Raw genomic sequence first — 53763 nt, forward strand, 5'->3', positions numbered from 1 at the left:
ACCTACTGAAAGATCACACCTAGTTCAGGATATACCGGGCGGCCATCGTACCGGACCTGAGCGCAGCGACTCGCGCATGACAATCGATCTAGGCAGAAGACGCCTGCTCGTGTCGACTACGGCACTGGCAGGCGTTTCTTTTTTGCCCGCCTGGGCTACAACGGGCAGCGTCCCAGCGCTGCCGCGCGACGGCGAAGCGTTCGATTTCGAGACACTCGTCGCACATGCTCGAGCCCTGTCGCATCAGCCTTACCACGCCCCCGACGAGCGCTACGCCGAACTGTTGGATGAAATCGGCTACGAAGCCTTCATGGGCATCCATACCCGCAAGGAAGTCGCGCTCTGGGCCGATGCGGCTACGCCGGTCACCGTCGAATTCTTTCATCTGGATCAGAACGCTAGAGCCCCTATTGCGATTCATGTCGTCGAATCCGGCCGCAGCCGGCGGATTCAATACAATGGCGATCTGTTTCGTTACGACGACCCCGCGCTTGCAAAACGCTTGCCGGCCGACCTGGGCTTTTCCGGTTTTCGCATGCTCGGGCGCGGCGACCCCGCACGCGAATGGCTGGCTTTCAAGGGCGCGAGCTATTTCCGCAGCCCGGGCGGTCTCGATCAGTATGGGCTTTCTGCACGCGGCGTGGCGATCGATACCGGCTACGGCGCCGATGAGGCGTTTCCCAACTTCACCCAATACTGGTTGATCAAACCCGAGCCCGACGCCGCGACGATTACGATCTGTGCGTTGCTCGAAGGCCAGCATGTCACCGGCGCCTATCGGATAAAACTAAGCCGGCCCAATGACATCATCCTCGATATAGAGACGCGCCTATTCCAGCGCAACGATGTACAGCGCCTTGGCATTGCACCTTTGACCAGCATGTTCTGGTTTTCCGAGACGAATGCGCGTCGCGGCGTCGACTGGCGGCCCGAAATACACGACAGCGACGGCCTGGCCATGACCACCGGCCAGGACCAGCGGCTCTGGCGGGCATTGGTGAATCCGCCGCGTACGCAATACAGCGCGTTCCAGGACAAGAACCCGAAGGGTTTCGGCCTGCTCCAGCGCGATCGTGTGTTCGATCATTATCAGGATCCGGAGGTCGGCTTCGAGAACCGGCCCAGTCTCTGGGTCGAGCCGCGCGGTAATTGGGGAAGCGGCCATGTTGGCCTACTTGAACTACCCACCGACGAAGAGGTTTACGACAATATCAACGTCTTCTGGGTGCCGGCCGGCAAGACTGCTTCGGGCAACGAGTGGCAATTCGACTATCGCCTGCACTGGGGGGCGGATCAGCCCGATCCGCCGCAACTGGCTCGGGTCATGGCCACACGTACCGGCCGCGCCGGCGCGCCGGGGACCTATGAAGATCAATCGGTGCTCGCACGCAAATTCGTTATCGATTTTGCCGGTCATGCCCTCGACAGCCTGGACAAAGATAACGCGCCCGAGCCGCAGGTGCATGCGAGCCACGGCAAGATCGATAACCCTTATGTTCGGTACGTTGAAAAAACCGGGCGCTGGCGTGTGTTCTTCGACTGGAAAGGTGAGTTGCCGCCCAACGATACGCCGGTCGAATTACAGGCGGCGCTGCGCCATGGCGCCCGTCAGATCACCGAAACCTGGCTGTATGCCTACTATCCCGAGGCCCTGCCACGCCAACTCTATGCGGATGACGACAGCGCCTGAGCTGCGTACGCAGTCCTCGCTTTAGCGACCGGCCGGCGTCGGCGCTGAATCATCATCACTGCGCGTTGCCTCGTCCTGCCCTGGCGAGCCTCTGAAAACCTTCGCAAAGGAATTGTCGACCGAGCGCAGATGCAGATCCTGCTGCGGGAACGATACGACCACATCGTTGGCGCGGAACGCGGCGTGCATTCCCTTGTATATCGCATGCTGCAACGGCAGCAGATTGTAGAGATCGTGGTAGAAGATACGCGCCTCGTAGATCAGCGCGCTGGCATCGTAGCCGACAAAGAACACGGTCGGCGCCGGCTGCTCTAGCGCCACCGGATCGTCCTTGATGACATCCATGATCAGTTTTTCGGCGAGCTCGGTATCGGTATCCAGAGCCAGATGCACGCGCAGGATCAGACGCGTTATGTCGTCGGTCAGCGTCCAGTTGATTACCGTCTCGGTAATGAACGTCTTGTTCGGAATCACCACTTCCTTGTTGTCCCAGTCCGTGACCGTGGTGGCACGAATCCGTATACGCGAGACCGTACCGGTAAGCGTGCCGACCGTGACCGTATCGCCCACGCGTACCGGACGCTCGAACAGGATGACGATACCGGAGACGAAATTCGCGAAGATCTCCTGCAGACCGAAACCGAGACCCACACCGACGGCTGCGACCAGCCACTGAATCGAGGACCACCGAAAACCGATCAACGCGACCGCGCCCAGCATGCCCATGATGACAATCGCGTACTGAAACAACGTCGCCATGGCATAGCGGCTGCCGGCATCCATGGAAAAACGCCGCAGTACGGTAATTTCCAGAAAACCCGGCAAATTGCGCCCGGCCAGCGCCGTCACCACGCCCAGCGCCATTGCCAACAGCAAGGCGCCCAGCGTGACTTGCGTCAACTGGGTCCGACCGTCGACTTCGTTGGCATATTGCCAGAGCGTGACGTTGTCCAGCAGCTGTAGCGCCGGCAGCGTGTCCGACCAGATGACCCAAAGCCCTGCCACGGAGAGCAGTGCGATCACGACCTTGACCAGGCCACGGGTCTGCTCGCTGATCTGAACGAGATCGATTTCCAGCGTATCGAGATTTTCGGGTGTGCTTTCGCCGGCGGCGGCCGCAGCATCGCGCGTCGCGCGGGCTTCACGCGCCTCCTCACGCTTGCGCAATGCACGGGTCAGTGCAAGACGCCGTTCGGCTACCGTGAGCCAGCGTACGATCAACGCATACAACACGAAGCCGCCGCCCAACAAACCCGCGGAATAGAAGAACCGGCTCTGCAGTTGCAACGCGGTGTAGTAGTAGCCCATACCGGCCAGGCCGAACAACAGCAATGGCACGCCGACCGCTATCGGCAGCCAAAGATAACCCAGCCGCCAGGCCGAGCCCTCCTCCGGATTGATCACCCCGGCGAGTTCGCCGCGTGTGGGGTGAAGCAGGCGCCAGGAAAATACGGCGATAAAGAGCAAACTCAACATGAATGCGCCGCGGCCGATGGTCTCGCGCTTGCTGTCGTCGTCGAACGCTTCGGTAAACGTCACCAACACGGTTGGAATGACCAGCATCGCGAGCAGCCATCGCAGCATCCGGTAGAGGCCGTGACGGGCTTCTTCCGGCCATTGAAAATGGCTTTCTGCAAGTCCGTACTTACGACACACCTGCGCGAACGGCTCAAGGAAGAGCACCAGTATCGCCGCTTGAATAAAGACCGCCGATACTGCATTGGTAAATACATCGGCACCGGCGGGCGTACGCACGAGATAGCCGGCCAGCAGCAGCGTGGCAACCGGCGGTATGAACAGCAAAACCGTTACCAGCGCGGCTCGCAGCGTGACCCAGAACGTATCGTGCTGCACCTTGCCGACGGGTTCGGCCAGACGACGCAGACGACCACGTAGCGGACGCCGCACCAGCAGCAACACCGCTATAAACGCCAAGCCAACAGCCGTAACGAATGGTCGCGACCGGGCGCCATCGACCAGTCGCTCCAGGGCGCGGGTCCACGACGACCAGTTGAAGGCCCAGGGCAGATGCTGGGCGGTGCGCGCGAACCAGTCGAACCCCATGGTCCCGAACGAGGGCAGCCAGAACAGGCGTTCGTCCAGTAGTCGATTGAAGGAATCCACGGTCTGCTTGTATTCCGTGGATAATCTGATCAGGTCGCGGCCGATCTCGATATAGCGGCCTTCCGCGCTGATCAGCAGATCGAGAACCTTTCGGCGATGCCGCAGCAGACCGGCAAGCGAGCTTTTCTGGCCATCGTCGAGTTCGGGGCTCTCGGCCACGATCTCCGCCACGCGACGATCGATATCTTCGAGATCGGTACGCTGCTGCTGCAGCTGGAAACGCTGCAGCTCGGCCGATGCAATCTCCGGCTGTGCGGTATCGCTAGTACTGCGACTACGCGTTGACAGCAAGCCGGGGCGCGCGAGATCACGACGTTGGGCGCGCAATACGTCGCCGAGTGCAACGGAGGAGCCACCGATTTCAAGTTGACGCTGGACCAAACTCAGGCGTCGCTGAAGATCGTCGACACGCGTGTGCTGGCGTACCTGCTCGTTGGCCAGCGATTCGGTCTGGGCCGTGATCCGGGTCAGCTGGTCCGCCAGTTCGACATTGCGCTGCGCGGTATCGCTAATTGGCTCGGCCGCGGTGCGCAGCTCGCTGAGTTTGTTTTCGCTGGCCGACCGCAGTTCGATCGCAGTCTGATTCTGGCTCTGGCCGAGGGCCATTTGCAAAGACGCCAACAACTCGGTGTCACGCGCCTGCCGGGCTTCGGCGAGCGCACGCCGGGCTTCCAGCTCGCGCTGGCGCGCATCCTGGCTATTCAATTCCTGCTGGAGACGCTCGATTTCGGCCGTCAACGCCTCGCGCCGTGCCGACAACGCCGCGTTTTTCGCTTCAACCAGCAAGCTGGGCTGATCGCGCTCGGCCACACTACTTTCGCTATCCAGCGATCGCAGCGACTCGCGCGCATCGGCGAGCGCTGCACGTGCTGCATCCGGACGCTGCGCCATGTGATTGAGTTGGTCGCGCAGATCGGTGAGTCGCGCTTGGTTGTCGGCCATGCGCGAACTGGTGGCATCGACCCGGCTCGAGAGCGTACTCGCCGGCAGCCCGCCAAGCGACTCACTCGAAGGCGCGGCCTCGATTTGCTGCAGTTCATCGGTCAACTCGCGTATCAGAGCCGGCGCCTCATTGGCCTGCGTGCGCAGCTTGCGGGTATCTTCACGCGCATTACGCGCGGTCTCCAGCGACGAGATCGCCTGACGATAGGTTGAAACGACCTGCTCACGCAGAGCGGAATCCATATTCTCGGGTGCCGGCACCGCATCCGCACGGCTGCGCAAATCCGCAATTCGCTCGTCAAGGCTTTCCCGTTGGGAGCCGACCTGGGCCACGGCCGGCGTCAGCGACAGGTGCATCGCAATAACGCACAGCAACAGCTGAAAAAGCCTTATGGCCATACATCGACGTGTAAACACCGGTACCGCCATTCGGCCCTCACTCGGCTATCGTTCGCGTGGCGATTTTACGCGTTCGTACACGAGGCAGCGAACCTAACGTTTATCCACGCCCGAACCCAGGCCGGGTTAGCCCGCGTTGGGCAGGCATAAGGCTTGGCAGACGTTCGTGAGACGGCGGGCCACGGTCGATCGATCTTCGTGGCTGCGTCTGAAATCAGGACTTGTGGTCGGGATCCTTCGGCGGGTCATTCTTGTCGATCTCGCGCCGCGCGCGGGCGTCGTCGATGATTTCGAACACGTCGGTACCGAACTCACCGATCTCGCGATTCACACCGCGGATCACATCGTAGATGTTCGCATCCTTACGTTCGCCCGCAGACGGCGAGGCCCCATCCGGCGCGTCCGGCTTACGCCTGTTCTTGCCGCGCACGCGTCGCGTTTGCCCACCGACATAGCCGCTGATCAGCCGATGTACGTTTTCGACGCGCGAAGCGGCCGAGTCGAACGTCGACTCGGCCGAATCCTTGAGTGTTTCAAGCAGCTTCAGCATAGACCGGCGCATCCGTGGATGTCGTAGGCTTGAGCGTATTGCGTTTGCGGCGATGAGGCAACGACATGCGCAGAATGCGTTTGACCACCCCGCCGAACTGCTTGGTCAGCGGCCCGGTGTTGTAGTTCAGGCCGTAGCGTTCGCAGATTTCCTGGATCTTGGGCGCGACTTCACGATAGCGATGCGAGGGCATATCCGGGAACAGATGGTGCTCGATCTGATAGCTCAAGTGGCCGGAAAGAATATGAAACGGCACGCTGCCGGTCAGATTCGACGAGCCCAACAGCTGACGCAGATACCACTGGCCACGGGTTTCCTCACGCGTTTCCTCGACGTCGAACATCTCGACTTCGTCGGTGAAATGCCCGCAGAAAATAATCAGAAACGACCACAGGTTACGATTCAGATTGGCGGTGACGTTACCGGCCAGCACTGGCGCGAACATCGGCCCAGCCAACGCGGGGAACAGCACATAGTCCTTGAGCACCTGTTTACGTGCCTTGGCCCAGATCTCACGCGCCTGTACGGCAGCTTCCTTGAGCGTCTTGTCCTTGCCCAGACGCTCGACTTCCAGGTCGTGTAACGCCACGCCCCACTGGAAAAATGTTGCCAGCGTGGCCGCGGTCAACGGCTGGGCCAAATGCTGCGGCCGCCAGGCCTGATCCTCACTCATGCGCAGGATGCCGTAACCCACATCGCGATCGAGATCGACGATGTTGGTGAACGTGTGGTGCATGTAGTTGTGCGAATGCTTCCACTGGTGCGCCGGGCAGGTGTTGTCCCAATCGTAGGTCGCCGAGTCGATGGCCGGATCGTTCATCCAGTCCCACTGACCGTGCATGACGTTATGCCCGATCTCCATGTTCTCGAGGATCTTGGACAACGACAACAGCCCGACGCCGCTCAGCCATGCGGGCGGCAAAAAGCCCGCCATCAGCAGCGCGCGGCCAGCGACTTCGCTATAACGCTGGGTCTTGAGAATGCTGCGGATATAACGCGCATCGCGCTCGCCGAGGTCGTTCTTCACCTCATCACGAACGGCATCGATTTCGCGGCCGAAGGCTTCGATATCGGCCTTGCTCAAATGGGTTGGTTTACTCATGTTCTACTCCATGACGCACAGGCGTCGGTCGTAAGAATCGTAGAAATCGGGTCGAACGGATATTAGAGTTCGACGGCCACGTCGCCGGCGGCGGCGTGGATACATAGTTGGATGTCGGTATCGCGTACTTCACGAACCCGATTGGTGCGCAGATCGCGCACACTGCCTTCGGCCACACGGCACTTGCAGGCATGACAGATGCCCATGCGGCAGCCGTAATTCGGCTTCAATCCGGCGCCCTCGGCGACTTCGAGCAGCGAACCACTTTCGCCCGAAGCAGCGATATCGCTCTTGAGAAACTGCACGGCACCCTCGCCCTGGGCTGAGTCGCGACGGGTCGCGGCGAACTGTTCACGATGCAGCGGCGCACTGCTGTGAGCTGTCACCAGCGGTTCGGCCATGTCCATGAAGCCAGCCGGGCCACACAGCCAGGTCTCGCGTTCGCCCAGATCGGGCACGAGCCGCATCAGTGACGCCTCGCTGATGCGCTCGCCGCCATCGGCGGTGAATACGGTTTCGACCCGCAGCCCGCCATGGCGCCGGGCCAGGTCTTGCAGTTCAGCGGCATAAATCATGTCGGCTTGTGTGCGCGCATAGTGGATGAACACCACATCGTGCAGCTCGCCACGCGTAATCCAATGGCGCAACACGCTCATTACCGGTGTGATGCCACTACCCGCGCTGAGTAACAAAGCGCGCGCTGCCGTTTTTGCCTCGGGATAGAACTCACCCTCGGCAGGGCTCAAATAGACCAGCTGGCCACGTTGCGCCCGATCGACCAGATAGTTGCTTACACGGCCGTCGCCGTTGCGCTTGACCGTGATCTCGAGGCTCTTCTCGTTTGGCGCACTCGCAACCGAAAAACACCGGCTATGACGCACGCCGTCAAGGTCAACGCCCAGCAATACGTGCTGGCCAGGACGATGCCCTTGCCAGTTGTCGTTCGGCTCGATGACGAGCGTCACGCTGTCCGGTGTCTGGCGCACGGCATGCGTCACCCGGCCACGCGGCTCGGAGAGCGAAAGACGGCCATCGATGAGTGCCAGATAGTCGTCAACGGACAGCGGACTGGTCAGTGCGCTGACCACCGAACTGCCGAGGACTTTCTTCATGACCGGGTTCATCGACGCTTCCTCATGAATGTGAACACGTGTACACTTTAGGTTGATCGCGAGGCGTAAGTCAACACTTGTTCACAACGAGCTTTTCGAAGACACCGCGCCAATATCAAGCCGCTGTTTTCAAGCGGGTCACAAGCGGCTAAGGTCGCTACCCATGCCTGTAACGCTTTTATGTCCGCACCGTCGACAATCATGAGCCGCGACGCGAACAAGCCGTCGTCGCGCCCGCGCGGCGCACCGCGTCGTGGTGAAGCACGCGAAGCGCTCATGCAGGCTGCGCTGGAACTGGTGGCCAGCGAGGCGAACTTCTCGGCGATTTCGCTACGCCGGATCGCCCGCCAGGCCGGCGTGGTGCCCACTGCCTTTTATCGACATTTCGAGGATCTCGACGCCCTGGGGCTGACGCTGATCGAGGATACGTTCCGTTCGCTACGCGCGATTCTCCGTGATGCAGCGCTCTCCTCCATGCCACTCAAGGGGCTGGTGCGTTACTCCGTGGAACTGTTCGCCCACTACGTGCGCGATAACCAGCTGCTTTTCCAGTTCGTGGTCAAGGAGCGGTTTGCCGGCACGGTAGCTATGCGTGAGGCGATCCATAACGAAATTGTCCTGGTCACCAACGCGCTCGCCGCCGATCTGGCACGCTTCGACGAGTTTTCGCATATTTCTCAAAACGACCTGCGCGTGATCTCCGACCTTGTCGTCAATACGGTGATCACCCTGTCCGAGCGCATTCTCGACGTCGACCCGGACAACGCCGAAGACGATGCGCTGATGCTACGCGCCGAAAAACAGCTACGCCTGATCTTCATGGGCGTCGGTCGCTGGGACAGTCAGCCGGGCTGACCGTCTGAATGAATGAGCCTGTTGAACGAGGCCCACACATGAATACGCCGAATCACGATGGGACTCATACCGCTCGCAACGCAAGTATTTTCAACGGGCTTATCGCTTTTCCCATCACGCCTCTGGATCGCGCCGGTCGGGTCGATACGGACGCATTCGGGGCGATTCTCGAGCCGCTCGTACAGTCTGGCGTCGATGCCATCGGCGTATTGGGCAGCACCGGCTCTTATGCGTATCTGCATGCCGCGCAGCGCGAACGTGTCATCGAAACGGCCGTCGCGCATGCGGATGGGCGCCTACCTGTTATTGCGGGCATCGGCGCACTGGCCCAGCTCGACGTGAACTATCACGCGCAACAGGCATGCGCGCTCGGGGCAGACGGCCTGCTCCTGGCGCCGGTTTCCTATATCCCGCTGCGCGAGGTGGAGGTCGAGCGCCTTTTCCTGACGGTGGCCGATGCCGTAGATCGCCCGATCTGCATCTACAACAATCCCGGTACGACCCAGTTCGACTTCAGCGCGGCATTGCTCGCACGGCTGGCCGAACACCCGTCGATTGCCGCGTTAAAGCAACCGGCACCGTCACGTGATGCAGAGGCGGCTCACCTGACCCTGGAAAAGCGGTTCGGCGAGCGCCTGCAGATCGGATACAGCGGCGACGAGCTGGCCTTGGGTGTGCTGGCCGCGGGTGCCCGCAGCTGGTATTCGGTCATGGCGGGCGTATTCCCCAGCGCGTTCTGTCGACTCATGCGGGCAATCAAGCAGGCCGATTACGTGACCGCACGTTCGTGCCATGCCCGGATGCAACCGCTTTGGGATGTGTGTCGAGCCTATGCAAGCTATCGCGTGGCTCATGAGGCCATCGCACTGACCGGGCGCGCGGCGCCCGTCATGCCGACACCACTACAACCGCTGGCTACCGACGAACGTGAAACGGTACGGCGCGCGCTCGTGGCAAGCCATTTGCTCTAAACGGGTGCGCGCCGAGGACTACTCGGCCAGACGCGACTGCACGCGCTCCATGATCTCCGGCACGAGCGACAGCCCCCATTCGCGGCCAAGCGCGAGCGATTCGGTGAGCAGCTCGGGCGATACCCGCACCAGCTTCTGGCCTACCGGCGACTCATAAAACTCGACCAGCTGGTTGAGCTCGAAGATATTGAAGTGCTTTTCGTACACCGGGTAGAGCACGGAATAGAGCGCATCGCCCGACTCAATGCGTTCGCGTATCACTGACGTGGCTTCCTGCCGGATCACGCGCATCGTGGCCGGATCCATATCCGGGCGGAACAACGCCACGGCGTTGGCAACCCGATCGATAAACTGGCGCGAAAAGATCGCTTCCAGTTGCTCGGCGTCAGTGAGCGCGATCAGCTCGCGGATCACATCATCCTTGTCCTGCTGCGCGGATGGCGTGCGGGACATATTGGCATGCCCTGCCGCCGGCGTTCCGCTCTGCGCGAGCGCCACCGGCATACACAGCAGCAGGACCAGCGCCGGCGCGAGGAATCGCCGCGCACCGAGTATACGGTTTCGATCAGGCCGCTTCAGGAGAGCCGACGTTTTCATGGAAGAATCGTCCTTCGGTGGTTTCGGCAATAATACCGGCCCGAATGACGAAATCACCGAACGGTTCGCCTGCTTCTCGCTCGGCGGCGTACTGTTCGATGATCGGCGTGAGCTCCGCCAGGATCTCCTGTTCGTCGATATTCTCGCGATAGAGCTTGTTCAGACGTGCGCCGTCGAAGCCGGCGCCGAGATACAGGTTGTATTTGCCGGGCGCCTTGCCGACGAAACCGATCTCGCCCAGGAAAGGACGGGCACAGCCGTTCGGGCAACCGGTCATACGAATGACGATCGGCTGGTCCTTGATACCGGCATCGGTCACGATCTTTTCGATCTTGGTGACCAGTTCCGGCAGGTAGCGCTCGGATTCGGCCATGGCCAGCGCGCAGGTCGGGAAGGCCACACAGGCCATCGCCGAATGACGCAGCGTCGAGTATTTGTGACCGTCGTCGAGCCCGTAATGTTCGACCAGTGCCTCGACCTTGGCTTTGTCCTCGGGTTTGACGTTGGCCACGATCACATTGTGGTTGCCGGTGAGCCGGAACTCGCCGCTATGAATCTTGGCGAGTTCGCGCAGGCCGGTCATGAGCTTGTAGCCGGCCGGGCCATGGTACTGGCCGTAATGCGCCGTGCCATTGTCGTCGAAATCGGCAATACGGCCGTTCTCGATGAACAGGGTCAGGTGCCAGTTGCCGTTGTCGCCCTCGGCCCAGCCCAACGGATCGCCATTGCGCTCGAACTTGTATTCGCGTGCCGGCTTGAGCTTGATGCCTGCACGCTCGTCGAGCTGCTCGTGAATCCAGCCCAGACCATGGTCGTCGATCGTGTACTTGAACCGGGCATGCTTGCGGTTCGAGCGGTCGCCGTGATCGCGCTGGATCTTGACCAGCTCCTCAACCGCTTCGAGCGTGTTCTCGGGCGTGGCGAAGCCGATCACCGAACCCAGGCGCGGATAGGTGGCTTCGTCGCCATGGGTCGAGCCCATGCCACCGCCGATAGCGATATTGAAACCAACCAGCGTGTCGTTCTCGACGATGGCGATCAGTCCGATATCGTTGGCGAAAACGTCGACATCATTTTCCGGCGGAATGGCGATAGCGATCTTGAACTTGCGCGGCAGATAGGTGGTGCCGTAGATCGGTTCGTGGTCTTCGCCCTGGGGCGGCTGCTGCAGAAATATCTCTTCATAGGCACGCGATTTCCACGCCAGATGCTCGGAGATCTTGATCGACCAGTCGTGCACTTCGCGATGTAGAGCCGACAGATCCGGATTGGCGGTCGCCATGACGTTGCGGTTGACGTCGCCACAGGCGCCACGCGCATCAATGCCGACCTGGTAGGCATCCTGCAACAGCGGGCGCAGGTGCTTCTTGAGCACGCCGTGGTATTGAAAGGTCTGACGCGTGGTCAGGCGCAGCGTGCCATTGGCGTACCGATGGGCCAGATCGTCGATCTTGAGCCATTGTTCACCGGTGACCACGCCGGCCGGCAGACGCAAACGCAGCATGAACTGGTAGTGCGGTTCCAGCTTGGAGGCCTTGCGCTCGGATCGCAGATCGCGATCGTCCTGCTGATAGAAGCCGTAGAACTTGGTCAGCTGGGTATCGTCTTCGGCGATCGAACCCGTGAGTTCGTCCGCCAGGCCATCGGCAATAGTGCCACGCAAATAATTGCTGGCGATCTTGATGTGTTCGACCGGAGAAAGTTCTTTATCGCTCATGATGAGGCTCGAAATCGGTGGTGTCGGTAAAGCGGGGCTTGATGAAACGCGGCGTACGCGGCCCCGGCTTAATAGACGTCGCGCTGATAGCGCTTTTCTTTCTGTAATTTCTTGAGATAGTCGGCAGCGCCTTCGGCATCGAGATTGGCGTTTTCGCCGATCAACTCAAGCAGCGCTTCGTGTACGTCATGGGCCATGGCATTGGCATCGCCACAGACATACACCGTCGCGCCGTGCTCGATCCAATCGAATACGTCCTTGCCAGCGGCCCGGATCTTGTCTTGTACGTAGACTTTTTCTTCCTGGTCGCGCGAGAACGCTACGTCCATGCGCGTAAGCAGGCCTTCCTTGCGCCAGCGCAACCAGTCGGTCTGGTAGTAGAAATCGGTAAGGAAGTGCTGAGCGCCAAAGAACAACCAGTTATCGCCACCGGCCTCGCGCTCTTCACGCTCTTCCATGAAGGCGCGAAACGGCGCCACGCCGGTGCCCGGCCCGATCATGATGATGGGCGCGTCGTTGTTGTCCGGCAGCTTGAAGTTCTTGTTGTGGTCGATATAGATCGGCAACTGGACGTCTTCGCTGCGATCGGCCAGCTGAATCGATGCTACGCCGTTACGCGCACGACCGACACTTTCATAACGCACCGCCGCTACGGTGAGATGAATCTCGTCCGGATTCGCCGCATGGCTGGAGGCGATGGAATACAACCGCGGCGGCAGTTTACGCAGCAGACGCACGAAATCCTGACCGGTAATACCCTCGATCGGGTAGTCCTCCACCAGGTCGATAATGAATCGGCCATGCATGTACTCGGCAAGCACTTCGCGCTGATCTTCGGCCAGCAATGCATCGAGCGATTCGTTCTGGGCCTGGACCGCGTATTTCTCGATCAACGGCCGCGTAAGCGTTGTGATTTCGTACTGATGCGTCAGCGCGTGCTGCAAAGTCACTTCACCATCGATGCCGGTGACTTGCTCTTCAGGCGATAAGCCAAGGGCAGCAATCAACTCTTCGACCACGGCCGGATCATTTTCGGGGATGATGCCCAGCGAGTCGCCCGGCTCCCAGACGAGACCGGACTCTTCGGTATCCATCTCGATATGATGGACTTCCTTGTCGGAACCGCGGCCGTTGAGCACGACGTTTTCGAGCACTTCAGCCGGATAGGGGTTCTTGCGCGAATAGGTTTCGCCTGCAGACGCAGCAGCCCCGCCCGCGCTGGGCATCGCGGTTACGGTCGGGTGCCCTGTATCGCCGCCACCCAACTCGTCCTTGTACTTATCGACGACGGTTTCGATCCAGGCTTCGGCCGCCTCGTCGAAGTCCACATCCAGATCGACACGATCGGTCAGACGTTTACCGCCGAGCTTTTCGAGCTGCGCGTCGAAGTCCTTGCCGGTCTGGCAGAAATGCTCGTAGCTGGTATCACCAAAAGCGAGCACAGAGAATTTCAGGCCATCCAGCTTCGGCGCCTTCTTGCCATAAATAAACGCGTGCAATTCTTCGGCATTATCCGGCGGATCGCCCTCGCCGTGCGTGGAAACACACACGATGACGTTTTTCTCTTTCTTGAGATCCTTGGGCTTGTAGTCGAGCATGTCGTAGACGGTGGCATTCAGCCCCGCCGCCTCGGCGCGCTCGCGCAAGGTTTCGGCGATATCTTCGGCATTGCCCGTTTGCGAACCATACAGAATCGTGAGCGGCTCACTGGCATCACCCTGAGCGGCCGGCATGCTCTGCTGCGGCGCGGCGACTTCACCCGTAGCTGCCGAGGCATTGATACCCGACAGATAACCGCTGATCCAGGTCACCTGCATCGGCGTAAGCGTCTCGATCAACGACGTCAGCTGCTGGGCCTGCTGGGCGTTGAGCGGGCTGGTGTGTTCTTGAATGGGAGTGGCCTTCATCAACAATCCGCAAATGGTGGGTTCGTCAGACCGACAGCCTGCGCCGCGCAGGTTAGCGGGCTACGATCTATCTTAAAACGTCTGTGTTTTTCTTTTCTTATAACTTTTATATATATGGTAGCGATGGTATCGCCACCGCATATAGCGCCGGGCGGCGCATTATACCTTTCGCGAGCGCCGAGGTCTTAGGGCTAACGCGCTCGTCGCGGTATCGGACGCCAGCCGTCGACTCGCATTTGACGAGCGGGCAACGGCTTCGCGCCCGTGCAAGCACGCGCGCTCGACATGAACATCCCACGCAGGGAACAATAGACTGTCGTCGCGCGCTCGTCGCAAAGTGCAAGCTCGCTTGTTTGCGGCAACGAGTAGCCTCGCGCCACTGCGCGACACGCCTCCAGCTCTTTCGCCTCTGCTACGATTTCGCCATGCATCGTATTGTTCTGATCTGCCTCGCAGCCGTTCTTAGCGGCTGCGTGACCGCACCGCCGCGCGCGACCGGTAATGTCTGCGATATTTTCTACGAAAAGAACGGCTGGTTCGATGCGGCCGATGCGGCCTTCGACCGTTGGGGCGCGCCGATTCATGTGCAGATGGCGATCATCTATCAGGAATCCCGTTTCGTCGGTGATGCGCGCCCGCCCCGCAAGCGCCTGCTCTGGTTCATTCCGTGGACCCATATCACCTCGGCCTACGGCTATACCCAGGCACTCAATAGCACCTGGGACTGGTACAAGACCGACAGCGGCAATGGTTGGGCAGATCGCGACGATTTCGACGACGCCACCGACTTCGTCGGGTGGTATGTCGCCAAAAGCAACGCCATGCTCGGCATTTCGAAATGGGACGCATACAGCCAGTATCTGGCCTACCACGAAGGCCAGACCGGTTATAAGCGCGGCAGCTATCGGCGCAAACCCTGGCTGCAGCGTACCGCGGGCAAGGTCAACGCACGTGCCGATCGATACGCCAGCCAGCTGCAAGGTTGTCGAGTCGATCTCGAGAATCCAAGCCCCTGGTGGTGGCCCTTCTAGACAGCGCGTAATTCATACGCATGCGAACGAACGCCTATGACGAATAACCTGACACAGCTGCACGAACTGGCCGATCTGATTCTTTCGATCGAACAGAGCATGCGCGCCGCCGATTTCTGGCACGCTCAGGCACCGGCGCCTGCTGCCATGGCCAGCCGCACACCGTTTTGTGCGGACACGCTGGCATTCAGCGAATGGCTGCAATTCGTTTTTATTCCACGCATGCGCACGCTCATCGAACAGAACGCCGCCCTGCCCGGCGCCAGCGCGATCGCGCCCTTGGCTGAAGAAGCGCTGGCCGAAAAGCCCGGAAAGCGGGAAGTCGTGGAACGGCTACGCCAGTTCGACCGCGTTATTACGGCCAACGTCTAGGTTGGATCAGCTGCCGAACACCGCCGGCACGTAGTGGTCCACGAGCAACGCGCTGAACAAGGCCATGAGATAGAGAATCGAATAGCCGAAGGTGCGCATTGCAAGACCCGGCTTCGGCGCATATTTCAGCCGGATCGCATACACCAGGAACCAGCCGGACAGACCGATCGCGCTCACCAGATACAACGGCCCGCTCATGCCGGTAACGAACGGCAACAAAGACACGATGAACAGCAAGACCGTATACAGCAGAACCTGCGTACGGGTGTATTCCAGACCGTGGGTAACGGGCAACATCGGAATATCGACATCTGCATACTCGCGATGGCGCTCAATCGCCAAGGCCCAGAAATGCGGTGGCGTCCAGATAAAGATGATCAGGAACAGAATCAGCGCGTGCGCGTCAACGCTACCCGTAACGGCGACCCAGCCCAACAGCGGCGGCGCGGCCCCTGCGGCACCGCCGATCACGATGTTCTGTGGCGTGGCACGCTTGAGATAGACCGTATACACGCCGGCATAACCGACCAGCGTCACCAACGTCAGCCACGCGGTCAGCGGATTGACCAGCCATAGCAGGATTGCCATCCCCAGCAGGCCGATGGCAGCAGCAAAGCGTGCCGATTGAGCCATGTCCAGATTGCCCGTTACCAGCGGGCGCTTGCGGGTCCGCGCCATGCGCTGATCCGCCTTGCGATCAAGCATCTGATTGACCGCAGCCGCCGATGCCGCCATCAGACCGATACCGAGCGTGCCGAACAGCAGTGCGTCGATCGGCACCATGCCCGGCGTCGCCAGAAACATACCGACCATGGCCGTAAACACGATAAGCAGCACGACCCGTGGCTTGCACAGCTCGTAATAGTCCGTCAGACGCTGGGACAGCGTCGAGCGGCCGAGTGTAGCACTTGAGCTGTACGGGCTAGACATGGTCGCGCGCTTTCCAGACTGCGTGGTTGATCGCCATAAGCGTTAATAATAACAGGGCCGCGCCCCCGTTGTGCGCGACCGCCACCGGTAGCGGCAGATGGAAGACCACGACTGACACACCAATGGATACCTGCAGCACGACGGCCGCGATTAACGTCAACGCCATGCCGCGCCAACGATGATCTGCCCGCCCCTGGCGCCAAAGAAGCGCCGCGAGCCCCAGCATCGCGATTGTGATCGCGACAGCGCCGAGCCGATGCGCCCAATGAATCGTCGCACGCGGCACGCTATCCAGTATGCCGTATTCATAGTTGATGCCCAGCCCATGCCAGAGCGTGAACGCGGTGGACCAATCCGTCGGCGGCCACCAGTAAGTCTGGCAGGTGGGAAAATCCGGACACGCCATCGCGGCATAGTTCGTCGACGTCCATGCGCCGAGAAAGATCTGGCCTACCAGCAGAGCCAGCGCCGTGCCGGCTGTGATCCGCAGGCCACGCCGCATTGCCGTACGGTAACCTTCAAACAACGCCCCTTCTCGAAACAGACACCAGCCAAGCAATGCAAAGGTGGCCATCCCGCCAAGCAGATGCGCGGTCACGATCAACGGCTTGAGCAGCAAAGTGACCGTCCACATCCCGAGCAGCGCCTGGAATATCACGAGGACCAGTAAAACCCAGGGCAACGCCTTTTGCTGATGTGCGCTGCTGCTTCGTTTTAACGTGAGCAGCGCCATCGCCAGAATCAGTAGACCCAGCGTGCCAGCGGCATAGCGATGGATCATCTCTTTCCATGCTTTCGGCGCTTCGACGGGGCGATGTGAAAAGCGTTCGTTGGCCGCCGCGACATCCGCCTCCGCGGTCGGCACGTCGAGGTGACCGTAACAGCCCGGCCAATCGGGACAACCCAGGCCCGCGTCCGACAACCGTACGAAAGCACCAAGTGTGATCACGACAAAAGCCAGACAGATCGTGATCAGATTAAGACGAAAACGCGTCATGACAGAAGTTCCGGTCTAACCGATATGGGAAAGCTTGAGCAAATGCTTGACGTCCTTGAACAACGCTGAACCGTCCCCGCCGGGCGGATAATAAAGCATCCAGTTACCGAGCGGATCGACCAGATAGACCGTACCCGCCGTCGTCGCGCCCTGGCTTTCGAACATGGCATTGAATGGCGCGACTGGCGCGCTATAGAGACTCAGATCGGGCTGCTCCGGCATAACCGGCAGTGGCCGTTCATCGGTTAGCAGCACACGCTGTACGCGCGTCGCGCGGCGGTGCAGCAGCGCCCGGATCTGTCGCGTTTCTTTCAGCGACTCGATACACGCGTCACCGCAGCCTCCGGGGGCGACCTGCAAAATCGTCCATTTCTGCTCGAACAGCTGACCGCTGGGCAACTGCTCACCGGCCGCATCGGTCAGCGTCACGTTCGGGACCTGCATCGCCGGGTCGATCAATTCACCGCCGTTGGTGCCGGCCGCGCCGAAAGACAAGCCGTAGTAGAGCAGATACGCCAGCGCGAGCGGCCCTATAAAAACCATGGCCACGCCGAGAAGCTTGAGGCGCGCGCGGGTCTGTGTCGTCATCGAATACGCCTTAAATTGAGAACCACGAAAATCACAAACACCGCCAATGCCATGGCAAACCATTGCAACGCATAGCCGAAATGGCGAACCGGCGGCATCTGTTCGAACTGGCGCTGCCAGTCACGTTCAAAACCACGCGCATCTGCCTCATCCAGCAACAGCAGACCGTCGACGACGTCGTCCTCATACTGGCAGCGCAGATCCTCGATATCGGGATAATTGAGCACCCGCGGCCAGCCATCGAGCCGACACGCCGCATCGCCGCCGAGGCGCATACCTGGCCTGGGCAGATCGCGCCAGACGCCCACCATCGTCACCCGGCCGGCCGGCGCACCAGGGTCAGGCGGTTCGGCGCGCCCCTGAGGCCCAAGCGGTACCCAGCCACGGTCGACCATGACACGAGTGCCATCGTCGAGCACCAGCGGTGTCCAGACGTGATACCCGATACGTTCGTTTCGTACCTGATTGTCGAACAGAACCTGCCGTTGCGCATCCAAACGGCCGTTGAGTGTGTATCGAAGACCATACTCCGGCATGGCGGTGTCGGCCGAGGCACGCGCTGCAACGAAATCCTGTGGTTCGCTTTTGCCCGCAGCCTGACGCTGCGCTAGCATCGCTTGCTTGCTTTCGCCGCGCTGAATTTGCCAGGCGCCCAAACCGGACAGTGCGGCGACGCCCACGAACAGAATCACCCAACCCCACAAAGGGGGCGCGAACCGATAGCGCCCTAAGCGCATATGGTCAAGATATTCATCGTCGTGTTCCTGCTCGCCATCATCGCGGCCCTGGGGTCGGGGCTGGTGTTTCTCGTACGCGACAGCGGCGACACCAGACGCACCGTGAAAGCGCTGACCTGGCGGATCAGTCTATCGCTGCTACTTATCGTACTGCTTGTGGTCGGTTACCTGACCGGTATCGTACAACCCCACAATCTGGGCCAGTAAGCTCGCTGCAAACAATAACGGGCGGCACTTGGATGCCGCCCGCAACATTATTGCCGAGACCCGTTAACAAACGGCCGCGTGATATCCCGTTTCTAGAGGATATAGACGAATATGAACAGGCCAAGCCATACGACGTCGACAAAGTGCCAATACCAGGCGACGGCTTCGAAACCGAAATGGTCGTGCGAGCTGAAGTGACCTTTCAGACAACGCAGCAGAATGATGATGAGCATCAGCGTGCCCAACGTCACGTGCATACCGTGGAAGCCGGTCAGTAGAAAGAAGGTCGAACCGTAGATACCCGAGCCCAGGGTCAGCCCGAGGTGCTCGTAAGCTTCGATATATTCAACCGCCTGCCAGTACAGGAAGAACGCGCCCAGAGCAGCGGTGGCAGCGAGGCCAAGGCACAGCTTCCAGCGATTATCTTCCTTCAGCCCCCAATGCGCCCAGGTGATGGTGACTGAAGAAGTCAGTAGTAGCAGCGTGTTGATCAGCGGCAGATGCCAGGCGTTGACCGTTTCGAAATCACCGCCAATATTGCCGGGACCGTTGGTCGGCCACGCGCCTTCGAACTGCGGCCATAGATAGACGTTGGTAAAGAACTTCTCACCCTCGCCGTTCAGCCAGGGCAGCGCGATCATGCGCGTATAGAACAGCGCGCCAAAGAACGCCGCGAAGAACATCACCTCCGAAAAGATGAACCACATCATCGCGTAGCGATAGGTACGATCTTCCTGAACACCATAAGCGCCGGTACGGTTCTCGTGCACGACGTCACGAAACCAGATAAACACCATCACCAGCACCATCGCCAGACCAACGGCCGCAATATACGGGGCGACGGTGGTACTGCCGTTCAGCCAGAAGCCGGCGGCGCCGAGCATGAGGAACAGTGCCACCGTGAGCATGAACGGCCACGGCGACGGCTCCGGTACGTAATACTTGTGGTGTTCGCTGGTATGCGTGGCCATAACGATCGGTCCTTGCTTCTATCCTTGCTGCCTAACGCCCCAAGTGCCGGGCTAGGCCGTTGCAGGGCGCGTAACCACGCGCCCCTCTCCCCTGGCTATCTCGGCTAGCGTGCCGCCATCTCGAAAAAGAAAGCGACATAAACACCGACGGCGATCCCCGCCAGCGCGAGCGCGAGCAGCGCGTTCTTGCGTTTGGGCGACATCACCAATCCGCCCGACTACGCCAGCTCGCGCGGGTCAATCTTCGGCGGCGTTTCGAAGGTGTGATACGGCGCCGGCGAGGCGACCGTCCACTCCAAACCACGCGCACCTTCCCAGACTCGGCCTGTCGCTTTCTTACCCGAGCGGCGCATGCACATAATCATGTTGTAAATGAATACGAACTGCCCGAGGAAGAACATCAGCGCGCCAATCGACGAAATGACGTTGAAATCGGTGAACTGGGTCGCGTAATCGGGAATACGGCGCGGCATACCGGCAAGGCCAAGGAAATGCTGCGGGAAGAACAGTACGTTGATCCAGATCGCACTCCACCAGAAGTGGAATTGACCGAGCTTCTCGTTATACATCGTACCGGTCCACTTGGGAATCCAGTAGTAGATGGCAGCAATGATCGAGAAGATCGCGCCCGGCACCAGCACATAGTGGAAATGCGCGACCACGAAGTAGGAGTCGTGATACTGGAAGTCCACCGGCGTGAGCGCGAGCATCAGGCCCGAGAAACCGCCAATCGTGAACAGCACCACGAAACCGAGCGCGAACAGCATCGGCGTTTCGAACGTCATCGAGCCGCGCCACATCGTGGCTACCCAGTTGAACACCTTCACGCCCGTGGGCACCGCGATCAGCATGGTCGCGAACATGAAGAACAGTTCCGCCGACACCGGCATGCCCACCGTGAACATGTGGTGCGCCCACACGATGAACGACAGGAACGCGATCGAGGCCACGGCATAGACCATCGAGTCATGCCCGAACAGCGGCTTGCGCGCGAACGCCGGAATGATCGTGGAGACGATGCCGAAGGCCGGCAGAATCATGATGTAGACCTCGGGATGCCCGAAGAACCAGAAGATATGCTGGAACAGCACCGGGTCACCGCCACCGGCCGCGTCGAAGAACGTGGTACCGAAGAAGTGGTCGGTCAGGATCATGGTGACCGCACCGGCGAGTACCGGCATGACCGCGATCAGCAGATAGGCGGTGATCAACCACGTCCAGACGAACAGCGGCATCTTGAGCAGCGGCATGTCCGGCGCGCGCATGTTCAGAATGGTGACCACGATATTGATCGCGCCGGTGATCGACGAGATACCGGCCAGATGGATCGCAAACACCATCAGCGGCAGCGCGTTACCCGTCTGCATGACCAGCGGCGGATACATCGTCCAGCCCGAAGCCGGCCCGCCGCCCGACAGGAACAGCGTGCCCAGCAGCATGGTGAAGGCGAACGGCAGGATCCAGAAACCCCAGTTGTTGACACGGGGCAGCGCCAGATCGGAGCAGCCGATCATCATCGGCACCATCCAGTTGGCCAGCCCCACGAAACCGGGCATGACCCCGCCAAAGATCATCACCAACGCATGCAGGGTGATCATCTCGTTGTAGAAGCCCGGGTCGACGAACTGAATACCCGGCGCGAACAGCTCGGCGCGGATCACCAGCGACATCAGACCGCCGATAAACAGCATGACGAACGAGAAGATCAGGTACAGCGTACCCAGATCCTTATGGTTCGTCGTACCGATCCAGCGCTTCATCCAAGGCCACACACCGTCGGCCAGGGTTACCGGGCCATGATGGTGATCGTGATGATCGTGGTGGGTATCAGTCGGATTGACAGTGCTCATCGCAAACTCCTGAACCGCCGTGCGGGCGGCCTGCTTATCGCTGCGCGGCAACCTGGGAAGGTTGCACCACGTCGCCGGTGTCGTTGCCAAATGCGTTGCGTTCGTAAGTCACGACCGCTGCAATCTGTGTGTCGTCAAGCGTGCCCTTGTACGGCGGCATCGCGCCTTTGCCATTGAGAATCTGGCCGATATGCGTATTGATGTCGCCGGTGGCCACCGCACTGCCTTTCATGGCCGGGAAGCCAGCTGCCGGCATGCCGCTGCCGTCGGGCTGATGACAGGCCGCACACAGATTGCCGTAAACCTGCTCGCCCTGGCTCATAAGCTCGTCGCGTGACATTTCGCCTTCGGCGGCCGCCGAGTCGTCCTGTTGACCTTCCGAGTCCTGACTGTTCTCGGAAGACGACTGATCTTCCTCTTCCGGGTCCGGTACTTGCGGCGAGCCGCGATCAGGTGAGGCTTCGGCAGCTTCGGAGTCGGCGTTGTCGCCGCCCTGGTCGTCCTGCTCACCGGTACCGACGATGCTGTCTTCGGCGGCCTGCTCGTTGTTGGTACTGCCGTCATTGGTGCGGGCCTCGGTCGCATCACCGGCCGTCGCACTTTCATCAGCGGAAGTCTGCGCCTGCGCGTCGGCTTCGTTGGTGCCCGGCTGACCGGTGGCCAGATCGGAATCGGCGTTCGGATTACCGCCCTGCTCGCGCACCCAGTTGTCGTAGTCGCTTTGCGAAACCACTTTCACCACGATCGGCATGAAGGCGTGGCCACGACCGCAAAGCTCGGCGCACTGACCGCGATAGACGCCGGTTTCGTTAGCCTGGAACCACATATCGTTGATATAGCCTGGGATGGCGTCTTTCTTGCCGCCCAGTTCCGGCACCCACCAGGAGTGGATTACGTCGCTGGCGCTCAGCAGCAGGCGCACCTTGGTATCCACCGGCACAACCATCGGGTTATCGACGTTACGCAGGTAGTTGTCGACCGTGTTCGGATCGATACCGGAGTTGCGCTGACGGGCCTGATCGCTGTCACGATCGAGGCGGCTGAAGAAATGCACGTTGCTGTCGACGTAATCGTATTCCCACAGCCATTGATGACCCGTCACACGGATCGTCATGTCGGGGTTGCTCGAATCCTCGATCTGTAACAGCGTGCCGGCTGCCGGGATGGCAACCGCGATCAGAATAATGAACGGCACGATCGTCCAGGCGATTTCGACCACCGTGGATTCGTGGAAATGCGAGGCCTCGAAGCCGCGCGATTTGCGATGCACGATGACCGAATAAAGCATCGCGCCGAAAACGCCGATGCCAATGACCACGCAGATCCAGAAAATCAGCATGTGAAGGCCGAAGACCTTGCTCGTCAGGTCGGTGACGCCCTCGTTCATGTTGAGCGTCCACGCCGCATGCGCCGGCGAGACGGCCAACGCCCCAAGCGCGGCCAGACCCGATCGAGACAGAATGCTGATTTTATTCATAATCGCTCTCTATAAAACACGTTGCCGACAGTCGTCTCGCAATGACGACAGCTGCGGCGCAGTCACCCACGTTTTCAAGCGCTGGGCGACCTTCTCCCGTTCTTCCTCGCTCAGGCAGCGACCCAATTCACAGCCATGGCCATGGCGGGTCAGCAGCAAGCGTGACGGACTGTTCCGATACACGCCCGGACTCAGCCGGACCTGGGTCAGCAGACGCGGAAACTCCCAGCGCCGCTCGGGTTCGTCTAGGCCCGCTTCGACCTCGATACGATCCTCGTAAACCGATATGACCTCGCGGTAACCGTTGTCGCGCAGACTCAGGTAGAGACCTGCCCCAAGCGCGGCCATTTCAAGCCCGGCAAATGGCCAGACCAGCCATAGACCGAACACTGTCATGAAAGCCGCGATACCGAACGACACGCCACACATACCAATAAAAAACCACTGGGCCTGTGCGACCGACAACGACCCGTTCGGGGCGATGACCAACCGGCGCATCGGTTCGGTGGTTTCGTATCGACTCGACATCCCGCCGTGTCCTCCGGCCGAGAGTTTATGCGAAGCGCTATTGTGCTGGCAAACGATTCAGGCTTCATTCACGCAGGTTTATACGCGTAACCCACGGCGCGGGATTCAACGCCAGATCAACCGGCGCATCACAGGCCACGCGTGCGCGCAAAGGCGCCGCGATCAACGTCTCGAGACAGGCGATATTATCGTCAAGCCTTGGCTGTCGCGGCGGCAAAGTATTGGCAATCCAGCCCGCAAGCATCGTCGACCCGGCGATCGCGCGGGCGCTGAGCAGCGCGTGATTCACACAACCCAGGCGCATACCCACGACCAGTAGCGTCGGCCAGCGGTGGCCGCTCACCCAGTGCGCAAAATCGGTGTGTTCGTTAAGCGGAACATGCCAACCACCCGCACCTTCAACGACAACCCAATCGCTCGCATTGGCCAATCGGGCATGCCCGGCGTCGAGAACCTGTCTATTGATCGCCACGCCCTCTTCCGTTGCCGCAATATGGGGTGCAATTGGCGCGGCGAGCGCGATCGGGTTGATCGCATCATAATCCCAGCCGGGCGTGCTGGCCTTTTGCAATGCGAGCGCATCGTCGTTGCGCAAGCCGGCCGGGGTGCGCTCACAGCCGCTGGCCACCGGCTTGTAGCCGACTGCGCTAAAACCAGCCGCGCGCAAACCGTGTAGCAATGCCACGGCAATCCGTGTCTTGCCGATGCCGGTATCGGTTCCGGTTACGAAAAGCGTTTGTGCGCTCATGCGTCGCGTCCCGGCTTTGCGCAATCCCACGCAAACGCGGCCACACGATCGGCGAATGGCTTTTCGTGCGAGATGAACGGCGCATGGGCAGCACGATCGACGCGCCAGAACTCGGCGTTAGGCAAGGTGTCTACCATGGCCGCCATGGCATCGGGGTGGGCCATGCGATCGCGCGCACCGGCCACAACCAGCGCAGGCTGAACGATACCGGGCAGCGCGTCGCGAAAGTCGGCCTCGAAGAGGATATCCAGACCGCGCTCAAGCGCGTCACGCGCCGGCGGTTGATCCATTAGATCGTTGCGCAGGCTACGCACCGCCCGCCCCGCCCCCGGCTCGCCAAGTACCTGTTGCATCAGAAATTCGCTTAGCGTGGTCGAAAAATCTTCGCTCAGGCCGCGCCGCGTGGCCTCGATGGCCTGCGTTTTCATGCCGTAGTCGTTACCCGGCTCACGAACGAAACGCGCGAGCGTGGCCACCAGCACCAGCCCCTGAACCCGCTCCGGATAGCGGCGCGCCGCCCCAAGGGCGACCAGCCCGCCCAGCGACCAGCCGATGAACACCGCCGGCTGCTCGATCGTGTTCATGACGGCATCGACCCAGTTATTGAGTCCCGCGGGGCCAGCCTCGCTTTCGCCGTGGCCCGGCAAATCCACCAGATGGCAGCGAAAACGTGTTTTCAGGCGGCCCGCGAGCGATTCCCAGATTCGCGCCGACAGGCCCCAGCCGTGAAGAAACACCAGATCGGGGCCCTGCGAACCCAGCGTCTGCACATGCAAACTCATGCGCGCCGCCGATTGGCCGTGACGGGCGCCACCGCCGCGGCAAGCGCGGCCAGCAGTCCCTCTACCTGTGCTTCATCATGGCCGGCGGTCAGCGTGATACGCAGGCGAGACGTGCCGGGCGCCACCGTCGGCGGGCGAATCGCACCGACCAGAAAACCACGCGCCAGCAAAGCGTCGCTGGCTGCCAGCGCCTGCGCTTCGTCGCCGAGCAGCAGCGGCTGAATCGGACTGTCGGAATCGCTCACCGGCAAACCAAGCGCGCGCGCGCCATGGCGAAAGCGCTCGATGAGTGCCATCAAATGAACGCGCTGCCTGTCGCCGGCGCGGGCCAATGCCACGCCTTCGCGGGCCGCCGCTGCCAGCGCCGGCGGCGGCGCGGTAGAAAAGATCAATGAACGCGCGCTTTGCAGAATCGCTTCGATCACGACATCGTCGCCGGCAACAAAAGCGCCGGCCGCACCCACCGATTTCCCTAGCGTGGCCAAAAGCAATGGCACGCGCTGACTATCCAGCCGCGCCTCGGCAACGCGGCCACCGCCTTGCGGGCCGAATACACCGAGACCGTGGGCATCGTCGACCGCAAGCCAGGCGCTGTGTTCAGCCGCCTGTTCTGCCAGCGCGCTCAGGGGCGCCGTATCGCCGTCCATCGAAAATATGCTGTCAGTCACCAGCAGGCGATTGCCCGTGCCACAGGCTGCGAGCTGACGGGCCGCATCGTCGGCATCAGCATGGACATACACATGCTTTTGCGCGCCGGAAAGACGCGCGCCGTCGATTAACGACGCATGGTTCAATGCGTCTGCGACGACATGATCGGCCTTGCCCATCAACGCACTGATCACACCCACGTTGGCGGCATAGCCGGTCGAGAATAGAAGGGCACGTTCGCGCCCCACCCAATCCGCCAACTCGGCTTCCAGCGCGGCATGCTCGGCGTTGTGACCGGTGACCAGCTGCGACGCGGCGCTGCCGGTACCCAGCTGTTCGCCGGCACGTGCCATACGTCGAGCCAGCGCCGGTTCGGAGGCCAGCCCGAGATAATCGTTGCTGCAAAAATTCACACAGCGCTGGCCGTCGGCCACGACGACCGACCCATGCGCGCCTTCGATCACGCGCCGTCGGCGAAACCGGTCCGCCGCGCGCACGACAGCCACGCGTTCACGACAATAGGCGGCTAATGTTTGCGTCACGATGCGCCGGCTGTCGCGGCTGCGTGTCGACAGCCCTGCGGCGCGGCCGCGGCGCTAGGCGCCTGCCCGGCTTCGATATCGCTGTATTTGGGCGACGCTTCCGGCTTCATGCCCAGCTTGTCGAGCAGCGCTAGATCCTTGAGATGCGCCGGGTTGGACGTCGTCAAAAGCTGATCGCCATAGAAGATGGAGTTCGCGCCGGCAAGAAAACACAACGTCTGTGTGGCCTCGGACATTTTCTCACGGCCGGCCGACAGACGGACATAAGAGGCCGGCATCATGATCTTGGCCACGGCAATCGTGCGCACGAAATCCAGCTCGTCGATCGGATCGACCCCGTGCAGCGGCGTGCCCTCGACCTGTACCAGATTGTTGATCGGCACACTCTGCGGATGCTCGGGCAGATTCGCCAGCTGACACAGCAGTTCAGCACGATCCAGCGGCGTTTCACCCATGCCGACGATGCCACCACAACAGACCTTAATGCCGGCATCGCGGACGTGGCCAAGCGTATCCAGGCGATCCTCGTAGGTCCGCGTGGTGATGATGCCCTGATAATACTCGGGCGACGTATCGAGATTGTGGTTGTAGTAATCCAGCCCGGCGGCCTTGAGTTTTTCTGCCTGGCGCGCCTTGAGCATGCCCAGCGTCACGCAGGTTTCCAGCCCTTCGTCCTTGACCGCCTGAACCATGTCGATCACTTTTTCCAGGTCACGATCCTTGGGGCTGCGCCAGGCCGCGCCCATGCAGAAACGCGTTGCGCCCGCGGCACGTGCACGCTGGGCGGCATCACGCACCTGCTCCAGTGGCAACAGAGCTTCGCGTTCCAGACCGGTGTCGAAGCGCACGCTTTGCGGGCAATAGGCACAGTCTTCGGGGCAGGCGCCGGTCTTGATCGACATGAGAGTCGACAATTGCACCTCGTTGGCATCGAAATGCGCCCGATGCGCGCTCTGTGCGCGATAGATCAGGTCCGCGAACGGCAGCGCGAACAAGGCTTGCACCTCGTCTGCGCGCCAGTCGTGGCGAAGAACGGCGGCACCAGCAGGTTCGGTCATGGCAATATCGACAGATAAATCAGATACAAGAGATTTGGCCAAGCGATACGAACTGTCAAGCTGGAAAAATGCATTTCCTTTACAGATGGTCAAAAAATATACAAACGCGTTTGCTCGGCCCGAGCTGTGTGCTCTGCCGCGCCCCCGCGCCGCTGACCCAGGACCTGTGTGCCGACTGCAAAGCGGAACTACCCTGGTTGGAGTCGGCCTGCCGTCACTGTGCACTCGCGTTGCCGGCAACCGCCGCTCATCGCATCTGCCGTGCCTGTCGCACACGACCGCTGGCCGAACAGGCGATCGCTGCCCTGCACTATCGCCCACCCGCAGACTGGCTGATCACGCGTCTCAAATTTAATGCGCGCATGCCCCACGCGCGCCTGCTGGGTGACTTGTTGGCCGAGCGCATCGCTGCCGGCGACATTGCCACGCCGGATTGTCTGGTGCCTGTCCCGCTGCATCCGATCAATCTACGCCAGCGCGGCTTCAACCAGGCCGAACGCCTCGCCCGTCGGATCGCGCGACAGCTCGACGTATCGATCGCTATGCGCGGCATCGAACGACGTCGCGCAACGCAGCGGCAAAGCATGCTCGCCGCGAGCGAGCGCCGGGCCAACATACGCGATGCCTTCGCCTGCGATGTCGACCTTGCGGGTGCGCATATCGCCATCGTCGACGACGTAGTCACCACCGGCCATACGGTGCGCGCGCTTGCCGCTTGCCTGCGCAGCGCCGGCGCACGACGTGTCGATCTGTATGCCGTTGCCCGTGCATGAACGCGTGCGCCGGAAAACAGCGCTTGACGCGCACGTCGGCGCATTGAAGGCTTTCGGCCATGCTGCGTCATATTCGTATCCATCACCCCAAGCCCGGCACGCGTCCCGGCGCCCTCGTCGAACGTCACGATGACGCCACTGCGCGCGCGCTCACGATCTATGCCCTCTCAATGGGCGGGGCTAAGCCACCCAACGAGCAAACAGCCACGACAATCGACAACGCACTTGCCGGTCTGGACGACCAGGCGGCGCTACGTTGGCTGCATTTCGAAGGCGATATCAGTGCAACCGATCTGGCCCGCCTCGGTGAGCTGTTCCACTTGCATCCGCTCGCCTTGGAAGACGTGCACAACCACGGCCAGCGGCCCAAGTTCGACCCCTACAGGGATCAGGTTTTCATCACCCTGGCCCTACCCGTGACGCACTCGAAACAAGCCGACAAGAATGTCGACACCCTACTGGAGATACAGCAAGTCAGCCTGTTCATTGGTGCCGGCTTCGTTCTGAGTTTTCATGCCGGCACACACGATATCTTTGCGCCGGTGCGCGAACGTCTGCAGTCGGCCACCGATACGATAGACCAGGCTCACGCACAGGCCGATCATCTGGGCTATGCGCTGGCCGACGTGGTGGTCGATAGCGGCTTTAGCGTTGTCGCCGACTACGGCGAGCGGCTGGAGCAACTCGAGGACGAAATCTTCGAAGCCCGCAGCCACAACCTGATCAGCGTGATTCACGACCTGCGGCGCGCCCTGAGCACGCTGCGCAAAACGTGGCGCTCACAACAGGAAATGATTCAGCGCTGGCTGGTGAGCGAACACGGCGTCGTACACCTCGAAAACCGGCCGTATATCCGCGACATGGAAGACCACGCTCGCCGCGTGATCGATCTGACGGACAGCTATCACGATGCCACCGGCGCGTTGCTGGACACGCATCTGTCGCTGGCGTCGATGCGCCTGAACGACGTCATGCGCGTACTCACGCTCATTGCGACCGTGTTCATGCCGCTGTCGTTCATTGCCGGGCTTTACGGCATGAACTTCAATACCACGAGCCCCTGGAACATGCCGGAGCTCGGCTGGTACTACGGGTACCCGATCGTGCTTGGGGTGATGGGTGCGCTCATCGTCGTGATGCTCGTATTCTTTCGTCGCAAGCGCTGGCTCTAAACGACTGCGCCGACTGACATCGACGCGGCCGGCACGGCGAGCACGACCAGTTCGTCGCCTGCGACGAGGTTCAGCGGCGCGTGCTTGTCGACCACATTGAGTTGTAGTCGGGGATGCGCGGTGTCCGGTGCGCGCATGATGCCTAACAGGATTTCATCCTCGCCGGCGCGCGCGCGCCGTAACGTATCGAAGCTGTCGTTCGTTGCCGTCACGCCGAGCTTGGATGCATCGCGAAACACGACCTCGGCGCCGCCGGCACCGAACAACTCCTCCATCACCCAGTGCAGCTCGCGCCGCAGGGCAATCTGGGTTAGCAGACTCGATTGAACTTCGGGCGAGATCAAGCGTTCCACATGCGCGGCATCGAACAACGCCGCGTTGTCTGCCGACATGGTCTCCACCAGCGTGAACGGCGGGTTTTCCACCTGTTCGAGTTGCTGGGCCAGGACCAGATAACCCATCACCATGCGCGCATCAGCCGCTTCGGCAGAGCCCAGCCAGTCGCTGGCCAGCAAAATGATGTTGTCGTAATCGGCCAGCGCGAGCCGGGCGAGATCGTGATACGAGGTAAAATCCCCCTCGAGCTGACGCACCGACGCATGCGCGAACTGGACACCTTGGCGTGCCAGCAGCGTTTCGCGCTCGGCAATCGGGCGGAGTGAGAACACATCGATGGTCACACTCTCGCGCCGATAGGCCTCGAACTCGGCCAGCAGCGAGGGCAGCTTGCGATTCCAACCGAGCACCAGCACGCGCCGATGCCCGCGGCTGCGACTGGCCCGCTCACGCCGCTCGACCGGCGTGGCCGTCATTACCGTTTCCGGCTCACTTGTGGGCACGCAGTCTTCGAAACTGCGTGCAATGAACGCCAGCCGATCGCCGACGCGTACACGGTCGTCGTCGTGGCGATGCACGGGCACCAGCGCCCCCTCTCGAGCCGCGCCCAGCAATACGGCGCGCTCGAAACAGCCGGCCACGTCGACCAAACGTTCGTCGACGAGACCGGGACACTCGCGCACGAAAATCTGCTCATCGCTACCGTTAAGCAATTCACCATAGACCCAGGACAAACCGCGGTTGCGGGCATTCTGCGCCAGAAGCCGGGCCACGATACGCCCGGCACCGATGAGCTCGGCCTCGCCCGCGTAGGCGCGCCGCGCTGTCGGTAGATGGTTCGCATCGAAAATCTCGGCGACCAGCAACGGCAGTTTTTCATCGCTACTGCTGGTCGCATTCATCAGGGTCTTGATCGTGGCTTCGTCGACCGCGCTGTCGCCCCCGAACTCGCGTCCGGCCAGGATCACGGCCGCGGCATGTTCGAAATCCACTCGCCGCAGGTGGTCGGCGCGCAGCGGTGTGCCCGAACGCAGCGTGATACGACGGGGGTTGTAGCGTCGGCCGAGCTGATCCTTGAGTTCCTGTGCCATGGCCGTGGTCACCCGCTCGGCCAGAATCACGATATGCAGACGCCCGCCACCGTGGCGATCGAGAAACCGCTTCACACGGGCCTGCGATTCGACCAGGTCCTTGACCATGCCCGCCGTGCGATTACTCCAACCCAGAATGAGAATATGGTTGTTCTTGGCAATCGGCGTATAACCGGCTTCCAGCGTCTCGATGGTGTCATCGAGCCATTGCGTCATGGTCGCGATCAGCGCGCCGACGAACAGCACCACACCGAGCACCGTGAGCGTGGTGGAAACCGTACGCAGCAGCGTGCCCTCGTCGTCGCCGAGATAGCCGGAATCGGTGAGGCGTAGAAAGGCCCACCAGATCGCAGACCCCGGATCGCCATCCCCGGCCGCCCCGACATGCGGCACGTTGTAGACGAGCAGTCCCGCACTCACCGCGATCAGCACCATGGCACAAGCGATTACCAACAAGCGCGAAAGCACGCCGCGCAGCATGAATTGTTCGAGCTGGAACTGGAGCAGATTGCGTAGGCGTACGAGCAGTTTCACCCAGGTTTTCCGGTTGAATAAGGCGGCGCGTCAAACACCGGCATAGCCGCCGCGTGCGCCGGCCCATCGATCGATCAGCGTGGATGCCTCGCGTGGATGATAAGCCAAGACATCGTCGGCCGCGGCCAGGGCCTTTTCGACCCAGATTCCGTCACGTACCAGATCGGCGATACGAAAACTGGCCGCCCCGGTCTGGCGCGTACCCAGCACTTCGCCCGGACCGCGCAGCTCCAGATCGGCACGGGCGATGGCAAAACCGTCGCCAGTCTCGCGCAGCACCGACAAACGCTTGCGGGCGGTTTCGGATAACGGTGGCTGGTAGAGCAGCACGCAATGGCTTTCCACCGATCCGCGCCCGACGCGCCCGCGCAACTGATGCAGTTGCGCCAACCCCAGACGCTCGGCGTTTTCGATGATCATGAGCGATGCGTTGGGCACATCGACACCGACCTCGATTACCGTCGTCGCCACGAGCACGTCGATCGCGCCCGCCTTGAACGCCTGCATGGCTTTTTGCTTGGCCGCTGCCTTCATGCGTCCGTGCGCAAGCGAGACATGAACATCCGGCAGCGCGACCGACAGCGCCTCGGCGGCCGCTTCCGCGGCTTGGGCCTCGAGTTTGTCGCTCGCCTCGATGAGCGTACAGACCCAGTAAACCTGGCGGCCGTCGGCGACCGCACGGCCGATACGCTCGACGACTTCATCGCGGCGCTTATTGGGCACGGCCACCGTGACCACCGGCGTACGCCCGGGCGGCAGCTCATCGATAACCGAGGTATCCAGATCGGCATAAGCGCTCATCGCCAGTGTGCGCGGGATGGGCGTCGCGGTCATGATCAACTGATGCGCCGTCAGCCCGCCTGCCGCGGCCTTGTTGCGTAGCGCCAGACGTTGATCCACGCCGAAACGGTGCTGTTCGTCGATCACGCACAGCCCGAGCCGACCAAAGTCCAGTGAGGCCTGAAACAACGCGTGCGTGCCCACCACCGCCACCGGTTCACCGTCACGAATCGGCGCCAGCAGCGCATCGTCGCGCCGGCGGCGGCCGGTAACCAGCAACACCTTCACCCCCAACGGTTCCAACCAGCTCGACAGGTTGGTGAAGTGCTGCTCGGCCAGCAATTCCGTCGGTGCCATGAACGCAGCCTGCCAGCCGTTTTCGATCGCGGTCAGCACGGCGGCCGCTGCGACGACCGTCTTGCCGGAGCCGACATCGCCCTGAATCAGCCGTAGCATCGGATGCGCCACGGCCATATCCGCGAGAATTTCGCCGATGACACGGCGCTGCGCGTTGGTGGGCGAAAAGCCCAGCTGTTCGAATAGTGGCGCCAGTCCGCGCCCGGCATCGCCTAGCACGGGGGCGCGCTCGGTCTTGACCTGACGGCGCCGGCTACGCAGGCCAAGCTGGTGGCCGAGCAGTTCTTCGAACGCCAGGCGCGTCACCGCCGGATGGCGACCGTCGATGAGCGCGGCGAGATCCTCGCCCGGGGGCGGCCTATGAATACAGCGCAACGCCTCGACGATATCAATCTTTACCCCGGCTGCTGCCAGTTCGTGGCCGAGATCGCGCGGCAGCGCGTCCGGCCAGAAATCGGGTTTATCCAGCAATACGAGCGCCTGATCGACCATATCGCGCAGGCGATTCTGGGTTACGCCCGAGGTGGCGGGATAGACCGCACGCAGTTCGGGCGTGAAATCGTGACCAGCAGCCGCATCGTCGACGATCTGGTATTCCGGGTGCACGATCTCGAGGCCGTACACGCCCGCACGCGGCTCACCGAAAACGCGCAGCCAGGTACCGGCCACCAGCCTCGCCTGCTGCGCCGGTGCGAAGTGAAAAAAACGCAACCAGAGCCGAGCATGGCCATCCGTCGTGCTCACCAGCAGACTGCGGCGACGACCGTAGCGTACTTCTGCCGCCTCGATACGCACCACCGCAATCACCGGCATGCCTTGCGGCATCATCTCGGCAATCGGCGTTACACGCGTGCGATCCTCGTAGCGTGATGGCCGATGCAAAAGCACATCACCAATGCTCACGATGCCCAGCGTCGCGAGCTTGTCGACGAGCTTCGGGCCGACGCCGTTCAAGCGCCGACACGGATCGCTGGCCGTTAGCCGTTGTGTCCTGCGGGCTAGATCAGCCGAGCACGAGGATGGCATCGGCCTCTACGGCGGCACCCTTGGGCAAAGCAGCAACGCCTACGGCCGCGCGGGCCGGATAGGGTGTGGCCAGCTTGCGCTCCATGACCGTATTCACCGCACCGAAGTTGTCCATATCGGTGAGATAGATGGTGAACTTCACCACATGGTCGAACGTGCCACCCGCGGCGCGAGCAACGGCTTCGATATTGTCGAACACGCGCTCGATCTGCGCTTCGATATCGCCGTCGATCAGATCGCCGGTCGCGGGGTCCAGCGGAATCTGACCCGAGATATAAACCGTATCGCCGGCCTGAACAGCCTGCGAGTACGCGCCGATGGCGCCCGGCGCCTCTTCGGTTTTGATGATTTGATGGGTAGCCGGTTGAATCATGAGTTGAACCGTATTGAGAGCTGGGCTCGTATTGTCACATAGCCACGCCCGAACGCGGCAGCCCCGGCCCCATCGCCGGCTTAGCTGCGTTCGACGCGTTCGACGGCGTTGATGCGGCGCAGGCGCCGAATGACATTGGCCAGATGATGCCGATCGCGTACGTCGATCAGAAAACGAATGGTAATCAAGGCGCCGCTGCTTTCTGGGAAGACAATATTCTGAATATTGCAGTCGGCATTGGCGAACTTGGCTGTAAGCGTGGCGAGTAGCCCTCGCTTGTTCGATGCCGTAACGCGCAGCTCGACATCGTATTCGCCGGTGACATTATCCGCCCAGGTCAGCTCGACGCGATCGGCCGACGAGCCCTTGCGGGTGGAATACGCGCAGCCAAAGCGGTGCACCACCAGGCCGCGGCCCAGGCTTGCCTGCCCGTGAATCGCGTCACCCGGTACCGGATGACAGCACTTGGCGAACTCGACCACGAGCCCTTCGGTGCCTTCCACCGCGAGCGGCTTGGCGCGTCGACCCTTGGCCACCGGCGCATCGCTGGCCAGAAAATGCCGGGCGACCAGCGGCGCCAGTCGACGACCCAGGCCGATGGCGGCATACAGCGCCGGCAGACTGGGTTCGCCCATTTCTGCCAGACCGCGGTCGATATCCGATCGCGACAACCGTCGCAGCGACAGACCCAGATCGCCCAGCGACTTGTCGAGCAAGCGCTCGCCCAGCCGCTGCGCCTTGTCTTCGCGCTGGTTTTTGAGAAAGTTGCGTACCCCGGTCCGCGCTTTCGCGGTCTTGAGGAAGTGCAGCCAGGCCGCGTTCGGGCGCGCATGCTTCGCGGTGATGATCTCGACCGTCTGGCCCGACTGAAGCTGGCTGTTAAGCGGCGCGAGATGGCCTTCGATACGCGCGGCGACACACCGATCACCCAGTTCGGTATGTACGGCATAGGCGAAATCAACACAGGTCGCGCCCTTGGCCAGGCGGATGATCTTGCCTTTGGGCGTAAATACATAGACCTCGTCGGGAAACAGGTCCATGCGCAGGTTGTCGACAAAACGCAGCGAGTCGCGCTCACCCTCGTGCATCTCGGCCAGATGCGCGAGCCACTCCTCGGCATCGAGATTGCCGAGCTTGCCGGCTTTTTCGCCGAGTTTGTATTGCCAGTGCGCCGCGATACCCGACTCGGCGATCTGGTCCATTTCACGGGTGCGGATCTGCACCTCGAACTTGATCCCACCGCGCGCCATGACCGTGGTATGCAACGACTGATAGCCGTTGAGCTTCGGGTTGGCGATGAAGTCGTTGAACTGTTCGGTGATCGGCCGATAGCGATGATGCACGATGCCCAAGCCGCGATAGCACTCGTCCACGGCGTCGACGATCACGCGCACGCCATAGAGGTCGAACACATCGAGAAAACGCCGATGCTTTTCGCGCATCTTGCGATAGATGCTGTACAGATTCTTGCGCCGGCCCTTGACGATCGCGCCGATGCCCTCGGCGGCCAACGCGCGCGACAGCGTCTCCTCGATTTCACGCAGCAGGCTGCGCCGATCACCGGTGACGGACTGGCTGGCGCGCCGCAATACTTCGTAGCGGCGCGGATACATGTTCTTGAAACCGAGCTCTTCGAGCTCCTGACGCATGCTGTTGATACCCAGCCGCCGTGCGATCGGCGCATAGATTTCGAGCGTTTCGCGTGCGATCGAGGCACGCTTCTTAGCCGTCATGCCCTCAAGCGTGCGCATGTTGTGCAGCCGATCGGCGAGCTTGACCAGAATGACGCGAATATCGCGCGTCATCGCCAGCATCAGCTTGCGAAAGCTCTCGGCCGTGGCCTGCTCGCGACTATGAAACTGCGCCTTGTCGAGCTTGCTGACGCCGTCGACGAGATCGGCGACTTCCTTGCCGAAGCGCTTGGCGACTTCTTCGCGCGCGGCATCCGTATCTTCGATGACGTCATGCAGAATTGCGGCAATCAGCGTCGTTGCATCCAGGCGCATCTCGGCCAGAATCCGGGCGACGGCCAGCGGATGGTAAATATAGGGCTCGCCGGTCTTGCGAAACTGACCGCGATGCTGACGCTCACCGAACTCATAGGCCGCACGCACCCGCGCAATCGCCGGCTCGGGCAGATAGCCTTCCAAGTGCTCGGCCAGCGTATCGATACCAAACTCGCGCGAGATACGCGAGGTGCGAATACGCGTTTGTAGCCGGTTGATGCCGCTGGTCAATTCCATGATCCAAGCCTACTGCTAAAACACAGTGTTGACGACCATTGCTCGATAACGGCCAGCCGGCCGACGAAATTTACGGCGGCAATTAAAAAGGGCCGCTGTCGCCAGCGGCCCTCGATCGCACTATGGCCGGCTATACCGACCCGCTGCAATGTTATTCGTCGGCATCGGCCGCCGGCTTGGCCGCGGCTTTCTTTTCGCCTTCGGCTTCCAGATCCTCTTCACTCGGCTCGGCAGGCTGCGGGGCATCCATGCCGGTATGCACGGGCGGGAGGTCCGGCTCGTCAAGAATGGCGATGGTAACTTCACCGGCTGCGATCTCGCGCAGCGCCATCACGGTGGGCTTGTCGTCTTCCCAAGGCAGGCGGGCATTGGCACCGCGGGCGAGCTGACGCGCGCGCTTGGCCGCGATCGTAGCCAGTTCGAACTTGTTGTTGACGTGCTCAAGACAATCTTCGACGGTAACTCGGGCCATGACGATACTCTCGCGACGAGGGTGGCAAACCGCGCAGTATAACCATGCGCGCGCGCCTCGGCCAGCCCTGTCTAAGCCGAGCCGGCATGTTCGCTCGGATCGGTATCCCAGAAGATGCGTCCGAGTGCGTCCAGCGCCTCTTCGAAGACGTCGTTGACGATCTGATAGCCGTATTCATCGGCATGGGCGAGCTCGTCATCCGCTTCGGCCAGCCGGCGTTGAATCTGGGCGTCGTCGTCGGAAGCGCGCGAACGCAGGCGCCGCTCGAGTTCCTCACGCGACGGTGGACGGATGAAGATGCTGACCACGCTATCGGCACGCTCGCGCACCTGACGCGCGCCCTGCCAATCGATATCCAGCACGACATCGTGGCCATGGGCGAGCCAGCGTTCGGTTTCGGCAGCCGAGGTGCCGTAATAACGATCGAACACGCGCGCATGCTCGAGAAACGCGCCGGTGGCGATCATGGCCTCGAAGTCGGCCACGGAAATGAAATGATAATCCTCGCCGTCAATCTCGCCCGGGCGGGCATCGCGCGTCGTGTAGGACACCGAAAAACGGGCCTTACGGCCGCGTGCAGCCAGACGTTCGATAACCGCGTGAGTCAGACTCGTCTTGCCGGCACCCGAAGGCGCAGAGATCACATACAGCTGACCGCGGCGTTGGCTTTGGCAATCGTTCACGCAGGCGGACCTTATTCGATGTTCTGAACCTGTTCGCGCATCTGTTCGATGAGCACTTTCATCTCGACCGCGTGGGCGGTGAGCTCGCTGTCCTGCGATTTGGAGCCGAGGGTGTTCGCCTCGCGGTTGAATTCCTGCATGAGAAAATCCAGACGGCGGCCGATTGGCTCTTTCTTCTTGAGCGCTTTTTCGAGCGCCTCGACATGGCTGTGCAAGCGATCGATCTCTTCGGCCACATCCATTTTCTGGGCGGTGAAGATCAGCTCTTGTTCGAGACGCACAGGGTCGGCCTCGGTTTCCAGTTCGGCCAGGCGAGCGCTTAATTTCTCGTGCCATGCCTCGCGCGCCTGCGGCACACGCGCGGCTGCGGCATCGGCATGTTCACGAATCTGGTGTGCCCGGTCGACGAGCATGGCCGCAAGCCGGCTGCCCTCGTCCTCGCGCATCGACTGCAACTGGTCGAGCGCATCTTTCAATGCCGCCAGCGCATCGCGTTGAATAGCGTCGGTATCCGGCTCACGCTCACGCTGCACGCCCGGATAGGTCAACAGCCGCAATGCATCGGGCGCACGGCAGTCGATCACTGTCGAGCGCACCTGTGACAACGCCTCGCCGAGCGCGGCCAGACGCTGCTCGTCGATTTCGATCGACTGCGTATCGTCGGTGGTGGCCAGTTTGGCACCGATATCGATCTTGCCGCGCGAGACCACGCGCGAGACCGCTTCGCGAATCGCCGGTTCCAGCGCGCGCAGCGCGTCCGGCAGGCGCAAATGGATATCGAGATAGCGGTGGTTGACGCTGCGTAGTTCCCATACAACCTCGCCCCAGTCACCCTGGGCCTGGCTGCGTGCAAAACCGGTCATGCTCCGGGTCATGGGCTGTCCGTCGTCGTCATCGATACAAGCAAGCCGTGCAGTATCGCATAGCCATGGCCGCTTACGCTGCAGCGCGCCATCAGAAGGTATGCGCCACGCTGTTACACTGCGCGGCTTAGTTTATAGACGACCAAGGGCAACGAATCTTGACCACGCGACCCAGCGGACGCGCCGCCGACCAACTGCGCGACGTACGCTTCGAACGCCATTTCACCAAACATGCCGCAGGCTCCGTGCTCGTGAGCTTCGGCGATACCAAAGTGATTTGTACTGCAAGTGTGGAAGAGCGCGTCCCCCCGTGGCTGCGCGGCCAAAATACCGGCTGGCTGACCGCCGAATACGGCATGTTGCCGGGCGCGACCGGCAGCCGTAATGGTCGTGAAGCCGCGCGCGGCAAGCAAGGCGGCCGTACCGTCGAAATCCAGCGTCTGATCGGACGCAGCCTGCGCGCCGTAGTGGACATGAACGCACTCGGCAGCCGCACGGTCACCATCGATTGCGATGTGATTCAGGCCGATGGCGGTACGCGTACCGCATCGATTACCGGCGGCTATATCGCGCTGGTCGATGCGATGGATTCGCTCGTGAAGGCCGGCAAGCTCAAGACCAGCCCGATTCATGGCCAGATCGCGGCCGTCTCGGTCGGCATCTACAACGGTATGCCGGTGCTCGATCTCGACTATGCCGAAGATTCCCAGGCCGAGACCGACATGAACGTCGTCATGAACGAAGCCGGCGGTTTCATCGAGATCCAGGGCACGGCCGAAGGACACGCCTTTGCGCGCAGTGAACTGGATGCTTTGCTCGGCCACGCCGAGAAAGGCATCGGCGAATTGGTCGAAGCCCAGCGCAGCGCACGCGAGGGCTAGTCGAGTATGGCTTCGCCGCGTCAACGCTGGGTGCTGGCTTCGGGTAACGCCGGCAAGCTCGAAGAAATGCGCAGCCTGCTCGCCGCGCTCGATATCGAGCTGGTCGCACAGACCGAATTCGACGTACCCGATGCCGAAGAAACCGGTATCGCGTTCGTCGATAATGCGCTGATCAAGGCTCGGCATGCCGCCGCGCTGACCGGCCTGCCCGCGATCGCCGACGATTCCGGCCTGGCCGTGGACGCATTGAACGGCGCGCCAGGCGTGTATTCGGCCCGCTATGCCGGCACCCATGGCGACGATGCAGCCAATAACGCGAAACTCGTGGCCGCGCTTGAAGGGCTCGCCCCCGAACAGCGCGGCGCGGCGTTTCATTGCTGCCTGGTGGCCACCCGGGGTGCAAGCGACCCGGTACCGGTGATCGCCCATGGCGTATGGCGCGGGCGCGTGCTCGAGGCCCCGCGCGGCGACTGCGGGTTCGGCTACGACCCGCTGTTCTGGGTCGACGAAGAAAACGCGAGCGCGGCCGAAATGGGGGCCGCCCGCAAGAATGCGATCAGCCACCGCGCGCGCGCCATGCGCCAGCTGGTCGAGCAACTGCGCGGTGATGACCACAACGGCTGAAACGCCTGCCCCGACGATTGCACAGCGCAGCGCGATACCGCTGTCGGTCTATGTGCATCTGCCGTGGTGCGTACGCAAATGCCCCTACTGCGACTTCAACTCGCATCGCGCGCCGGCGCAATTACCGGAAGCCGACTATATCGACGCCCTGCTCGCCGATTGGGCACTGGCCTCAGCCCACGAGACCCGCCCGATCGAAACCGTATTCTTCGGTGGTGGCACGCCGAGTCTATTTTCGGCTGAAGCTATCGGTCGTGTGCTCGAAGCGCTCGACGCCCGGCTCGGCCTCGCAACGCACTGCGAAATCACCCTCGAAGCCAACCCCGGCACAACCGAACACGCGCGCTTTGCCGATCTTCGTGCGGCTGGCATAAACCGGTTGTCACTCGGCATTCAAAGCCTGGATGACGACTGCCTGACCGCCCTCGGACGCATTCACGGCGCGAACGAGGCGCTCGCGGCCATCGACGATGCGCGCGCCGGCGGTTTCACCGCCATCAATTGCGATCTCATGTTCGGGCTACCCGGCCAGACACTGGCAAAAGCGATGACGGACGTCGAGACCGTCATCGAACGTGATCCCGGCCATATTTCCTATTACCAGCTGACCCTCGAACCGAATACGCCGTTCTACCGCCAGCCGCCGGCGTTGCCCGACGAGGATCGTGTCATCGAGATATTCGAACAGGCCAGCGTGCGGCTGAATGCGGCGGGTTATACCCAATATGAAGTATCCGCCTGGGCGAAACCGCAGCGCACCTGCCGCCACAACGAGAACTACTGGCGTTTCGGCGATTATCTGGGCATCGGCGCCGGTGCACACGGAAAACGTACGCGCGCCGACGGGCAGATCGAACGCAGCGCACGCCAGCGGTGGCCCACGGGTTACATGACGGTCGCTGGCAAGGCTGCCTCGGTCGCCGAAACGCGCGTACTCGATCAGGCCGATGCCCGTTTCGAATGTCTGCTCAATGGCCTGCGCCGGCGTGCAGGTGTAACACGGCGCGACTATGAACAGCGCACCGGGCTCGACTGGCAAACGCTGGGTGCGGCGCTCGCGCGACCGATCGAACAGGGACTTGTATCCTTTGATGTGCAGGCGCTGCGCGCAACCGATCGCGGCTGGCGTTTTCTGGATACGATTCTCGCGGAACTGCTGCCATAAAGCCTAATGCTCGAAGAACATACCGTGACCTGCCCCTACTGCGGCGAACCGATCGTTCTGGTCGTAGATTGCTCGGCAGGTGATCAACGCTATACCGAAGATTGTTTCGTTTGCTGCCAGCCGATCGATGTGACCGTCGAGATTGCCGCCGACGGCACGCTCACCTATATCAGTGCCGTTGCGGAGAACGGCTAGCGAGCCCACTCGTGCTCGCCTTCCTGCCCGGCGACTTTCGGCAAAGCGAGACCCTCACAAAAAAAGCTGATCGCGTACGCATCAGCGCAAGGGCTCGAACACCGACTTCAACAACTTTACGCGGGCCTCGAAAGCCCTGATTCGACGTTCGTCGCATCCGTTTTTCATAAAAAACCGCTTACGGCACAGCGGCTTGCAACCGAAAAGACGACCTATCGCTAGTCGCACGGCGAGCGCGTCGGTATACTCGGGAATTCGTCGATCATTGCCCAGGCGCTGCGAACCGCGCGCCAGTGGGTTCCTTACGCTTGAACGCAAAGCCGCAAACTGCATGGCCGATTACTCGCGCAAACAGGAAGCTCTGGATTACCACGCAAAACCCAAGCCGGGAAAACTTGCGATATCGGTCACCAAGCCCTTTACCACCTACGAAGAACTGTCGCTGGCGTATACGCCCGGCGTGGCCGAACCGGTCAAGGCGATTCGTGATGACCCGGAAGCGGCCTTTCGCTATACCTCGAAAGGCAATCTGGTCGCGGTGATTTCAAACGGCACTGCGGTTCTCGGGCTCGGCGATACGGGCGCGCTGGCCAGCAAACCGGTGATGGAAGGCAAGGCGGTCCTGTTCAAGAAGTTTGCCGACGTCAATGTCTTCGATATCGAAGTCGACGCCGACAACCCGAAGGATTTCATCGACACGGTCGTGCGCATCGCGCCGACCTTCGGCGGCATCAACCTCGAGGATATCGCCGCCCCCCACTGTTTCGAGATCGAGAAGACGCTGATCGAGCGCCTCGATATCCCGGTTTTCCATGACGACCAGCACGGCACCGCAATCATCGTCGCAGCCGGTCTGATCAATGCCCTGGAGCTGCAGGGCAAGAAACTCGCCGACGCCAAGATCGTATGCATGGGCGCCGGTGCGGCCGGCGTGGCGTCGATGAATCTGCTGCTGGAAATGGGCGCGCAGCTGGAAAACGTGTTCATGTGCGATCGCAAGGGCGTGATCCATTCCGAACGCGACGACCTGTCCGAGCAGAAAGCCCAGTTCGCGACCAAGACCGACCTGCGCAGCGTAGACGACGCCATGAAACAGGCCGATGTGTTCATCGGTCTGTCGGGACCGGACACGGTATCCAAGGAACAGATCGGCATGATGCCGGCCAGGCCGGTCGTATTCGCATTGTCCAATCCAACGCCCGAGATCACGCCGGAAGACGCCCAGAGCGTTCGCGATGATCTGATCATGGCCACCGGGCGTAGCGATTATCCGAACCAGGTTAATAACGTTCTTGGCTTCCCGTACATCTTCCGCGGTGCGCTGGACGTGCGTGCACGCCGCATCAACATGACGATGTGCGTTGCTGCGGCCCGCGCCATGGGCGAGCTTGCCCGCCAGCCCGTACCCAACAGCGTACTGGAAGCCCACAGTCAGGACGCCATGTCGTTCGGCCCGGATTACATCATTCCGAGCCCGTTCGACCCACGCCTGATCGATTTCATTCCACCTGCCGTCGCGCAGGCTGCCATCGCCACCGGCGTTGCGCGCACCGAATATCCTTCGCATTATCCGCAGCCGGTCGTCGAGCCCAAGCAGGGCTGAATACGGCCGTGAAGCGGAAAAAACCCGGGAGATCGTAGATGAGTCAACCCTTCAAGATCAGCAATCCGCAAGACGACAGCAGCACCGAGTTGCCGCTCGTCGAAGGCACGCTCGGCACACCCGGCGTGGACGTGCGCGGCCTGAACACCAAGCAGGGCGTATTCACCTACGATCCCGCGTTTACAGCCACCTGCAGCTGCAAGTCCGATATCACCTTCATCGACGGTGAAAACGGCATCCTCATGTATCGAGGCTATTCCGTGCAGGAATTGGCCGAGAAGTCGAGCTTTCTCGAAGTCTGCTATCTGCTGCTCAACGGCGAACTGCCGGGTGCGACGCAGATGGAAGACTTCCGCCACTCGATCACGCATCACACGATGCTCAACGAATCGCTGGTGAAGTTCTACGACGGCTTCCATTACGACGCGCACCCGATGGCCATTCTCACGGGCATCGTCGGTTCGCTGTCGGCCTTCTATCACGACACCACCGATATTCGCGATCCCGAGCATCGTGCGATCTTCGCGCATCGCATGATCGCCAAGATGCCGACTATCGCCGCGGCCGCCTACAAGCATTCCATCGGCCAGCCCAAGATCGGTCCGAAAAACCATCTGGACTATGCGGCCAACTTCCTACGCATGTGCTTTGCCGTGCCGGCCGAGGAATATGAAGTGGATCCGGTCGCCGCGAAGGCGCTGGACGTGCTGTTCATCCTGCACGCCGACCACGAACAGAACGCCTCCACCTCGACCGTGCGCATGGCTGGCTCGACCGGTGCCAACCCCTATGCCGCGATCTCCTCGGGCATTGCAGCCCTCTGGGGACCGGCCCACGGTGGTGCCAACGAAGCCGTACTCAACATGCTCGGCCAGATCGGCGACGTGTCGCAGGTGCCGAAGTATCTGGAAAAGGCCAAGGACAAGAACGATCCGTTCCGTCTGATGGGCTTTGGCCATCGCGTTTACAAGAACTTCGATCCGCGTGCGAAGATCATCCGCGGTTACTGCCACGAGATCCTCGAACACTACGGCATGCAGAACAACAAGCTCTTCGAGCTGGCGCTCGAGCTTGAACGCATCGCCCTGGAAGACGATTACTTCGTCGAACGCAAGCTCTATCCGAACGTCGATTTCTACTCCGGCATCATCTACCAGGCCCTGGGGATTCCGATCAACATGTTCACCCCGATGTTCGCGATCGCGCGTACGGTCGGCTGGGCCGCGCACTGGTCGGAAATGATGGCCGACCCGGGCATGCGTATCGCGCGTCCGCGTCAGGTCTATACTGGCTATGAACTACGCGACTACGTCGATATCGATAATCGCTGAGTATGTCGGTCGCGCCTGGCGACCGCATATGCGGCTAGAGAAAGCGGGCTCCGGCCCGCTTTTTTTGCCAGTGCATCTTAAGACGCGCTTAGACGCTATTGTGAATGGCATGACCGTAGAGCACGCCACCGATCTCCCCGTTGCCGTATGCCGCGAATGCGACTGGGTGATACAGGTACCGTCGCGCGCACCCGGCGAGTCCGTTCATTGCCCACGCTGCAATCATCATATCGCCCCACCGGCGCAGAGCGACCGTCAACGCCCCCTCGCCTGGGCAATGGCAGCATTGATCATGCTCGCGCTGGTTTTTGCGTTCGATTTCCTGAGTTTCTCTACCCGCGGCGTTTCTCACACCATGAGTTTCTTCGACGCCGCGCGTACCATGGCGGGCCACGATTACCCAAGCCTGGCCGTGCTCTTGTTCTGTACCACCGTCGGCCTGCCGGGGGCGTATCTGCTCGCCGTGGTCTTTCTGTTGTGGCAGGCATCGCGCCATAAAGCCGGCGCCGCTACAAGGGCGCTTGCCCGTCAGCTGCGCCCGCTCGAGCCTTGGATGATGTCTGATGTGTTCATCGTCGGCGTGCTGGTCAGCCTGATCAAGATCGTGACCCTGGCCGATGTTTCAATCGGCCTCTCGTTCATCGCATTCTGTATCTATGCGCTGTTGGTGCTGCGCACGTTCATGCTCATCGACTGGCCAGCGCTCTGGGCCGACCTTGCTCCCATGCCCGCGCTCCACACACACCTTGAAACCGGACGTACCGGCGCCAGCCAGAACCTGGTCGTATGCCGCGGCTGCGACATGCCTTTTCCTAACGACCGGGGCAAATGCCCGCGCTGCGGTGGACGACATATAGCGCACGCGATCGATCGGATTCAATTGACCTGGGCGCTGCTTATTACCGCAGTGATTTTGTACATCCCTGCCAACATCTATCCCATCATGTCGACGACCAGTCTGGGCTCGACCGACCCACAGACGATCGTGGGCGGCGTTCTGCATCTGGCACATACCGGCTCCTGGCCGATCGCCCTGGTCATCTTCGTGGCAAGCGTGGTCGTACCGATCAGCAAGATCGTGGCGCTGGCATGGTTATGCCTGACCGCGACCTACCGTTGGCATCACAATTCACGCACGCAGATGCGCCTGTATCGTGTGACCGAAAAAATCGGACGCTGGTCGATGATCGATGTGTTCGTGGTCGCCGTACTGGTGGCGTTGGTGCGGGCGGGGGCATTGATGGCGATCGAACCGGGGCCCGCGGCCCTTTGTTTCGCAGCGGTGGTGATTATCACCATGATCGCGGCGCTGACCTTCGATACAAGACAGCTCTGGGATGAAACTTTCGAGATGAATACGCGATGACCCATGACCCGAACACTGCCGTCACGCACAAGCCGCGGCGCTGGCGTATTTCTCCGGTATGGCTCATTCCTCTCGGGGCGGCGCTAATCGGACTATGGCTGGTCTATCAGAACGTCATGTCGCGCGGTCCGGAGATCACGCTCGCACTCGACACCGCCGATGGTCTCGAAGCAGGCAAAACACTGGTGAAGGTGCGCAGCGTGGAGGTCGGCCATCTGGAATCGGTCCGTCTGGCCGACGACTACGAGGGTGCGGTCGCAACCGTACAGATGAACCCGGACACGGCCGAACTGCTGGTATCCGATAGCCGTTTCTGGGTGGTCAAGCCGCGCATCGGCCGTCAGGGCATCAGCGGCCTGGGCACGATCCTGTCCGGCGCCTACATCCAGTTGCAACCGGGCAGCGCGGACAAAGCCCAGCGCCGATACGAAGTCCAGGACACGCCGCCGACCACTGCTTCGGACGAGCCGGGCGTCTCGGTGCGCTTGACCAGCAACGGCGATAACTCGCTGGCAGTGGGCGATCCGATCATCTATCAGGGCCAGACGGTCGGCCAGATCGAGGCAGGCGAGTTCGCCGTCGAAGAACAGCGCATGGAATATCGGGTATTCATACGCGAGCCTTACGCCCGACTGGTCACCGGAACCACTCAGTTCTGGCTGCGTTCCGGCATCGATTTCCATCTCGGTTCGGACGGCGTGGATGTACAGACCGGGTCGCTGCAGAGCATTCTGGCGGGCGGCGTAACGTTCGGGCAGGCCGATGGGGTCGAGCCCGGCGATAAAGCCACCAACGGCCAAGCCTTCAAACTCTATGCGACGCGTAGCGCAGCCAACCAGGATCGTTTCGATCGCAAGATCAAATACGTGATTCTGCTCGACGATTCCGTACGCGGCCTCAACCCCGGCGCGCCGGTGGAATATCGCGGCCTGCGTATAGGCACGGTCGAACAGGTGCCCTTCTTTCGCGACGACTTCGACTTCGAACAGCTCTCGGATTTCAAGATACCGGTGCTGATCTCCATCGAACCGCAGCGGCCGGCCAACAGCTGGGCGAACTGGAGTGATGCACAGTGGCGCGAAAATAACCGACGTTTCTTTGCCAACGGTCTGCGCGCGACGATCAAATCCGGCAACCTGCTCACCGGCGCCACGTTCATCAATCTCCAGTTCGAAGGTAATGCCGAAGGCTACGCGCCGACCACGCTCGGCCAGTACGACGTTTTCCCGAGTGTGCCAAGCAGCATTACGAGCATTCAGGCGCAGCTGTCGGACCTCATGGACAAGCTCAATGCGATCGACATCCGCCCGATCGCCAACGACCTCAAGCACACGCTCGAGGCTTCCAACGACACGCTCGACGAGCTGCATCGCGCCACGCGCAATATCAACCAGTTGCTCGAATCCAAAGACACGCGAGAACTACCGCGCACGTTGCGCGTCACCCTCGGCGAGCTGCAACACACACTGCAAGGTTTCCAGCAGGACGCGCCCGCTTACGGCGAATTCAGCCGCTCACTCGATCGACTCAACCGCGTACTCGATGACGTGGCACCGCTCGCACGCACCTTGCATAACCGCCCCAACGCGCTGATCTTCGGCCGGCCCGAAGACGGCGACCCCATCCCGAAGGCCGCCCGATGAAAACGATCCACCTACTGTATGTTGCTGCCGCCCTCGTTCTGACCGGTTGTGCGGGCAGTGCTTCATCGCCGTCGCTTTTCGTGCTCGATACCACGCATGCAAGCTCAGCGTCGCCATCGAAACCGGCAGCGCGCGCGCAACTTGTCGTTGCGCCGGTACAGATTGCGCGAATGCTCGATGAGAGCGGCATCGTTTACCAGACCGGCGCGCATCGTGTAGTCATCGCCAACCATAATCGCTGGGCCGCGCCACTCGGTGGGCAGCTACGCGACTCTTTAATTGCCACGCTCGACGGCGCGCTGACTGACATACAGATCGTACGGGCCGTCGAACCCGGGGCTACACCGGCATTCGTGCTGCAAACACGAGTCGACCAGTTCATGGGCCATTACGATGGCCACGCCCGAATCACAGGCGAATGGCAGCTCGACGATCCAGAGGGTCAAACCCTTCTACGCCAGCGCTTCACGCGCGAGGTACCACTGGCCGACGATGGCTACGAGGCCTTGGTCGAAAGCCTGTCCGCCGGTTGGCGCGCCACCGCCCTGGCAATCGCACCCGCGGTTCAGCACACGGCCCTGAGCCCGCAGGCGAATAGCGAACGGGACACCAAGCCGGGATTCACCCAATAAAAAAAGCGGGCTAGAGCCCGCTTTTTTTATGACATACCGTCTCGAATCTAGCGTTTCATCGATTCGAAGAACTGGGCATTGGTCTTGGTCTGCTTCATACGATCGATCAGCAACTCCATGGCCGCCAGATCATCCATGCTGTGCAACAGTTTGCGCAGCACCCACATGCGCTGCAGCTCATCCTGGGGCACCAGCTTCTCTTCGCGGCGGGTGCCGGAACGATTGACGTGAATCGCCGGGTAGATACGCTTCTCGGCAATACGGCGGTCCATATGGACTTCCATGTTGCCTGTGCCCTTGAACTCTTCGTAGATGACCTCGTCCATCTTGGAACCGGTCTCGATGAGTGCCGTGGCCAGAATCGTCAGACTGCCGCCCTCTTCCACGTTACGGGCTGCACCGAAGAAACGCTTGGGCTTTTGCAGCGCATTAGCATCCACGCCACCGGTGAGCACCTTGCCCGAAGACGGGGCCGTGGTGTTGTAGGCACGTGCCAGACGCGTCAGCGAGTCGAGCAGGATCACCACGTCCTTCTTGTGTTCGACCAGGCGCTTGGCCTTTTCGATCACCATGTCAGCGACCTGCACATGGCGTGATGCCGGCTCGTCGAAGGTCGAGGAGACGACTTCGCCGCGCACGCTGCGCTCCATCTCGGTGACTTCTTCGGGCCGCTCGTCGATGAGCAGCACGATGAGATGACACTCGGGATAATTCTGCGCGATCGACTGGGCGATGTTCTGCATCATCATCGTCTTGCCGGCCTTGGGCGGCGAAACGATCAGGCCGCGCTGGCCCTTGCCGAAGGGCGCGACCAGGTCGATGGTGCGGGCGGTGATATCTTCGGTCGAGCCGTTACCCAGTTCCATGACCATGCGCTCGGTCGGGAACAGCGGCGTGAGATTCTCGAACAGAACCTTGCCCTTGGATTTCTCCGGCGGATCGCCGTTGATCTCGTCGACTTTGAGCAACGCAAAATAGCGCTCCGACTCTTTCGGCGGACGAATGCGACCGGAAATATTGTCACCGGTACGCAGCGCGAAACGCCGGATCTGACTCGGCGATACGTAAATATCGTCGGGCCCGGCCATATAGGACGATTCGCCCGAGCGCAGAAAGCCAAAGCCATCCGACAGAATTTCGAGAACGCCGTCACCATAGATGCGCTCGCCGGATTTCGCATGCCCCTTGAGCATCGCAAAGATCAGGTCTTGTTTACGCATGCGCGAGATGTTCTCGAGCTGCATCTCCTGCGCCATTTCCATGAGCTCGGAAGCGGTCTTCTGCTTGAGCTCACTGAGGTTCAGGATCGGGCCGTCGCCGGCGACACCGGCATAGGCTTCGAACTCAGCCTCGTCGATGTCCTCGTTCGGCGGGTTGTTGCCGCCCTTGTTCGGGCCACCACCGCCCTTGCCGCGGTTGTTACCGCTGTTGTTTCGAGGCTTGTTGGGCCCATTGGGATTCTTGCGACGACGGCTGCGGCGGTTGTTATTACCCCCGTTCCCGTTATTGCTGTTATTCGAATCCTTGGACTGGCGTTCGTCGACTGTTTCTTCAGACACGGCTATCTATGAGTTGCAGCGAAAACGGGCGCGTCATATGCACCTATTCGCAGTGGGAAGGCGTCCGATTCGTTGCGAATCAAACGAAGGCCGCCGGCAGATATGCCGGCGGCCTGGAGCGGATCAAATATGTTGATCGACAAATTCGGTCAGCTGCGTCTTGGAGACCGAACCGACCTTCGTTCCGGCCACTTCGCCGTCCTTGAAGAGCATAAGGGTCGGAATACCACGAATGCCGTACTTAGGCGGCGTATTCGGGTTGTCGTCGATATTGAGCTTGGCGACCGTCAACCGGCCGTCATATTCGTCGGCGATTTCGTCGAGCACCGGTGCAATCATCTTGCACGGACCGCACCATTCTGCCCAGTAGTCCACCAATACGGGACCGGAGGCGGACAGCACGTCTTGTTCGAAGCTGTCATCGCTGACTTTGACGATATTTTCACTCATGAGCGTCCTCGAAAGAATCCAAGCGGGATAAATGAAGGTTCGCGCGCGTCGCCTATGACGCGGCGCCGCTGAGCCGGTAGTTAAGGGCGCGAAAAGATGTTTGCAAGCTGCGCGAAAGGTCGCGGCCCGACAACCGTGAAGACCACAAGCTGTTATAGTGCGGGCTGCAAAAAAAAACAGTGCCGGAATGCGAGCCGACCCGACTCGGGCAGTGCAGCGAATATCCGTATTCGCAACGTTCGGGCTATTGGAGCCTATCTCGGCGCGTTTTTCAACCCCTGCGTGAACCGGTCGCGTTTGGCGTGACCATTCATCTATCCCAAGGGCCAATATGACCGAAACCGCATCCACCAGTGACGCTGCCCAGCAAAAGATGCTCACCGATACGCGCCTCGACGCCCTGGGTCTTCACGAGACGATACTTTCCGGGCTGATCAAGCGCGGTTTCAGCCACGCCACGCCAATTCAGGCGGAGACACTGCCGCTTGCGCTCAAGGGCGCGGATATCGCGGGTCAGGCACATACCGGCACGGGCAAGACCGCTGCGTTTTTGCTGGCTACCATGCACCGCCTGCTCAAGGACGATCCTGAGCCGAGCGAGCATGCCCCTGCAGGCGCCAGCCAGCCACGCGCGCTCATTCTTGCGCCGACGCGAGAACTCGCCGACCAGATTTACAAGGATGCGCTACCGCTGGCGTCCGGTACCGGCTTGAAATGCGTGGTCTGCTACGGCGGCACCGGTTACGAGGAACAGCGTCAGGCCATCGTCGACGGCGTCGATATTCTCATCGGCACGCCGGGGCGCCTGATCGATTACTACAAGCAGAAGGTCTATACGCTCAAGGCGATCGAAGTGGCCGTACTCGACGAAGCCGATCGCATGTTCGATCTCGGCTTCATCGACGATATCCGCTACATGTTCCGCAAGATGCCGGTGCCGGAGAACCGTCAGAATCTGCTGTTTTCGGCCACGCTGAGCCATCGCGTGCTGGAACTGGCCTACGAGCATATGAACAGCCCTACGCTCGTGCGCACCGATACCGAAACGGTGAATATCGGCGCGATCACGCAGAAGCTCTATCACGTCTCCAAGGACGACAAGCTCGCGCTTCTGATCGGCACCCTGCGCCGTATCGACAACGGCCGCACGCTGATCTTCATCAACACCAAGCGCACCGCCGAGTTCATCGAAGACGGGCTCAATGCCAACGGTTTCACCGCGGCGACGCTGTCCGGGGATGTGGCCCAGAACAAGCGCCTGCGCCTGCTCGAAGACTTCAAGACCGGTGAATTGCCGATCATGGTCGCGACCGACGTGGCCGCGCGCGGGCTGCATATCCCCGATGTCACGCACGTGATCAACTACGACCTGCCGCAGGATGCCCAAGATTACGTGCACCGCATCGGCCGAACCGCGCGCGCCGGCAATACCGGCGATGCGATCTCGTTCGCCTGTGAGGAATACGTGTATTCATTGCCCGATATCGAAGCCTATATCGAGCACAAGATCGATGCCGAGATGCCGCACGGCGCGGATTTCGCAGACGACATCGTCGTGCCGGCACGGCGCAAGCGCAAACCCCGCAGCGGCGGTCGCCGCAATGGCGGCGGTGGGGGCCGAGGCAAGTCGCGCTCGAACCGTAACTAGACAGCGTGCGAAAGCCAGCGCGAATCAAATCGGTATGATGCGCGCGATTCCCAACAACGCGCCAAGCCCATGGAACTAACTCGCGAACTGCTTGATCACATCTGCGATATCGCTGTCGCGGCCGGCCAGAAAACGCTGCCGATCTACAACAGCAATTTCGAAATCGAAACGAAGGATGACGACAGTCCGCTGACCCAGGCCGACCTGGCCGCGCATGTCAGTATCAAGCAGGCATTGAGCGAGCTGACACCGGATACACCCCAGCTGTCCGAAGAAGGCGCGGATATCGATTTCGACACACGGCGCTCATGGTCGACTTACTGGCTGATCGACCCGCTCGACGGCACCAAGGAATTCGTCAACAAGAACGATCAGTTCACGATCAATATCGCGCTGATTGTCGATCATGAGCCCGTACTGGGCGTGGTTTACGCCCCGGTACTGGATACGTTGTGGTTTGCCGCGCGCGAAATCGGCGCATTTCGCCAGCAAGGCGCAGCGAACCCCGAACCCATAGCCGCGGTAGCTGCGCATACGAACAAACCACGCGTGCTGGTTTCGCGCTCGCACCGTTCGGCCAGTATCGATGCGCTGCTTGCCAATTTGCCGGATTACGAACCCATCACGATGGGGTCATCTTTGAAGTTTTGCGTGATCGCCGACGGTGACGCCGATTTCTACCCGCGGCTCGGGCCGACCAGCGAATGGGATACCGCCGCCGGACACGCCGTACTCGCCTGTGCCGGCGGCCAGGTGACGGATCTCGACGGCGAACCGCTACGCTACAACGTCACTGAAAGCGTGCTGAACACGCATTTTCTGGCATTCGGTGACACGGGCCACGACTGGCGCGCCTACCTGCCAGACGCGAGCAAGTAGACCGCCCTCGGTTAATCTATTCAGGGCGCCGGCGCTGCGGCGACATCTTCATCCTCGCCCGGCGCCTGCACGACCAACAGGCTGCAGGTGAGTCGATCAAGCAATGACGCGCCCACCGAGCCCTGCCACCAGCGTGCCAGCACGCCGCGGCGCTGGTGGCCGACCACCACGAGATTGACGGCCAGATCCTCGGCCAGCTTGGCGATCTGGTGAGCCGGCTCGCCCGCACGCAGGTGGCCTTCAGCATCCACGCCGCGATTCTTGAGTAGCGTCACACCTTCGTCGAGGATATTTTCGATACGCTCGCGCTCGGCTTCATACATGCTCTCGGTATAAAAGCCCTCGGCTGCCGCAACTGCGCCGGTCAGCGGCACCACGGCGAGAAGATGCACCTCGACTTCACCCGCACCAAGCAGCGGCAGCGTACGACGCAATGCGATACGACCGTGCTCGCTACCGTCGTAAGCCAGCAGAACTTTCTCGAAGTTTTCCATGCAAAATCCCCATCCAAGCAGCAAATACGATCGACACGGCAAACAGCGCGCCCAACACAATAAACGTCTCGCGAAAGCCCGATGTCAAGGCCGACAATGCCGTCGCGTCGACCGCACTGCCATTGTACAAGCGTTGCAGATCCACCTCGGTACCCACGCGCATGCCGACCCGCCATTCCAGCAGCAGCGCAAACAGATTGACGCCGAAGGCGCCGCCGAGTTGACGCGCGAAATTGATCACGCCGGAACCTTGCGGCGTCAACGCCTCGGGCAGCGCTCGCAGGCCGCCGATATTGAGCGCAGGCATCATCACGCCAAGCATGATGCGACCGAAGGCAATCCAGAGCGCGAGTGTGGCAAACGCGGTCGTCGGATCGCTCGCGGCCAACCCGATCATACCCAGGGCGAACCCCGTACAACCCACCAGCAGCAGGCGGTGCGCGGGCATGCGATCGGCCAGGCGCCCGGCCACTGGGAATACCACGACCAGGGCCAGTCCAGCCGGCATCATCACCAGCCCCGTTGCCGTCGCCGAAAACTGCGGCACGCCTTGGGCCAGCAGCGGCACAAGATAGGTCGAACCATAAAGCCCGGCGCCATAAACCATGGATAATGCACTGGCGAGCGCGAACCGCGGATGCGCGAGCACCGATAGCTCGATTAAGGGCGTGGCGATACGCGCGCAGCGCCGAATAAACAGCGCCAGCAGAAGGCCCCCGCTAAAGATGCCGGCCAGCGCCCAGGTTCGCGTCTCGGCCAGCTCCGCAAGCCCGGCCAACAGCGTGGCCAACCCGGCCGACAGCAGCGCGAATCCGATCCAGTCGAAAGCGATACGCGACGCACGGCGATCGTTATGCAAATAGCGGCGCGCGCCGACCAGGGCGAGCAGACCGAAAGGAATCCCCGGCAGATAGACCGCACGCCAGGAAAACCAGTCGATAAGCACGCCGCCGACTGCCGGCCCCAACGCCGGCGCAAGCACTACGCCCATGCCATACAAGCCGAGCGCCTTGCCGCGCTCGCTGTCGTCGAATACTTGGAATATCAATACCAGCGCCAACGGCTGGATCATACCCGCGGTTGCCCCCTGGAGGATTCGCGCGCCGATCATCACGCTCGTATTAGGGCTCGCAGCCGCTAGCTGTGTAAACCCACCAG

49 protein-coding genes and 1 pseudogene are annotated in these 53763 nt (G+C 61.2%); 20 read left to right on the forward strand and 30 right to left on the reverse strand.

From position 1 onward, the window contains the following. Window positions 1–76: 76 nt before the first annotated feature. Window positions 77–1690 (forward strand): OpgD/OpgG family glucan biosynthesis protein, encoded by a 1614-nt coding sequence (locus SSPSH_RS15330; protein ID WP_040608393.1) that lies wholly within the window; start codon window positions 77–79, stop codon window positions 1688–1690. A 21-nt stretch (window positions 1691–1711) separates the two neighbouring features. On the opposite strand, the gene SSPSH_RS15335 is transcribed toward SSPSH_RS15330, so the two are convergent. The 4 genes from SSPSH_RS15335 to SSPSH_RS15350 all read right to left on the reverse strand — a co-directional run bounded on the left by SSPSH_RS15335 (window position 1712) and on the right by SSPSH_RS15350 (window position 7931). Then, window positions 1712–5155, reverse strand: a complete 3444-nt coding sequence (locus SSPSH_RS15335) for a mechanosensitive ion channel domain-containing protein (protein WP_161627848.1) — start codon at window positions 5153–5155, stop codon at window positions 1712–1714. A gap of 214 nt (window positions 5156–5369) precedes the next feature. Continuing rightward, window positions 5370–5705 carry a hypothetical protein gene (locus SSPSH_RS15340; protein ID WP_006913690.1) on the reverse strand — a complete coding sequence of 112 codons (336 nt, stop codon included), beginning with the start codon at window positions 5703–5705 and terminating at the stop codon, window positions 5370–5372. Then, the gene (locus SSPSH_RS15345; RefSeq protein WP_006913691.1) at window positions 5689–6807 is read right to left on the reverse strand and encodes a fatty acid desaturase family protein; all 1119 of its coding nucleotides are present in this window, start codon (window positions 6805–6807) and stop codon (window positions 5689–5691) included. The genes SSPSH_RS15340 and SSPSH_RS15345 overlap by 17 nt, the downstream gene beginning before the upstream one ends. 62 nt (window positions 6808–6869) lie before the next feature. Beyond that, window positions 6870–7931: a ferredoxin reductase gene (locus SSPSH_RS15350; RefSeq protein ID WP_006913692.1), complete on the reverse strand. Its 1062-nt coding sequence runs from the start codon at window positions 7929–7931 to the stop codon at window positions 6870–6872. A gap of 189 nt (window positions 7932–8120) precedes the next feature. On the opposite strand from SSPSH_RS15350, the gene SSPSH_RS15355 reads away from it, so the two are divergent. Together SSPSH_RS15355 and SSPSH_RS15360 are read left to right on the forward strand one after the other, a co-directional pair. Further along, window positions 8121–8774 carry a TetR family transcriptional regulator gene (locus tag SSPSH_RS15355; protein WP_021031861.1) on the forward strand — a complete coding sequence of 218 codons (654 nt, stop codon included), beginning with the start codon at window positions 8121–8123 and terminating at the stop codon, window positions 8772–8774. Between the two features lie 38 nt (window positions 8775–8812). Beyond that, the gene (locus tag SSPSH_RS15360) at window positions 8813–9745 is read left to right on the forward strand and encodes a dihydrodipicolinate synthase family protein (protein WP_006913694.1); all 933 of its coding nucleotides are present in this window, start codon (window positions 8813–8815) and stop codon (window positions 9743–9745) included. Window positions 9746–9763: 18 nt separating this feature from the next. Here SSPSH_RS15360 and SSPSH_RS15365 read toward each other — a convergent pair whose 3' ends face one another. The 3 genes from SSPSH_RS15365 to SSPSH_RS15375 all read right to left on the reverse strand — a co-directional run bounded on the left by SSPSH_RS15365 (window position 9764) and on the right by SSPSH_RS15375 (window position 13966). Next, the gene (locus tag SSPSH_RS15365; protein WP_161627849.1) at window positions 9764–10198 is read right to left on the reverse strand and encodes a DUF2059 domain-containing protein; all 435 of its coding nucleotides are present in this window, start codon (window positions 10196–10198) and stop codon (window positions 9764–9766) included. A 112-nt stretch (window positions 10199–10310) separates the two neighbouring features. Continuing rightward, a complete protein-coding gene (gene cysI, locus SSPSH_RS15370; RefSeq protein WP_006913696.1) occupies window positions 10311–12059 on the reverse strand; it encodes an assimilatory sulfite reductase (NADPH) hemoprotein subunit in 1749 nt (582 codons plus the stop codon). Between the two features lie 68 nt (window positions 12060–12127). After that, entirely contained in the window at window positions 12128–13966 is a 1839-nt protein-coding gene (locus SSPSH_RS15375; RefSeq protein ID WP_006913697.1) for an assimilatory sulfite reductase (NADPH) flavoprotein subunit, read from the reverse strand. 425 nt (window positions 13967–14391) lie between these two features. Between SSPSH_RS15375 and SSPSH_RS15380 the strand changes: the two genes are divergently transcribed. Beyond that, window positions 14392–14997 carry a transglycosylase SLT domain-containing protein gene (locus SSPSH_RS15380; RefSeq protein ID WP_006913698.1) on the forward strand — a complete coding sequence of 202 codons (606 nt, stop codon included), beginning with the start codon at window positions 14392–14394 and terminating at the stop codon, window positions 14995–14997. A gap of 36 nt (window positions 14998–15033) precedes the next feature. After that, window positions 15034–15369, forward strand: a complete 336-nt coding sequence (locus tag SSPSH_RS15385; RefSeq protein WP_006913699.1) for a YqcC family protein — start codon at window positions 15034–15036, stop codon at window positions 15367–15369. Window positions 15370–15375: 6 nt separating this feature from the next. On the opposite strand, the gene cyoE is transcribed toward SSPSH_RS15385, so the two are convergent. The 4 genes from cyoE to SSPSH_RS15405 are packed head-to-tail and all read right to left on the reverse strand — an operon-like array spanning window position 15376 to window position 18621. Beyond that, a complete protein-coding gene (cyoE, locus tag SSPSH_RS15390; RefSeq protein WP_006913700.1) occupies window positions 15376–16299 on the reverse strand; it encodes a heme o synthase in 924 nt (307 codons plus the stop codon). Next, the gene (locus SSPSH_RS15395) at window positions 16292–17296 is read right to left on the reverse strand and encodes a COX15/CtaA family protein (RefSeq protein ID WP_006913701.1); all 1005 of its coding nucleotides are present in this window, start codon (window positions 17294–17296) and stop codon (window positions 16292–16294) included. The genes cyoE and SSPSH_RS15395 overlap by 8 nt, the downstream gene beginning before the upstream one ends. Window positions 17297–17311: 15 nt before the next feature. After that, entirely contained in the window at window positions 17312–17884 is a 573-nt protein-coding gene (locus tag SSPSH_RS15400) for an SCO family protein (protein ID WP_006913702.1), read from the reverse strand. Next, on the reverse strand, window positions 17881–18621 hold the full coding sequence (locus SSPSH_RS15405) for an SURF1 family protein (protein ID WP_006913703.1): 741 nt from the start codon (window positions 18619–18621) through the stop codon (window positions 17881–17883). The genes SSPSH_RS15400 and SSPSH_RS15405 overlap by 4 nt, the downstream gene beginning before the upstream one ends. Between SSPSH_RS15405 and SSPSH_RS15410 the strand changes: the two genes are divergently transcribed. Beyond that, window positions 18622–18828, forward strand: coding sequence for a twin transmembrane helix small protein (locus SSPSH_RS15410; RefSeq protein WP_006913704.1), 207 nt, complete (start codon window positions 18622–18624; stop codon window positions 18826–18828). Between the two features lie 92 nt (window positions 18829–18920). Here SSPSH_RS15410 and SSPSH_RS15415 read toward each other — a convergent pair whose 3' ends face one another. From SSPSH_RS15415 to bioB, 8 genes are all read right to left on the reverse strand, one after another. After that, window positions 18921–19799: a cytochrome c oxidase subunit 3 gene (locus SSPSH_RS15415; RefSeq protein ID WP_006913705.1), complete on the reverse strand. Its 879-nt coding sequence runs from the start codon at window positions 19797–19799 to the stop codon at window positions 18921–18923. Window positions 19800–20017: 218 nt separating this feature from the next. Continuing rightward, the gene (gene ctaD, locus SSPSH_RS15420) at window positions 20018–21649 is read right to left on the reverse strand and encodes a cytochrome c oxidase subunit I (RefSeq protein WP_021031862.1); all 1632 of its coding nucleotides are present in this window, start codon (window positions 21647–21649) and stop codon (window positions 20018–20020) included. A gap of 34 nt (window positions 21650–21683) precedes the next feature. Continuing rightward, window positions 21684–23126, reverse strand: coding sequence for a cytochrome c oxidase subunit II (coxB, locus tag SSPSH_RS18120; protein WP_006913708.1), 1443 nt, complete (start codon window positions 23124–23126; stop codon window positions 21684–21686). Between the two features lie 9 nt (window positions 23127–23135). Continuing rightward, window positions 23136–23654: a DUF2244 domain-containing protein gene (locus SSPSH_RS15430; RefSeq protein WP_006913709.1), complete on the reverse strand. Its 519-nt coding sequence runs from the start codon at window positions 23652–23654 to the stop codon at window positions 23136–23138. Between the two features lie 64 nt (window positions 23655–23718). Further along, on the reverse strand, window positions 23719–24402 hold the full coding sequence (gene bioD, locus SSPSH_RS15435; protein WP_006913710.1) for a dethiobiotin synthase: 684 nt from the start codon (window positions 24400–24402) through the stop codon (window positions 23719–23721). Beyond that, window positions 24399–25184 carry a pimeloyl-ACP methyl ester esterase BioH gene (gene bioH / locus SSPSH_RS15440; RefSeq protein WP_006913711.1) on the reverse strand — a complete coding sequence of 262 codons (786 nt, stop codon included), beginning with the start codon at window positions 25182–25184 and terminating at the stop codon, window positions 24399–24401. Before bioH ends, bioD begins: the two co-directional genes overlap by 4 nt. After that, complete coding sequence (gene bioF / locus SSPSH_RS15445) at window positions 25181–26374, reverse strand: 8-amino-7-oxononanoate synthase (RefSeq protein ID WP_021031863.1); 1194 nt, start codon at window positions 26372–26374, stop codon at window positions 25181–25183. The genes bioH and bioF overlap by 4 nt, the downstream gene beginning before the upstream one ends. Continuing rightward, window positions 26371–27432 carry a biotin synthase BioB gene (gene bioB, locus SSPSH_RS15450; RefSeq protein WP_006913713.1) on the reverse strand — a complete coding sequence of 354 codons (1062 nt, stop codon included), beginning with the start codon at window positions 27430–27432 and terminating at the stop codon, window positions 26371–26373. Before bioB ends, bioF begins: the two co-directional genes overlap by 4 nt. 68 nt (window positions 27433–27500) lie before the next feature. Here bioB and SSPSH_RS19955 point away from each other — a divergent pair. The 3 genes and pseudogenes from SSPSH_RS19955 to corA form a co-directional block, all read left to right on the forward strand. After that, window positions 27501–27692 (forward strand): annotated as a pseudogene (locus SSPSH_RS19955) (double zinc ribbon domain-containing protein); the annotation flags it as partial. A 102-nt stretch (window positions 27693–27794) separates the two neighbouring features. Further along, entirely contained in the window at window positions 27795–28205 is a 411-nt protein-coding gene (locus SSPSH_RS19290) for a ComF family protein (RefSeq protein ID WP_202962191.1), read from the forward strand. 59 nt (window positions 28206–28264) lie between these two features. Next, window positions 28265–29377 (forward strand): magnesium/cobalt transporter CorA, encoded by a 1113-nt coding sequence (gene corA / locus SSPSH_RS15460; protein WP_006913715.1) that lies wholly within the window; start codon window positions 28265–28267, stop codon window positions 29375–29377. Here corA and SSPSH_RS15465 read toward each other — a convergent pair. The 7 genes from SSPSH_RS15465 to SSPSH_RS15495 form a co-directional block, all read right to left on the reverse strand. Next, a complete protein-coding gene (locus tag SSPSH_RS15465) occupies window positions 29374–31338 on the reverse strand; it encodes a CASTOR/POLLUX-related putative ion channel (RefSeq protein ID WP_006913716.1) in 1965 nt (654 codons plus the stop codon). The two genes, corA and SSPSH_RS15465, sit on opposite strands and share 4 nt — an antisense overlap. Window positions 31339–31368: 30 nt before the next feature. Next, a complete protein-coding gene (gene recG / locus SSPSH_RS15470) occupies window positions 31369–33501 on the reverse strand; it encodes an ATP-dependent DNA helicase RecG (RefSeq protein ID WP_021031865.1) in 2133 nt (710 codons plus the stop codon). Continuing rightward, entirely contained in the window at window positions 33479–33874 is a 396-nt protein-coding gene (locus tag SSPSH_RS15475; protein ID WP_006913718.1) for a RidA family protein, read from the reverse strand. Before SSPSH_RS15475 ends, recG begins: the two co-directional genes overlap by 23 nt. Window positions 33875–33954: 80 nt before the next feature. Continuing rightward, window positions 33955–36117, reverse strand: coding sequence for a RelA/SpoT family protein (locus SSPSH_RS15480; RefSeq protein ID WP_006913719.1), 2163 nt, complete (start codon window positions 36115–36117; stop codon window positions 33955–33957). A 151-nt stretch (window positions 36118–36268) separates the two neighbouring features. After that, window positions 36269–36589: a DNA-directed RNA polymerase subunit omega gene (gene rpoZ, locus SSPSH_RS15485; protein ID WP_006913720.1), complete on the reverse strand. Its 321-nt coding sequence runs from the start codon at window positions 36587–36589 to the stop codon at window positions 36269–36271. Window positions 36590–36660: 71 nt separating this feature from the next. Next, window positions 36661–37272: a guanylate kinase gene (gene gmk / locus SSPSH_RS15490; RefSeq protein ID WP_006913721.1), complete on the reverse strand. Its 612-nt coding sequence runs from the start codon at window positions 37270–37272 to the stop codon at window positions 36661–36663. Between the two features lie 11 nt (window positions 37273–37283). Beyond that, window positions 37284–38147, reverse strand: coding sequence for a YicC/YloC family endoribonuclease (locus SSPSH_RS15495; protein ID WP_021031866.1), 864 nt, complete (start codon window positions 38145–38147; stop codon window positions 37284–37286). Between the two features lie 143 nt (window positions 38148–38290). Here SSPSH_RS15495 and rph point away from each other — a divergent pair, with 143 nt between their 5' ends. The 9 genes from rph to SSPSH_RS15540 all read left to right on the forward strand — a co-directional run bounded on the left by rph (window position 38291) and on the right by SSPSH_RS15540 (window position 47575). Further along, window positions 38291–39016, forward strand: coding sequence for a ribonuclease PH (rph, locus tag SSPSH_RS15500; protein ID WP_040608394.1), 726 nt, complete (start codon window positions 38291–38293; stop codon window positions 39014–39016). A 6-nt stretch (window positions 39017–39022) separates the two neighbouring features. Continuing rightward, a complete protein-coding gene (gene rdgB, locus SSPSH_RS15505; protein ID WP_006913724.1) occupies window positions 39023–39640 on the forward strand; it encodes an RdgB/HAM1 family non-canonical purine NTP pyrophosphatase in 618 nt (205 codons plus the stop codon). After that, window positions 39624–40805 carry a radical SAM family heme chaperone HemW gene (hemW, locus tag SSPSH_RS15510; protein ID WP_006913725.1) on the forward strand — a complete coding sequence of 394 codons (1182 nt, stop codon included), beginning with the start codon at window positions 39624–39626 and terminating at the stop codon, window positions 40803–40805. Before rdgB ends, hemW begins: the two co-directional genes overlap by 17 nt. A gap of 6 nt (window positions 40806–40811) precedes the next feature. Further along, window positions 40812–41000, forward strand: a complete 189-nt coding sequence (locus SSPSH_RS15515) for a CPXCG motif-containing cysteine-rich protein (protein WP_006913726.1) — start codon at window positions 40812–40814, stop codon at window positions 40998–41000. A 331-nt stretch (window positions 41001–41331) separates the two neighbouring features. Further along, on the forward strand, window positions 41332–42603 hold the full coding sequence (locus SSPSH_RS15520) for a malic enzyme-like NAD(P)-binding protein (RefSeq protein WP_006913727.1): 1272 nt from the start codon (window positions 41332–41334) through the stop codon (window positions 42601–42603). Between the two features lie 38 nt (window positions 42604–42641). Then, window positions 42642–43934 carry a citrate synthase gene (locus tag SSPSH_RS15525; RefSeq protein ID WP_006913728.1) on the forward strand — a complete coding sequence of 431 codons (1293 nt, stop codon included), beginning with the start codon at window positions 42642–42644 and terminating at the stop codon, window positions 43932–43934. Between the two features lie 109 nt (window positions 43935–44043). Next, window positions 44044–45300: a paraquat-inducible protein A gene (locus SSPSH_RS15530; RefSeq protein WP_040608395.1), complete on the forward strand. Its 1257-nt coding sequence runs from the start codon at window positions 44044–44046 to the stop codon at window positions 45298–45300. Then, window positions 45297–46943 carry an intermembrane transport protein PqiB gene (gene pqiB / locus SSPSH_RS15535; RefSeq protein WP_006913730.1) on the forward strand — a complete coding sequence of 549 codons (1647 nt, stop codon included), beginning with the start codon at window positions 45297–45299 and terminating at the stop codon, window positions 46941–46943. Before SSPSH_RS15530 ends, pqiB begins: the two co-directional genes overlap by 4 nt. After that, window positions 46940–47575, forward strand: coding sequence for a PqiC family protein (locus tag SSPSH_RS15540; protein WP_006913731.1), 636 nt, complete (start codon window positions 46940–46942; stop codon window positions 47573–47575). The genes pqiB and SSPSH_RS15540 overlap by 4 nt, the downstream gene beginning before the upstream one ends. 47 nt (window positions 47576–47622) lie before the next feature. Here the strand turns inward: SSPSH_RS15540 and rho are convergent, their stop codons facing one another. Continuing rightward, on the reverse strand, window positions 47623–48879 hold the full coding sequence (rho, locus tag SSPSH_RS15545; RefSeq protein ID WP_040608414.1) for a transcription termination factor Rho: 1257 nt from the start codon (window positions 48877–48879) through the stop codon (window positions 47623–47625). Between the two features lie 378 nt (window positions 48880–49257). Beyond that, window positions 49258–49584 carry a thioredoxin TrxA gene (gene trxA, locus SSPSH_RS15550; protein ID WP_006913733.1) on the reverse strand — a complete coding sequence of 109 codons (327 nt, stop codon included), beginning with the start codon at window positions 49582–49584 and terminating at the stop codon, window positions 49258–49260. A gap of 331 nt (window positions 49585–49915) precedes the next feature. On the opposite strand from trxA, the gene SSPSH_RS15555 reads away from it, so the two are divergent. Then, a complete protein-coding gene (locus SSPSH_RS15555) occupies window positions 49916–51232 on the forward strand; it encodes a DEAD/DEAH box helicase (protein WP_006913734.1) in 1317 nt (438 codons plus the stop codon). Window positions 51233–51301: 69 nt separating this feature from the next. Then, entirely contained in the window at window positions 51302–52111 is an 810-nt protein-coding gene (cysQ, locus tag SSPSH_RS15560; protein ID WP_006913735.1) for a 3'(2'),5'-bisphosphate nucleotidase CysQ, read from the forward strand. A gap of 20 nt (window positions 52112–52131) precedes the next feature. Here the strand turns inward: cysQ and SSPSH_RS15565 are convergent, their stop codons facing one another. After that, on the reverse strand, window positions 52132–52605 hold the full coding sequence (locus tag SSPSH_RS15565; protein WP_006913736.1) for a universal stress protein: 474 nt from the start codon (window positions 52603–52605) through the stop codon (window positions 52132–52134). Continuing rightward, window positions 52565–53763: MFS transporter (locus tag SSPSH_RS15570; RefSeq protein WP_021031868.1), on the reverse strand; the 1199-nt coding region annotated here is incomplete at its 5' end. The genes SSPSH_RS15565 and SSPSH_RS15570, both read right to left, overlap by 41 nt.

It is taken from the genome of Salinisphaera shabanensis E1L3A (genome assembly GCF_000215955.2).
Taxonomy (GTDB): Bacteria; Pseudomonadota; Gammaproteobacteria; order Nevskiales; family Salinisphaeraceae; genus Salinisphaera; species Salinisphaera shabanensis.

Coding starts and splice junctions, on each gene's coding strand:
- SSPSH_RS15330 (WP_040608393.1), top strand. CDS start 77: ATGACAATCGATCTAGGCAGAAGACGCCTGCTCGTGTCGACTACGGCA.
- SSPSH_RS15335 (WP_161627848.1), bottom strand. CDS start 5,155: ATGGCCATAAGGCTTTTTCAGCTGTTGCTGTGCGTTATTGCGATGCAC.
- SSPSH_RS15340 (WP_006913690.1), bottom strand. CDS start 5,705: ATGCTGAAGCTGCTTGAAACACTCAAGGATTCGGCCGAGTCGACGTTC.
- SSPSH_RS15345 (WP_006913691.1), bottom strand. CDS start 6,807: ATGAGTAAACCAACCCATTTGAGCAAGGCCGATATCGAAGCCTTCGGC.
- SSPSH_RS15350 (WP_006913692.1), bottom strand. CDS start 7,931: ATGAACCCGGTCATGAAGAAAGTCCTCGGCAGTTCGGTGGTCAGCGCA.
- SSPSH_RS15355 (WP_021031861.1), top strand. CDS start 8,121: ATGAGCCGCGACGCGAACAAGCCGTCGTCGCGCCCGCGCGGCGCACCG.
- SSPSH_RS15360 (WP_006913694.1), top strand. CDS start 8,813: ATGAATACGCCGAATCACGATGGGACTCATACCGCTCGCAACGCAAGT.
- SSPSH_RS15365 (WP_161627849.1), bottom strand. CDS start 10,198: ATGTCCCGCACGCCATCCGCGCAGCAGGACAAGGATGATGTGATCCGC.
- cysI (WP_006913696.1), bottom strand. CDS start 12,059: ATGAGCGATAAAGAACTTTCTCCGGTCGAACACATCAAGATCGCCAGC.
- SSPSH_RS15375 (WP_006913697.1), bottom strand. CDS start 13,966: ATGAAGGCCACTCCCATTCAAGAACACACCAGCCCGCTCAACGCCCAG.
- SSPSH_RS15380 (WP_006913698.1), top strand. CDS start 14,392: ATGCATCGTATTGTTCTGATCTGCCTCGCAGCCGTTCTTAGCGGCTGC.
- SSPSH_RS15385 (WP_006913699.1), top strand. CDS start 15,034: ATGACGAATAACCTGACACAGCTGCACGAACTGGCCGATCTGATTCTT.
- cyoE (WP_006913700.1), bottom strand. CDS start 16,299: ATGTCTAGCCCGTACAGCTCAAGTGCTACACTCGGCCGCTCGACGCTG.
- SSPSH_RS15395 (WP_006913701.1), bottom strand. CDS start 17,296: ATGACGCGTTTTCGTCTTAATCTGATCACGATCTGTCTGGCTTTTGTC.
- SSPSH_RS15400 (WP_006913702.1), bottom strand. CDS start 17,884: ATGACGACACAGACCCGCGCGCGCCTCAAGCTTCTCGGCGTGGCCATG.
- SSPSH_RS15405 (WP_006913703.1), bottom strand. CDS start 18,621: ATGCGCTTAGGGCGCTATCGGTTCGCGCCCCCTTTGTGGGGTTGGGTG.
- SSPSH_RS15410 (WP_006913704.1), top strand. CDS start 18,622: ATGGTCAAGATATTCATCGTCGTGTTCCTGCTCGCCATCATCGCGGCC.
- SSPSH_RS15415 (WP_006913705.1), bottom strand. CDS start 19,799: ATGGCCACGCATACCAGCGAACACCACAAGTATTACGTACCGGAGCCG.
- ctaD (WP_021031862.1), bottom strand. CDS start 21,649: ATGAGCACTGTCAATCCGACTGATACCCACCACGATCATCACGATCAC.
- coxB (WP_006913708.1), bottom strand. CDS start 23,126: ATGAATAAAATCAGCATTCTGTCTCGATCGGGTCTGGCCGCGCTTGGG.
- SSPSH_RS15430 (WP_006913709.1), bottom strand. CDS start 23,654: ATGTCGAGTCGATACGAAACCACCGAACCGATGCGCCGGTTGGTCATC.
- bioD (WP_006913710.1), bottom strand. CDS start 24,402: ATGAGCGCACAAACGCTTTTCGTAACCGGAACCGATACCGGCATCGGC.
- bioH (WP_006913711.1), bottom strand. CDS start 25,184: ATGAGTTTGCATGTGCAGACGCTGGGTTCGCAGGGCCCCGATCTGGTG.
- bioB (WP_006913713.1), bottom strand. CDS start 27,432: ATGACCGAACCTGCTGGTGCCGCCGTTCTTCGCCACGACTGGCGCGCA.
- SSPSH_RS19290 (WP_202962191.1), top strand. CDS start 27,795: ATGCCCCACGCGCGCCTGCTGGGTGACTTGTTGGCCGAGCGCATCGCT.
- corA (WP_006913715.1), top strand. CDS start 28,265: ATGCTGCGTCATATTCGTATCCATCACCCCAAGCCCGGCACGCGTCCC.
- recG (WP_021031865.1), bottom strand. CDS start 33,501: ATGCCATCCTCGTGCTCGGCTGATCTAGCCCGCAGGACACAACGGCTA.
- SSPSH_RS15475 (WP_006913718.1), bottom strand. CDS start 33,874: ATGATTCAACCGGCTACCCATCAAATCATCAAAACCGAAGAGGCGCCG.
- SSPSH_RS15480 (WP_006913719.1), bottom strand. CDS start 36,117: ATGGAATTGACCAGCGGCATCAACCGGCTACAAACGCGTATTCGCACC.
- rpoZ (WP_006913720.1), bottom strand. CDS start 36,589: ATGGCCCGAGTTACCGTCGAAGATTGTCTTGAGCACGTCAACAACAAG.
- SSPSH_RS15495 (WP_021031866.1), bottom strand. CDS start 38,147: ATGACCCGGAGCATGACCGGTTTTGCACGCAGCCAGGCCCAGGGTGAC.
- rdgB (WP_006913724.1), top strand. CDS start 39,023: ATGGCTTCGCCGCGTCAACGCTGGGTGCTGGCTTCGGGTAACGCCGGC.
- hemW (WP_006913725.1), top strand. CDS start 39,624: ATGACCACAACGGCTGAAACGCCTGCCCCGACGATTGCACAGCGCAGC.
- SSPSH_RS15515 (WP_006913726.1), top strand. CDS start 40,812: ATGCTCGAAGAACATACCGTGACCTGCCCCTACTGCGGCGAACCGATC.
- SSPSH_RS15520 (WP_006913727.1), top strand. CDS start 41,332: ATGGCCGATTACTCGCGCAAACAGGAAGCTCTGGATTACCACGCAAAA.
- SSPSH_RS15525 (WP_006913728.1), top strand. CDS start 42,642: ATGAGTCAACCCTTCAAGATCAGCAATCCGCAAGACGACAGCAGCACC.
- SSPSH_RS15530 (WP_040608395.1), top strand. CDS start 44,044: ATGACCGTAGAGCACGCCACCGATCTCCCCGTTGCCGTATGCCGCGAA.
- pqiB (WP_006913730.1), top strand. CDS start 45,297: ATGACCCATGACCCGAACACTGCCGTCACGCACAAGCCGCGGCGCTGG.
- SSPSH_RS15540 (WP_006913731.1), top strand. CDS start 46,940: ATGAAAACGATCCACCTACTGTATGTTGCTGCCGCCCTCGTTCTGACC.
- trxA (WP_006913733.1), bottom strand. CDS start 49,584: ATGAGTGAAAATATCGTCAAAGTCAGCGATGACAGCTTCGAACAAGAC.
- SSPSH_RS15555 (WP_006913734.1), top strand. CDS start 49,916: ATGACCGAAACCGCATCCACCAGTGACGCTGCCCAGCAAAAGATGCTC.
- cysQ (WP_006913735.1), top strand. CDS start 51,302: ATGGAACTAACTCGCGAACTGCTTGATCACATCTGCGATATCGCTGTC.
- SSPSH_RS15565 (WP_006913736.1), bottom strand. CDS start 52,605: ATGGAAAACTTCGAGAAAGTTCTGCTGGCTTACGACGGTAGCGAGCAC.